The 54,971-nt window shown below is 68.9% G+C and carries 54 protein-coding genes and 1 pseudogene (1 of these 55 running past the window's edge); 28 read left to right on the top strand and 27 right to left on the bottom strand.

The window, feature by feature from the left end:
- From ACWCO2_RS21180 to ACWCO2_RS21165, 4 genes are all read right to left on the bottom strand, one after another.
- Window positions 1-451 carry the 5' portion of a carbonic anhydrase gene (locus tag ACWCO2_RS21180; protein ID WP_450129470.1) on the bottom strand. It extends 182 nt beyond the left edge of the window, so only the first 451 of its 633 coding nucleotides appear in the window; it begins with the start codon at window positions 449-451; its stop codon lies off the left edge, out of view.
- Between the two features lie 558 nt (window positions 452-1,009).
- Window positions 1,010-2,572 (bottom strand): LCP family protein, encoded by a 1,563-nt coding sequence (locus ACWCO2_RS21175; protein WP_450129469.1) that lies wholly within the window; start codon window positions 2,570-2,572, stop codon window positions 1,010-1,012.
- A gap of 103 nt (window positions 2,573-2,675) precedes the next feature.
- Complete coding sequence (locus ACWCO2_RS21170; protein ID WP_450129468.1) at window positions 2,676-3,227, bottom strand: GNAT family N-acetyltransferase; 552 nt, start codon at window positions 3,225-3,227, stop codon at window positions 2,676-2,678.
- A 181-nt stretch (window positions 3,228-3,408) separates the two neighbouring features.
- A complete protein-coding gene (locus ACWCO2_RS21165) occupies window positions 3,409-4,695 on the bottom strand; it encodes a lactate racemase domain-containing protein (RefSeq protein ID WP_450129467.1) in 1,287 nt (428 codons plus the stop codon).
- A 165-nt stretch (window positions 4,696-4,860) separates the two neighbouring features.
- On the opposite strand from ACWCO2_RS21165, the gene ACWCO2_RS21160 reads away from it, so the two are divergent.
- Window positions 4,861-5,259 carry a DUF5313 family protein gene (locus tag ACWCO2_RS21160; RefSeq protein WP_450129466.1) on the top strand — a complete coding sequence of 133 codons (399 nt, stop codon included), beginning with the start codon at window positions 4,861-4,863 and terminating at the stop codon, window positions 5,257-5,259.
- 4 nt (window positions 5,260-5,263) lie between these two features.
- Here the strand turns inward: ACWCO2_RS21160 and ACWCO2_RS21155 are convergent, their stop codons facing one another.
- A complete protein-coding gene (locus ACWCO2_RS21155; RefSeq protein ID WP_450129465.1) occupies window positions 5,264-6,079 on the bottom strand; it encodes a universal stress protein in 816 nt (271 codons plus the stop codon).
- A gap of 98 nt (window positions 6,080-6,177) precedes the next feature.
- On the opposite strand from ACWCO2_RS21155, the gene ilvA reads away from it, so the two are divergent.
- The gene (ilvA, locus tag ACWCO2_RS21150) at window positions 6,178-7,428 is read left to right on the top strand and encodes a threonine ammonia-lyase IlvA (protein ID WP_450129464.1); all 1,251 of its coding nucleotides are present in this window, start codon (window positions 6,178-6,180) and stop codon (window positions 7,426-7,428) included.
- A gap of 85 nt (window positions 7,429-7,513) precedes the next feature.
- Here ilvA and ACWCO2_RS21145 read toward each other — a convergent pair whose 3' ends face one another.
- Window positions 7,514-8,287 (bottom strand): hypothetical protein, encoded by a 774-nt coding sequence (locus ACWCO2_RS21145; RefSeq protein ID WP_450129463.1) that lies wholly within the window; start codon window positions 8,285-8,287, stop codon window positions 7,514-7,516.
- A gap of 145 nt (window positions 8,288-8,432) precedes the next feature.
- Between ACWCO2_RS21145 and ACWCO2_RS21140 the strand changes: the two genes are divergently transcribed.
- The 3 genes from ACWCO2_RS21140 (at window position 8,433) to ACWCO2_RS21130 (ending at window position 10,915) form a co-directional block, all read left to right on the top strand.
- Entirely contained in the window at window positions 8,433-9,248 is an 816-nt protein-coding gene (locus ACWCO2_RS21140) for a DUF3097 domain-containing protein (RefSeq protein ID WP_450129462.1), read from the top strand.
- A 76-nt stretch (window positions 9,249-9,324) separates the two neighbouring features.
- Window positions 9,325-9,756 (top strand): NfeD family protein, encoded by a 432-nt coding sequence (locus ACWCO2_RS21135; RefSeq protein ID WP_450129461.1) that lies wholly within the window; start codon window positions 9,325-9,327, stop codon window positions 9,754-9,756.
- Between the two features lie 4 nt (window positions 9,757-9,760).
- Window positions 9,761-10,915, top strand: a complete 1,155-nt coding sequence (locus tag ACWCO2_RS21130) for an SPFH domain-containing protein (RefSeq protein ID WP_450129460.1) — start codon at window positions 9,761-9,763, stop codon at window positions 10,913-10,915.
- 59 nt (window positions 10,916-10,974) lie between these two features.
- Here ACWCO2_RS21130 and ACWCO2_RS21125 read toward each other — a convergent pair whose 3' ends face one another.
- The 3 genes from ACWCO2_RS21125 to ACWCO2_RS21115 form a co-directional block, all read right to left on the bottom strand.
- On the bottom strand, window positions 10,975-11,259 hold the full coding sequence (locus ACWCO2_RS21125; RefSeq protein WP_450129459.1) for a VOC family protein: 285 nt from the start codon (window positions 11,257-11,259) through the stop codon (window positions 10,975-10,977).
- On the bottom strand, window positions 11,249-12,217 hold the full coding sequence (locus tag ACWCO2_RS21120; protein ID WP_450129458.1) for a helix-turn-helix domain-containing protein: 969 nt from the start codon (window positions 12,215-12,217) through the stop codon (window positions 11,249-11,251). The genes ACWCO2_RS21125 and ACWCO2_RS21120 overlap by 11 nt, the downstream gene beginning before the upstream one ends.
- A 142-nt stretch (window positions 12,218-12,359) precedes the next feature.
- Window positions 12,360-13,079: a GntR family transcriptional regulator gene (locus ACWCO2_RS21115; protein WP_450129457.1), complete on the bottom strand. Its 720-nt coding sequence runs from the start codon at window positions 13,077-13,079 to the stop codon at window positions 12,360-12,362.
- Between the two features lie 69 nt (window positions 13,080-13,148).
- On the opposite strand from ACWCO2_RS21115, the gene ACWCO2_RS21110 reads away from it, so the two are divergent.
- Together ACWCO2_RS21110 and ACWCO2_RS21105 are read left to right on the top strand one after the other, a co-directional pair.
- Window positions 13,149-14,429, top strand: coding sequence for an MFS transporter (locus ACWCO2_RS21110; RefSeq protein WP_450129456.1), 1,281 nt, complete (start codon window positions 13,149-13,151; stop codon window positions 14,427-14,429).
- Between the two features lie 129 nt (window positions 14,430-14,558).
- Window positions 14,559-15,998 (top strand): aldehyde dehydrogenase family protein, encoded by a 1,440-nt coding sequence (locus tag ACWCO2_RS21105; RefSeq protein ID WP_450129455.1) that lies wholly within the window; start codon window positions 14,559-14,561, stop codon window positions 15,996-15,998.
- A gap of 13 nt (window positions 15,999-16,011) precedes the next feature.
- On the opposite strand, the gene ACWCO2_RS21100 is transcribed toward ACWCO2_RS21105, so the two are convergent.
- Window positions 16,012-16,911 carry a LysR family transcriptional regulator gene (locus ACWCO2_RS21100; protein ID WP_450129454.1) on the bottom strand — a complete coding sequence of 300 codons (900 nt, stop codon included), beginning with the start codon at window positions 16,909-16,911 and terminating at the stop codon, window positions 16,012-16,014.
- 224 nt (window positions 16,912-17,135) lie between these two features.
- Between ACWCO2_RS21100 and ACWCO2_RS21095 the strand changes: the two genes are divergently transcribed.
- Window positions 17,136-18,050, top strand: a complete 915-nt coding sequence (locus ACWCO2_RS21095; protein ID WP_450129500.1) for a YeiH family protein — start codon at window positions 17,136-17,138, stop codon at window positions 18,048-18,050.
- 55 nt (window positions 18,051-18,105) lie between these two features.
- Here the strand turns inward: ACWCO2_RS21095 and ACWCO2_RS21090 are convergent, their stop codons facing one another.
- Both ACWCO2_RS21090 and ACWCO2_RS21085 read right to left on the bottom strand, forming a co-directional pair.
- On the bottom strand, window positions 18,106-19,509 hold the full coding sequence (locus ACWCO2_RS21090) for an amidase (RefSeq protein WP_450129453.1): 1,404 nt from the start codon (window positions 19,507-19,509) through the stop codon (window positions 18,106-18,108).
- Window position 19,510: 1 nt separating this feature from the next.
- Window positions 19,511-20,488 carry a D-2-hydroxyacid dehydrogenase gene (locus ACWCO2_RS21085; RefSeq protein WP_450129452.1) on the bottom strand — a complete coding sequence of 326 codons (978 nt, stop codon included), beginning with the start codon at window positions 20,486-20,488 and terminating at the stop codon, window positions 19,511-19,513.
- Window positions 20,489-20,751: 263 nt separating this feature from the next.
- Here ACWCO2_RS21085 and ACWCO2_RS21080 point away from each other — a divergent pair, with 263 nt between their 5' ends.
- From ACWCO2_RS21080 to ACWCO2_RS21065, 4 genes are all read left to right on the top strand, one after another.
- A complete protein-coding gene (locus tag ACWCO2_RS21080; protein WP_450129451.1) occupies window positions 20,752-21,246 on the top strand; it encodes a DUF3830 family protein in 495 nt (164 codons plus the stop codon).
- A 13-nt stretch (window positions 21,247-21,259) separates the two neighbouring features.
- A complete protein-coding gene (locus ACWCO2_RS21075; protein ID WP_450129450.1) occupies window positions 21,260-22,018 on the top strand; it encodes a maleate cis-trans isomerase family protein in 759 nt (252 codons plus the stop codon).
- Between the two features lie 119 nt (window positions 22,019-22,137).
- Complete coding sequence (locus ACWCO2_RS21070) at window positions 22,138-22,938, top strand: maleate cis-trans isomerase family protein (RefSeq protein WP_450129449.1); 801 nt, start codon at window positions 22,138-22,140, stop codon at window positions 22,936-22,938.
- A complete protein-coding gene (locus ACWCO2_RS21065; RefSeq protein WP_450129448.1) occupies window positions 22,901-23,593 on the top strand; it encodes a GntR family transcriptional regulator in 693 nt (230 codons plus the stop codon). The genes ACWCO2_RS21070 and ACWCO2_RS21065 overlap by 38 nt, the downstream gene beginning before the upstream one ends.
- 63 nt (window positions 23,594-23,656) lie before the next feature.
- Here ACWCO2_RS21065 and ACWCO2_RS21060 read toward each other — a convergent pair whose 3' ends face one another.
- A complete protein-coding gene (locus ACWCO2_RS21060; protein WP_450129447.1) occupies window positions 23,657-25,138 on the bottom strand; it encodes an NAD-dependent succinate-semialdehyde dehydrogenase in 1,482 nt (493 codons plus the stop codon).
- A 103-nt stretch (window positions 25,139-25,241) separates the two neighbouring features.
- On the opposite strand from ACWCO2_RS21060, the gene ACWCO2_RS21055 reads away from it, so the two are divergent.
- Window positions 25,242-26,498 carry an aspartate aminotransferase family protein gene (locus ACWCO2_RS21055; RefSeq protein WP_450129446.1) on the top strand — a complete coding sequence of 419 codons (1,257 nt, stop codon included), beginning with the start codon at window positions 25,242-25,244 and terminating at the stop codon, window positions 26,496-26,498.
- A 174-nt stretch (window positions 26,499-26,672) separates the two neighbouring features.
- A complete protein-coding gene (locus tag ACWCO2_RS21050; protein ID WP_450129445.1) occupies window positions 26,673-27,818 on the top strand; it encodes an LCP family protein in 1,146 nt (381 codons plus the stop codon).
- Window positions 27,819-27,886: 68 nt separating this feature from the next.
- Here the strand turns inward: ACWCO2_RS21050 and ACWCO2_RS21045 are convergent, their stop codons facing one another.
- Window positions 27,887-28,597 carry a GH25 family lysozyme gene (locus tag ACWCO2_RS21045; RefSeq protein ID WP_450129444.1) on the bottom strand — a complete coding sequence of 237 codons (711 nt, stop codon included), beginning with the start codon at window positions 28,595-28,597 and terminating at the stop codon, window positions 27,887-27,889.
- Window positions 28,598-28,926: 329 nt separating this feature from the next.
- Between ACWCO2_RS21045 and ACWCO2_RS21040 the strand changes: the two genes are divergently transcribed.
- The 5 genes from ACWCO2_RS21040 (at window position 28,927) to ACWCO2_RS21020 (ending at window position 35,873) form a co-directional block, all read left to right on the top strand.
- Window positions 28,927-30,732, top strand: coding sequence for an ABC-ATPase domain-containing protein (locus tag ACWCO2_RS21040; protein WP_450129443.1), 1,806 nt, complete (start codon window positions 28,927-28,929; stop codon window positions 30,730-30,732).
- Window positions 30,733-30,910: 178 nt separating this feature from the next.
- Window positions 30,911-31,573: a phosphoribosyltransferase gene (locus ACWCO2_RS21035; protein WP_450129442.1), complete on the top strand. Its 663-nt coding sequence runs from the start codon at window positions 30,911-30,913 to the stop codon at window positions 31,571-31,573.
- Window positions 31,574-32,180: 607 nt separating this feature from the next.
- Window positions 32,181-32,585, top strand: coding sequence for a hypothetical protein (locus ACWCO2_RS21030; RefSeq protein WP_270954283.1), 405 nt, complete (start codon window positions 32,181-32,183; stop codon window positions 32,583-32,585).
- A gap of 168 nt (window positions 32,586-32,753) precedes the next feature.
- Complete coding sequence (locus ACWCO2_RS21025; protein ID WP_450129499.1) at window positions 32,754-35,138, top strand: ATP-dependent Clp protease ATP-binding subunit; 2,385 nt, start codon at window positions 32,754-32,756, stop codon at window positions 35,136-35,138.
- A gap of 273 nt (window positions 35,139-35,411) precedes the next feature.
- Window positions 35,412-35,873, top strand: a complete 462-nt coding sequence (locus ACWCO2_RS21020) for an STAS domain-containing protein (RefSeq protein ID WP_450129441.1) — start codon at window positions 35,412-35,414, stop codon at window positions 35,871-35,873.
- Here the strand turns inward: ACWCO2_RS21020 and ACWCO2_RS21015 are convergent.
- Window positions 35,854-37,047 (bottom strand): glycoside hydrolase family 5 protein, encoded by a 1,194-nt coding sequence (locus ACWCO2_RS21015; RefSeq protein WP_450129440.1) that lies wholly within the window; start codon window positions 37,045-37,047, stop codon window positions 35,854-35,856. The two genes, ACWCO2_RS21020 and ACWCO2_RS21015, sit on opposite strands and share 20 nt — an antisense overlap.
- Before the next feature lie 497 nt (window positions 37,048-37,544).
- On the opposite strand from ACWCO2_RS21015, the gene ACWCO2_RS21010 reads away from it, so the two are divergent.
- Window positions 37,545-38,342 carry a thymidylate synthase gene (locus ACWCO2_RS21010; RefSeq protein ID WP_450129439.1) on the top strand — a complete coding sequence of 266 codons (798 nt, stop codon included), beginning with the start codon at window positions 37,545-37,547 and terminating at the stop codon, window positions 38,340-38,342.
- Complete coding sequence (locus tag ACWCO2_RS21005) at window positions 38,339-38,797, top strand: dihydrofolate reductase (protein ID WP_450129438.1); 459 nt, start codon at window positions 38,339-38,341, stop codon at window positions 38,795-38,797. The genes ACWCO2_RS21010 and ACWCO2_RS21005 overlap by 4 nt, the downstream gene beginning before the upstream one ends.
- Before the next feature lie 130 nt (window positions 38,798-38,927).
- On the opposite strand, the gene ACWCO2_RS21000 is transcribed toward ACWCO2_RS21005, so the two are convergent.
- The gene (locus ACWCO2_RS21000) at window positions 38,928-40,997 is read right to left on the bottom strand and encodes a M28 family peptidase (protein WP_450129437.1); all 2,070 of its coding nucleotides are present in this window, start codon (window positions 40,995-40,997) and stop codon (window positions 38,928-38,930) included.
- 165 nt (window positions 40,998-41,162) lie between these two features.
- A complete protein-coding gene (locus ACWCO2_RS20995; protein ID WP_450129436.1) occupies window positions 41,163-41,564 on the bottom strand; it encodes a RidA family protein in 402 nt (133 codons plus the stop codon).
- Window positions 41,565-41,660: 96 nt separating this feature from the next.
- Here ACWCO2_RS20995 and ACWCO2_RS20990 point away from each other — a divergent pair, with 96 nt between their 5' ends.
- The gene (locus ACWCO2_RS20990; RefSeq protein ID WP_450129435.1) at window positions 41,661-42,044 is read left to right on the top strand and encodes a winged helix-turn-helix transcriptional regulator; all 384 of its coding nucleotides are present in this window, start codon (window positions 41,661-41,663) and stop codon (window positions 42,042-42,044) included.
- 119 nt (window positions 42,045-42,163) lie between these two features.
- Here the strand turns inward: ACWCO2_RS20990 and ACWCO2_RS20985 are convergent, their stop codons facing one another.
- Complete coding sequence (locus tag ACWCO2_RS20985; protein ID WP_450129434.1) at window positions 42,164-42,397, bottom strand: helix-turn-helix domain-containing protein; 234 nt, start codon at window positions 42,395-42,397, stop codon at window positions 42,164-42,166.
- Between the two features lie 162 nt (window positions 42,398-42,559).
- Here ACWCO2_RS20985 and ACWCO2_RS20980 point away from each other — a divergent pair, with 162 nt between their 5' ends.
- On the top strand, window positions 42,560-43,804 hold the full coding sequence (locus ACWCO2_RS20980; RefSeq protein WP_450129433.1) for a hypothetical protein: 1,245 nt from the start codon (window positions 42,560-42,562) through the stop codon (window positions 43,802-43,804).
- Between the two features lie 57 nt (window positions 43,805-43,861).
- Here ACWCO2_RS20980 and ACWCO2_RS20975 read toward each other — a convergent pair whose 3' ends face one another.
- Window positions 43,862-44,305 carry a nuclear transport factor 2 family protein gene (locus ACWCO2_RS20975; RefSeq protein WP_450129432.1) on the bottom strand — a complete coding sequence of 148 codons (444 nt, stop codon included), beginning with the start codon at window positions 44,303-44,305 and terminating at the stop codon, window positions 43,862-43,864.
- Between the two features lie 10 nt (window positions 44,306-44,315).
- Window positions 44,316-45,908 (bottom strand): FAD-dependent monooxygenase, encoded by a 1,593-nt coding sequence (locus ACWCO2_RS20970; protein WP_450129431.1) that lies wholly within the window; start codon window positions 45,906-45,908, stop codon window positions 44,316-44,318.
- Between the two features lie 117 nt (window positions 45,909-46,025).
- Here ACWCO2_RS20970 and ACWCO2_RS20965 point away from each other — a divergent pair, with 117 nt between their 5' ends.
- Complete coding sequence (locus ACWCO2_RS20965) at window positions 46,026-46,610, top strand: TetR/AcrR family transcriptional regulator (protein ID WP_450129430.1); 585 nt, start codon at window positions 46,026-46,028, stop codon at window positions 46,608-46,610.
- Window positions 46,611-46,888: 278 nt separating this feature from the next.
- Entirely contained in the window at window positions 46,889-47,071 is a 183-nt protein-coding gene (locus ACWCO2_RS20960) for a hypothetical protein (protein ID WP_450129429.1), read from the top strand.
- Here the strand turns inward: ACWCO2_RS20960 and ACWCO2_RS20955 are convergent.
- Window positions 47,056-47,181: pseudogene (locus ACWCO2_RS20955) on the bottom strand (helix-turn-helix domain-containing protein); the annotation flags it as partial. The gene ACWCO2_RS20960 and the pseudogene ACWCO2_RS20955 sit on opposite strands and share 16 nt — an antisense overlap.
- Between ACWCO2_RS20955 and ACWCO2_RS20950 the strand changes: the two are divergent.
- Window positions 47,131-47,376: a WHG domain-containing protein gene (locus tag ACWCO2_RS20950; protein ID WP_450129498.1), complete on the top strand. Its 246-nt coding sequence runs from the start codon at window positions 47,131-47,133 to the stop codon at window positions 47,374-47,376. The pseudogene ACWCO2_RS20955 and the gene ACWCO2_RS20950 overlap by 51 nt on opposite strands.
- Here the strand turns inward: ACWCO2_RS20950 and ACWCO2_RS20945 are convergent.
- The 6 genes from ACWCO2_RS20945 to ACWCO2_RS20920 form a co-directional block, all read right to left on the bottom strand.
- A complete protein-coding gene (locus ACWCO2_RS20945; protein WP_450129497.1) occupies window positions 47,365-48,225 on the bottom strand; it encodes an aminoglycoside phosphotransferase family protein in 861 nt (286 codons plus the stop codon). The two genes, ACWCO2_RS20950 and ACWCO2_RS20945, sit on opposite strands and share 12 nt — an antisense overlap.
- Window positions 48,226-48,383: 158 nt before the next feature.
- Complete coding sequence (locus ACWCO2_RS20940) at window positions 48,384-49,157, bottom strand: enoyl-CoA hydratase/isomerase family protein (protein WP_450129428.1); 774 nt, start codon at window positions 49,155-49,157, stop codon at window positions 48,384-48,386.
- Window positions 49,150-50,652 (bottom strand): tripartite tricarboxylate transporter permease, encoded by a 1,503-nt coding sequence (locus ACWCO2_RS20935; protein ID WP_450129427.1) that lies wholly within the window; start codon window positions 50,650-50,652, stop codon window positions 49,150-49,152. The genes ACWCO2_RS20940 and ACWCO2_RS20935 overlap by 8 nt, the downstream gene beginning before the upstream one ends.
- 11 nt (window positions 50,653-50,663) lie before the next feature.
- Entirely contained in the window at window positions 50,664-51,146 is a 483-nt protein-coding gene (locus tag ACWCO2_RS20930) for a tripartite tricarboxylate transporter TctB family protein (RefSeq protein ID WP_450129426.1), read from the bottom strand.
- Window positions 51,143-52,120, bottom strand: coding sequence for a tripartite tricarboxylate transporter substrate binding protein (locus tag ACWCO2_RS20925; RefSeq protein WP_450129425.1), 978 nt, complete (start codon window positions 52,118-52,120; stop codon window positions 51,143-51,145). The genes ACWCO2_RS20930 and ACWCO2_RS20925 overlap by 4 nt, the downstream gene beginning before the upstream one ends.
- A 43-nt stretch (window positions 52,121-52,163) precedes the next feature.
- Window positions 52,164-53,381, bottom strand: coding sequence for a CaiB/BaiF CoA transferase family protein (locus tag ACWCO2_RS20920; RefSeq protein WP_450129424.1), 1,218 nt, complete (start codon window positions 53,379-53,381; stop codon window positions 52,164-52,166).
- A gap of 185 nt (window positions 53,382-53,566) precedes the next feature.
- Here ACWCO2_RS20920 and ACWCO2_RS20915 point away from each other — a divergent pair, with 185 nt between their 5' ends.
- Window positions 53,567-54,325 (top strand): GntR family transcriptional regulator, encoded by a 759-nt coding sequence (locus tag ACWCO2_RS20915; RefSeq protein WP_450129423.1) that lies wholly within the window; start codon window positions 53,567-53,569, stop codon window positions 54,323-54,325.
- On the top strand, window positions 54,322-54,849 hold the full coding sequence (locus ACWCO2_RS20910) for a gamma carbonic anhydrase family protein (protein WP_450129422.1): 528 nt from the start codon (window positions 54,322-54,324) through the stop codon (window positions 54,847-54,849). The genes ACWCO2_RS20915 and ACWCO2_RS20910 overlap by 4 nt, the downstream gene beginning before the upstream one ends.
- Window positions 54,850-54,971 lie beyond the last annotated feature (122 nt).

Genomic DNA, 54,971 nt, shown 5'->3' with positions numbered 1-54,971 from the left:
CTTCGGTCCCGCCCTCGACGCGCGCGGCCAGCACGCTCGGCGTCACCCGCTCCACGATGTCGCGCAGGAACCCGGGAGGCGCGGAACCCTCGATGACGGTCTGGCGGGCCGCGGTCACCGCACCGCAGGAGTCGTGACCGAGCACGATGACCAGCGGCGTGCCCAGCACGCCGACGCCGAACTCGATGCTGCCCAGCACCTCGGGACCGGTGACCTGGCCGGCGGTGCGGACCACGAAGAGGTCACCGAGTCCCTGGTCGAAGATGAGCTCGGCGGCCAGTCGGGAGTCGGAGCAGCCGAACAGCACGGCGAAGGGACGCTGCCCTGGCGCCAGCGAAGCCCGGTAGTCGGCGTCCTGGTTTGGGTGCTGGAGGGTGTTCTCGACGAATCGTCGGTTGCCTGCCAACAGCACTTCGTAGGCTTGCGCGGGAGAGTGCAATGCGTTGGACATGCGGAAACGCTACCGCACGCAGGTTCGAAGCGGCTCGCTCGAAACCCCGATACCGGCGGTCTGAGACAAGTGCCACTCGGTTCCGTGCATCGAGTGAAAACCGCAGCCCTGAAACGGTGGTCGTGCGTGAGGGGCACGCCCAGCCCGGGCTCGCTGGCAGCTCGCGACGCACCGAGCCCCGGCGTAGTCTCAACCAGCGGTGGACCGTTCCAGACCCCAGCGCTTCACGGCAATCGCCGATGCTGGGCGCTGTTGAGCTTCAGCCGCCGGTTCGCGAGAAGACCGGCGATGCACCACCAGCGCAGAGGTCTGGACGAACCCCACGCGGCTTTCCGACAACCGGACAGCACCGGTGCCGAGGCTGGCACCGAAGCCGACCGGCTGGCGGTGAGGTCACTGGGGGTGGCCACCAGCCGCGCTGGTCGGTGGTGGGGCGGGCGAGGGGGCCGCCCCACCACCGACCAGCTTTTTTCTGGTTCTCCGAACTCGTTTTGCGTGGCGGTGCGGGTGGCGGAACCTTAGCGCCCGCCTGGATCAGGGACCGGATTGAAGCCGAGTTCAGTTGACGCAGGGGATGCCGTCGGCGGTGATCGTTTCGGGGGCGGGCGCGGTGCTCTGCTGGTGGGCCGGGCCGTCCAGCGACACTGCTCGTGGTGGGGCGAAGCGCGGTGCTGACGGGCCTCGGTAGTCGCTGCCGATGAGGACTCGGACGTGACCGCTCGGCACGGAGCTGTTCTCCTCGGTGGGCAGGCCTCCGAGTTGTGAGGCCACCTGACTGGCCGTGGCCGAGGCACCCGGGGCGTACTGCACGGTCGAGGAATTGCGGGCAGCGGTGTTGCCGACCGTGCCGACCTGAATGCCCCGGTTGGAGAGCGCTGAGCGCACCTTCTGCGCCAGGCCGGCGGTCTTCGTCGCGTTGAACACGTCCACTACGGCCGTGCCGGACTCCTCGTTCGAGGACGCGGGTGGTGGGGGAGCCGACGGGTCGATGGTCTGGGTGACCGCTGTGCGGACCGCGCGGGGGTCGACCAGGATCGCCTGGCCGTCCTCCGGGGTTTCGTAGTCGGGGTTCTCGATGGGGATCGTCGTGAACCGGATCGCGCCACCGGCCAGGCCGCGCAGCCGCTCGGCGAAGGCGAGCACGTCCCAGTCGCGGTCCAGCACCACCGAGTCCTGCACGGAGCCGATCAGCCTCTGCAACCGGACCGGATTGGCCAGCACACCTCCGGAGAACGTCGACTGCGCCAGCCCGGACAGGAAGGCCTGCTGACGCACCACGCGGTCCAGGTCCCCGCGCGGCAGGCCGTGTCGCTGGCGCACGAACGCCAGCGCGTCAGGGCCGGAGATGGTCTGAGGGCCGGCTTTGAAGTCCGCGCCCGAGTAGCTGTCCTGCGTCGGCGCCAGCAGGCACACCGGCACACCGCCGACGGCCTGGGTGATGCGGGAGAATCCGAGCAGGTTGACCTCGGCGTAGTGGTCGACCGACACGCCGGTCAGCTGTTCGATGGTGCGCACCAGCAGCTTGCGCCCGGCGTCGTCGCCGTCGCGCTCCAGCTGCGACTGGTCGGTGACGCCGCGCCTGGTCTCGGACGCGATCGCGGTCCCCTTGCCGCGGGAGTACGCGGAGTTGATCTTGTGCCGGCCCTGGCCGGGGATCTGCACGTAGGAGTCGCGGGGGAAGGAGAACGCCGATGCGCTGGACCCGTCGTTGGGGATGTGCAGCAGGATGATCGTGTCGGTCAGCGCCCCGTCGTTGGCCCCGGCGTGCAGCTCGCGGAGCACGTCGTCGGGCAGCGGATTGCCGTGCGCGTCGGTGCGGCTGTCCATGCCGACCAGCAGGATGTCGGTAGCCCCGTCGGCCCCCGCGCCGTCGGTGACGTCGCTGGTGGTCAGCCCGTTGAGCAGGTTCCGGTAGTTGCTCCATCCGTACCCGGTGACCACCAGCACCAGCACCGACAACATCGTCACCGCCACGCGCGCCCCGGTGTGCGGTCGGGGACGGTGCGGTCGACGCGGGGGATCGGGGCGGTTGGTCGTCCTGGTCTGGGGCGGCAAGGTCCCTCCGGCGGCGTGGGTCCAGGTGGTGCGGGTGTCGAAGACCCGTTCCAGGATCTCACTCATCGAGGCTGAGGGCAGATCATCCGATACGGGCTAGTTTCGCGACGTACGATGATCATCACCGCGATCCACAGTGGATTTCAGCGGGCCGGGCAGCGGCGATCGGTCAGGCCGGGGGAGCGTCGGGCAGGTCGCCCTGGCGGATGCGGTAGACCTGCAGCGCGGTGTCGTAGTACTTGGTCGTCTCGCCGACCCACTCCATGCCGATACGCTGCGCGGTGGAGATCGCTCGCACGTTGTCCGGGCGGGCCAGGGCGAACACCGCGTCGATGTCGTAGGTGAACGCCCAGTGCAGCAGCGCGATCGCCGCCTCGGTGGCGTAGCCGAAGCCCCATGCCTCGGGTCGCAGCTGCCACGTCAGTTCGAGGTCGTGGTCGTAGGGCGGCAGCATCCGCAGCACCAGCCCGCCGACCACCACGTCGTCGGACCGGCGCTGCATAGCCCACCGCCCGGTCGGCGGGATCAGGTTGGGCTGCGACTCGGTCCAGGAGTGCACCACGGCGCGCATCGCGGCGAGGTCGGCGACGTTGGAGACGACCGGGGTGAGCCACTCGGTCACCTCGGGACGGCCGTAGAGCGCCAGTGCTGCCTGCACGTCGGCGTCACCGGGGCTCCAGGCGCGCACGATCAACCGATCGGTGGTCAAGGGAGGCTGCATGGCGGTCCTCGCCTTCGCACTGGGGGAACACCAATTTTAGTTCCGCCGCCGCTGCTCGGTGGCATCGAAGCGGCGATCCGACCCCATTAAATCTGTAGTGTCTGTTGTTTCAGTGTCGAACGAAATTAATCGCGAATGACCCGGCTGGCCACGAACTGAGGCTCGGAACAGCTTGCTGGGATCAGGGCAGCGGGACGAGGGTTCCGGTGGCGTCGAAGTCCCAGTCGTGCGGTTCGCCCAGCGCTGTCAGATCCGGGTGGTCGGCGACTTCCTGCGCATACGCCTCGGAGACCTCGACGTGCGGCATCGACAGGGTGTTGCGGATGCGCACGACCTTCGCCGGGCGGTCGTGGGGGCCGCGGGACATGTGCAGCGCGGCGACGATCGCGTCGCGGTCGTCGGCCAGCGCCATCGGGATCCGGGCGCCGTCGGGCACGCCGGAGGTCAGCGAGTTGGTGTAGAACGACCCGAACTCGATCTGGTCCACGCAGCGCTGGGTGGTCACGTCGGCCAGGCCGAGTCCACAGGCGTTGCCGTTGGTGTGCTCGGTCAGTCCGAGCACCACGACCCGCTTGATCGGCACGGCGCGGAACTGCGCGGGGCTGACCGGGGAGCGGCCGGTGATGTTGGGGTCCATCCCGGCGCCGCTGATGTCCTTGCCGATCTCGTCGACCACCAGCACGTCGATGTCGGACATCAGCAGCTTCGGCATCAGCCGCTTGGCCTCGACGAGCAGTTCCGCCTCGCGCTCCAGCAGCTCACCGGGCTGGACCAGTTCGAGGCGGGCCACGCACTCGTAAGCGTTCTCCACCACGGCCATCCCGAATTCGATCGGGACCACCTGGAGCGCTGCCTCGGCCACGGCCGGGATCAGGGCGTGGAACGCCTCGAAGCCGTGCCGGTGCAGGGTGGTCGCGCCGCGGTGCTTGCCCAGCCCGATGGCGATCATCTTGGCCAGGCCGCTCTCGTGCGTGCCGCGGTAGTCGGTGTGCGGTTTGATGCGACCGAGCACGATGACTCCGTCGGCGCGGGCTGCCTCGGCGTCGAAGTGCACCGGAGTGCCGTCCGGGAGTTCGGTGACCACGACGGTCTCCATGGACGAGATGATCGGTGCGCCGATGCTCTCCTCGGTGATCCCGTACTCGGCCAGCACCTGCCGCTGACCGTCCGCGGTACCTCCGCCGTGGCTGCCCATCGCGGGTACCACGAACGGTTTCGCCCCGCAGCCGACCAGGGCGTCGACCAGGGTGGCGACGATGCGGTCGAGCTGGGCGATGCCGCGGCTGCCCGCGGTGATCGCGATCCGCTTGCCGCTGACCGGGTTGGTGCGGTCGTGCTCGGCGACCTGGCTGCGGATGGTGCCTTCCAGATCCTCGACGGCCGCTGCGGCGAACCGCTGCTCGATCGGGATCATCCTGGGTAGTTCGATGTCGGTTCCGGCCAACCGGACTGCTTCGACGTTGAACATGCGGCAGATCCTTCTCCCCCGCGCCGACCTCGGTGGTCGGCTCGATCGACCGCGCGATGGTGCCACGTCGAACAGGCGGGTGGAAGGCCTCGTCCGGGCCCGCGTCGGTCCACAATGGACCGAGTCGGGGGTCGCACTGATAACGACGGGACGTAGGCTGCGGGGGTGTCCATCGAACGTCCGGGCCCCGTGCGGTGGCTGTACTACCAGTTCGGCGGCAGGCTGCCCGAGCAGTACCGCGGTTGGGTGCTGCACGACGGCACCTGCCGGACGTGGGTGCTGCGGGTGCTGGTCCGCGGACTGATCCCGATCATTCCGCTGGGCGCCGCGCTGTTCGTCGCGCTGGGCGTGTTCGGCGGGGCGTGGCCGATCGCGGCCGGAGCTCTGCTGCTCGGCCTGCTCGTGGTGGCCCGCATCGTGCTGACCAACTCGGTGGACAGCGTCGATTCGCGGCTGGTCCGCTACGGCTTCCCGCCCGGCCACGGCTCTGCGGTGCGCAGGCAGCGCGATGCTGGCGCCGCCGAGCGCTACAAGGCGGTCTGGCGGCAGCAACCCCCGGAGTGACGGGTCAGTGCTGTTCCGCGATGCGGACCACGGCGACCGGGCACGGGGAGTGGTGCAGGACGCCGTTGGCGACCGAGCCGAGCATCAGTCCGGCGAAGCCACCGCGTCCTCGACGGCCCACGACCAGTAGCTGAGCGTCCTCGGCTGCCGCGCACAGGGCCGCGACCGGGTGTTGGTTGGCTACGTCGCGATGCACCATGACATCGGGGTGCTCGGCGCACCACCCGGCGAGCTGTTCGGCCAGGTGCAGGTCGGCGCGGGTGCGGATCTCCTGCGGGTCCAGCCGGGGGTAGACGCCGGCGGTGAAGTAGGCGTCCGGCAGCGCCTGCACCGCGATGAGCCGCTCGTGTCGGCAGGCCGCGAAGTCGAAGGCGTGCCGCAGCGCAGTCTGGCTTCCCTGCGAGTCGTCGACCCCGACGGCCACCGGACCGGTCGTCCGGGGGATGCCGCGCACCACCACGACCGGGCAGCGGGCGTGCGTGGCCACGGAGGTGCTGATCCCGCCGAGCAGTACGTCCCGGAACACGCCGTGCCCGTGCGAACCGACAACGAGCAGCTGCGCGTCATCACTCCGGCGAACCAGCTCCTGAGCCGGGTGACCGGTAGCGACCTCCTCGGTGACGAGCAGTTCGGGACGCGCCCGGCGGCAGCGTTCGGCCAGTTCGGCAACGGTCTGTTCGGAGCGTGCCGCGCGGGCCGGATCGTCGTTGACCAGCACCAAGTGCAGCGATCGCGTCGCTTCCGCACCCGCCCACAGCACTGCCTGCGCCGACGACGGTGAACCGTCGACGCCCACCACGACGGGCCTGCTGTTGGCCATCGAACCGCTCCCTAGGCGCCTGCTGGCCAGTGTGCGCGCTCCGTGGTGGGGAAGCACCCGAGCGCCTCTGCATCCACCTGCGCCTTTAGTATCGTTAAGTGGCCGAAGAGTTGAGTCCCGCAGCGATCTTCCGAGCCGGTACCCGCCTGCGACAGGTGGTCCGGCGCACGCCGTTGGAGACCAGCGGCCGCCTCAGCGGCGAGCTCGGTGTACCGGTGCGCTTCAAGCGCGAGGACATGCAGGTCTGCCGCTCCTACAAGGTGCGAGGTGCTTACAACCTGATTTCCTCGCTGAGTTCCGAGGAGCGCGAGCGCGGCGTGGTGTGCGCGAGCGCGGGCAACCACGCGCAGGGCTTGGCCTTCGCCTGCCGCGAGCTGCAGATCAAGGGCCGGGTGTACCTCCCGGCCAACACACCCCGTCAGAAGCGCCGCCGGATCGCCGAGATCGGTGGCGAGTGGGTGGAGCCGGTGATCGTCGGTAGCTCCTTCGACGAGGCCAGCGTGGCGTCCCGGCAGGACAGCGAGAGCACCGGTGCCGTCTACGTGCACCCGTTCGACGACCCGCGCACGATCGCCGGGCAGGGCACCGTCGGTCTGGAGATCGCCGAGCAGCACGACGGTCCGGTGGACACGGTGATCGTGCCGGTCGGTGGTGGTGGGCTGCTCGCAGGTGTCGTGCTGTGGCTCAAGGAGCACTTCCCGGAGGTCCGGGTGATCGGCGCCGAGCCTGCCGGGGCCTCCAGCATGCGCGCCGCGTTGGACAAGGGCGGGCCGATCGCTCTGCCCGAGGTGGACACGTTCGTCGACGGTGCTGCGGTCGGGCGCGTCGGCGAGTTGAGCTACCGCGTGGTGCGCGAGCTGGTCGACGAGATCGTGGCGGTGCCCGAAGGCGCGGTGTGCACCGAGATGATCGACCTCTACCAGACCGACGGCATCATCGCCGAGCCCGCTGGCGCGCTGGCCAGTGCAGCGGCCCGGATGCCGCTGGAGCGTCCTGTGCAGGGACCGGTGGTGTGCGTGGTCTCGGGCGGCAACAACGACCTGAGCCGTTACGGGGAGGTCGTGGAGCGCTCCCTGGTGCACGAGGGGCTGCGGCACTACTTCCTGGTGACCTTCCCGCAGGAGCCGGGCGCGCTGCGGCACTTCCTGGACGACGTGCTCGACGACGGCCAGGACATCGTGGTCTTCGAGTACGTCAAGAAGAACAACCGCGAGACGGGTCCGGCCCTGGTGGGCATCGAGCTGGACCGGGCCGACGAGCTCGACGGGCTGCTGCGGCGGATGAAGGAATCCCCGCTGCAGATCGAGCAGGTCTCGCCGGGCTCGCCGCTGTTCTCGTTCCTGGTCTGAGCATCCGGATTGGCGCACTCGTTTTGCGTGGTGTGAACAAGGGCGCTTCCGGTCGATCAGTTCGACGGGAAGCGCCCTTGTCGTTTCAGGACTGCGTTGTGCGGTCGGCGAGCACGCGGACCATCTCGGCGACCGAGGCGCGGCGTGCGGCGCGGACCGCGTCGAACAGCGGGCGCAGCGCGTCGGTGCGAGCGCGGATCGCCGAGGCCGACAGGGCGCCGCCGGGGGAGTCGTCGGTGGCCACCCACAGGATCGCTTCGACCTCGGTGGCGCGTTGCAGGATCCGCAGGGTGCGCTGCGGCACGTCCTCGGGCCAGTCGGGGGTTGGCCGGGACGCGACGGTTGCGGCGATCTCCTCGCGCACGCCCGGACGTTGTTTGGCGACACCGAGTTCGATCAGCGCGGTGGCGGCTTCGCGCATCGCCGAGGCCATGCCGTGCTCGGCCTCGCCGATCGGCAGGTGCTCGGCCGGCGGTAGCTCGCTGATGGCGAACACCGTCCAGCGCAGGATCCCTTCGGCGATGCGTTCCGGGACCAGCCCCAGACCGGCTTCGGCAAGCACGACGGCTTCGCCGGTGCGCATGGCCAGCTTGGCGAACGGGCTCGATCCGCCCAGTCCGCGGGCGTCGCCGGGAACCGGCAGCACCAGCTCGCCGTTGGTCGCGCCCGTCTTGCGCAGCGCCGCCAGTAGCAGCGCGGGACCGGCGGGCGTGTCGTGCGGGCCGGGGAGTTCCAGGCGTGCGGCCAGATCTTCGTCGGCGGCGCGGAATTCCTGGGATTCGGCCCAGGTCTGCAGGGCGTCGAGCACGTCGTCCGAGGCGGCTGCACCGTGCAGCCAGGCGGACGTCCAGACAACCATCGTGGCGCTTGGGCAAGGCACGTCGAGAGAGAGTACGGACCCGGTCGCGGAATCCGCGCCGGGGGGTGGGGGAGGGCGAGTGTGATCTGCTCGGTGCGGCGCGCCGCCCCCCGAGGATCGACCGATCGGATTACGGTCACACCTCGTGCGTTCGTTTGACTACGGCAAGGACGTCCTCGCGGGCCCGCGGCGCAAGAAGGTGCCCGAGATCCCCGCCGAACCGGGCCTGGTGGTCGAAGACCCGGCCAGCGGGTTCTGCGGGGCGGTGCTGCGGGTGGAGAAGAACAACGTGGTGCTCGAGGACCGCCATGGCAAGCAGCGGCTGTTCCCGTTACGCCCGGCGGCGTTCCTCTTCGAGGGCAAGCCGGCGACGCTGGTGCCGGTGCGTGCCGCGGCCCAGAGGAAGCCGACCCGGTCGGCGTCAGGTTCAGTACGCGTCGAAGGACTGCGGGCGCGCACGGCTCGCGGCAGCCGGATCTGGGTGGAAGGCCTGCATGACGCCGAGCTGGTGGAGCGGATCTGGGGCCACGACCTGCGGGTTGAGGGTGTCGTGGTGGAGCCGTTGCACGGCGTGGACGACCTGCCCGGTTTGCTCGCCGAGTTCGGCCCCGAGCCCGGGCGCCGGGTGGGGGTGCTGGTCGACCACCTGGTGACCGGTAGCAAGGAATCCCGGTTGATCGAGGGCATCGACGACCCGCACGTGCTCGTCACCGGTCACCCGTTCGTGGACATCTGGGAGGCGGTCAAGCCGCAGGCGGTGGGCATCCCGGCCTGGCCGAAGGTGCCGCGCGGTACCGACTGGAAGCAGGGCGTGTGCGCGCAGCTGAGCTGGGGCGAGCCGGCCGACGGGTGGCGTCGAGTGCTGGCCGCGGTGTCGGGGTTCCGCGATGTCGAGGCGCCGCTGCTGGCTGCGGTGGAGCAGCTGATCGACTTCGTGACGGCGGATTCGGCGGGGCGCTGAACCGGACAAAGTCACACGTTGATCACACCGAGGGAATCTGGTCTCGCGGTCCTGTGCGGTCTGCCACCATGGAGGTATGACGCCCGCGTTGATGTGGTTGATCGCCGGGGTGCTGCTCGTCGCTGCTGAGGTCCTCTCCGGCGAGTTCGTCCTGGTGATGCTCGGCGCCGCAGCGTTGGGTGCTGCTGGCTCGTCCGCTCTGGGCGCACCGCTGGCGGTGGATGCTGCGGTCTTCGCGATTCTGGGGCTGGGCTTGATCTTCGTCGCGCGCCCCGCGCTGAAGCGGCGGCTGCACCACCCCCTGGAGATCAAGACCAATGTGGACGCCCTCGTGGGCAAGAGAGCGGTGGCAGAATCCACTGTGGACGTCCATGGTGGGCGGGTGCGCATCGACGGTGCGCTGTGGTCGGCGCGGGCGATGGACGAGACGCAGGTTATCGAGGCAGGTCAGACGGTCACCGTGATGGAGATCGCGGGGGCGACGGCAGTGGTGTCGGCCGAGCCGTGAGGAGATGAGGGTGGAGTTGAGCGGACTTATCGTTCTGGTGGTCGTGGTGCTGCTGGTGCTGATCATCGCTGTGAAGTCGGTGATGGTGGTGCCGCAGGCCCAGTCGGCCGTGATCGAACGCCTCGGCAAGTTCCGCTCGGTGGCCGAGCCGGGGCTGAACTTCCTGGCGCCCTTCCTGGACCGGGTTCGCGCCCGGATCGACCTGCGCGAGCAGGTCGTGTCGTTCCCGCCGCAGCCGGTGATCACCCAGGACAACCTGACGGTATCGATCGACACCGTGGTGTATTTCCAGGTCACCGACTCGCGCTCGGCGGTCTACGAGATCTCCAACTACATCGTCGCGGTGGAGCAGTTGACCACGACCACGCTGCGCAACGTGGTCGGCGCGATGAGCCTGGAGGAGACGCTGACCTCCCGCGACGCGATCAACACGCAGCTGCGCGGGGTGCTGGACCAGGAGACCGGCCGGTGGGGCATCCGGGTCGCCCGGGTTGAGCTGAAGGCCATCGACCCGCCGCCGTCGATCCAGGATTCGATGGAGAAGCAGATGCGCGCCGACCGGGAGAAGCGCGCGATGATCCTCAACGCCGAGGGTGCTCGGGAGTCGTCGATCAAGACCGCTGAAGGCCAGAAGCAGGCGGCGATCCTGGCAGCCGAGGGCCAGAAGCAGGCGGCGATCCTGTCCGCCGAGGCCGACCGGCAGTCCAGCATCCTGCGCGCGCAGGGTGAGCGGGCCAGTCGCTACTTGCAGGCGCAGGGTCAGGCCAAGGCGATCGAGAAGGTCTTCGCGGCGGTCAAGCGCGGCAAGCCGACGCCGGAGCTGCTGGCCTACCAGTACCTGCAGACGCTGCCGCAGATGGCGCAGGGCGACTCCAACAAGGTGTGGGTGGTGCCCAGCGAGTTCGGCAAGTCCCTCGAGGGCTTCGCGAAGATGCTCGGCGCGCCCGGCGACGACGGCGTCTTCCGCTACGAGCCGCCGAAGGAGGAGCCGCCGGCTTCGGTGCCGGAGGAGGAAGAGGAGTCGGTCAAGTCCTGGTTCGACACCTCCACCACTCCGGAGGTCGCTGAGGCGGTCCGCGCCGCCGAGGCAGTGGCGCGCAAGGAGGTGCCGAGCCCGTCGCTCGGCGGCCAGATCACGCCGCCGGAGCCGTCCAGCTGAGCTAAGTGAGTTGTTGAGGGCGTCCGCTTCCAGCGGGCGCCCTCAAGACGTTTCCGGGGTCAGCTGCCCGTGTAGGTCCCGAAGCTCCAGATGTTGCCTTCGGGGTCGCGGACCACGAAGTCGCGTGACCCGTAGTCCTGGTCCTGGGGCTGGTAGAGGGATTCGGCGCCGGCGGCCAGGGCTCGCTCGTACAGCGCGTCGGGCTCATCGGTGACCACGTAGTTGCTCGCCGAGCCCTTCTGCTGGGCGAACGGGCTTTCCGGGTCGCAAGTGCCGATCATGATGCCGCCACCGTGCGGCCAGCGGAGTTCGGCGTGCACGATCCGGCCGTCGTCACCGGGCACGATCAGGGCTTCTTCGAAGCCGAACGCCTCGACCAGGAATCGGATGCCCGCTTTCTTGTCGAGGTAGGGGACCAGGGGCCAGATCCCGGTTCGCGTCGTGTTCGTCGCCATGGCCCGAGTATGCGTAGCCGAGGTGCGTCGCGCCTTGGATGAATGGAAGCTCCTCGGCGATCCACTGCGACGGGGCGACCCCGGTGAACTCCCGCCAGTCCCGGTTGAAGTGGGCTTGGTCGGAGTACCCGCAGGCGGCGGCGATGTCGGCGAGGCTGGCCGGGTTGCCGGCGATGAGCCGGCGTCGTGCGCTCTGGAAGCGCATCACGCGGCCGAGCAGCTTGGGGGAGAGGCCGAACTCGCGGCGGAACCGCGCACCGAGGTGCTGGCGGCTCCAGCCGACCTCATCAGCCAGAGCCGAGACGGGGACGTGTCCGTCGGTCGCGGTCATCCGCCGCCAGATCCAGCCGAGTTCGGCAGAGGGCAAAGCGGCCGGGGAGGCGAGCCGGTGGAGGGCGCCGCAGAGGAGGTCGAAGCGGTCGCTCCAGGTGCTCGCCGAACGCAGCCGCTCGGTGAGTTCGCCCGCGGCTGGGCCGAGCACATCGGACAGGTGGATGCCGGTGTCGGCGAGTTCCCCGGCGGGAACGCCCAGCAGGGCGCGGGCGCCCAGCAGGGCGCGGGCGCCCAGCGGGGTGAGGCCGAGCTGGATGCCGTGCTGGAGTTCGCCGTGCTCGACCTGCGTGTGCTTGCTGTGCAGCCCGCCGACGAGCGCGGTGTAGGAGACCTGGGGACCGGTCTCGAAGCTGACGTCCACGGTCTCGTCCAGCGCGATGATCAGCGTCAGGTTGGAGGAGGGGAGCCCGCGGTGCACGCCAGGCGCGGAGTGCACCCGATATCCGCTGATATCGCTGATCATCGCCCGCAGCTGGGGCGGCGGCGTCGACTTGACGAACTGCGACGGAGTCACGCCCCGAGGTTAGGGGGTCGGCTCCGCATCCGTGGTCGGGAAACGCGCACGACGTAGTTCAATTACATTGATTACTTCAGCGTCGAATGAAATTAACCCAACGTGACCGCAGCGAGAACGGGAAGTCCTGGATAAAACGGCTTCAGAAGGTGGAGTCGGGATCGAGGTAGGGGCCGCCGGCGATGCCGAAGGCGCGGACCGTGCCGAGCAGGTGCTCGCGCAGCCGGTACTTGGCCAGTTTCGCGTCGCCGTCCCGCAGCGCTGCCGCAACCTGGGCGTGCTGGTGGGTGATCCGGGGACGGGTGGTGTGGGTGCGGGCCATGGCGGTGATGCGCATCTGCTTGTCTCGCAGGGCGTTGTAGAGGTCCGCGACCACGGGGTTGCCCGCCGCGGCGACCAGCGTGGCGTGGAAGGCGCGGTCGGTTTCGTGCATGTCGGCGTCGCTGAGCTCGGCGGTGTCGCAGGCCGGGTGCTCGGCGAGTTGTTCGCCGACGGCGGTCATCGCGTCGTGGCCCTGCATGGCGAGCTTGTCGATGGCGAAGCTCTCCAGTGCCAGGCGGGCTTCCACCACGGCATGGGCTTCGGTGGCCGTCACCGGCACGACGAGAGCACCACGCTTGGGGTAGAGGCGCAGGAATCCTTCGGCCTGCAGGCGCAGGAAGGCCTCGCGCACCGGCGTGCGGGACATCTGCAGTGCGCTGGCCACTTCGCCCTCGGACAGCAGTTCGCCGTCCGGGTAGCTGCCGTCCAGGAGACCGGCCTTGACGTGCTGGTAGGCGCGGTCGGCGGCGGGCGCCTCGGGGCGGTTGTCCGGGGTGGGAGTGGTGGAGGACACGGTTTCGCGTGGTGTTGCGCTCGACACGAGGTCATCGTACTTCCACCCATCTTGTATCTAAGATGAATACAAGCTTTCCCCGAAAGGAGTTTCGAGTTGTCCGGCACGGTCACCGCCCCGCCTCCCGCCGAAACGCGGGCCGATCACGGCACCTCATCGCGTAAGGCGTGGTTGGTGTGGGGGATCGGCGCGATCTGCTACTGCGCGGCGCTGTTCCATCGCGCCAGCCTCGGCGTGGCCGCGCCGGAAGCGATGCAGCGCTTCGACATGGGTCCGGCGATGCTGTCGCTGTTCTCGGCGCTTCAACTGGGCATCTACCTGGTGATGCAGGTGCCGTCCGGGCTGCTGGCCGACCGGTTGGGGCCGCGGAAGGTGATCACCGGTGGCATGGTGTCGCTGGCCGCGGGGTCGGCGGTGTTCGCGGTGAGCGGCTCGATCGTCGGCGGCATCGCCGGCCGGATGCTGATCGGCTTCGGCGACGCGTTCATGTTCACCAACGTGCTGCGGCTGGCCGCGCACTGGTTCCCGCCGCACCGGTTCGGCAAGGTCGCGGCGGTCACCGGTCTGGCCGGTGGTCTGGGGCAGGTGGTCTCCACGCTGCCGCTGGGGCTGGCTCTGCACAGCATCGGCTGGGTGCCCACCTTCGCCGGGGCGGCCGTGCTGACCGCGGCGCTGGCGCTCGTCGCCGGGCTGGCGATCCGCGATCGGCCGGGCCACGCCGCGGTCTCGAGCGAACCGGCGCCGGAGCGGGAACGGATCGCGCACACGCTGCGCCACGTCGTCGCGCAGCGGGGCACCAAGCACTCCTTCTGGGTGCACTTCGTGCTGATGGCGCAGTTCGTCGCGATCACCACGCTGTGGGGTGGTCCGTGGCTGACCCAGTCGCAGGGGCACGGCCAGGCCGAGGTCGGGTCGTTGCTGCTGATCAGCGTGGTGGGCTTCATCGCGGGGTCGTGGTTCGCGGGCCAGTTCGTCTCCGGGCACCCGGTGCGGCGTGACAGGTTCAGCTTCGCGATGTCCTGCGCCGTTGCGGCGGTGTGGGCGCTGATGGTGCTCTGGCCCGGCGTGCTGCCGATGCCGCTGCTGGTGGTCGTGCTGGTGGTCATCGGCGTCGGCGGTGGTGCGGCGATGCTGGCCTTCGACGGAGCGCGGATGGCCAACGCCGAGCACCGCTCGGGGACCGCCTCGGGCGTGGTCAACATGGGCGGGTTCAGCGCGTCGGTGATGATCCAGCTGCTGGTGGGCGTGGTGTTGCAGCTCGTGTCGTTCCTGCCCGCGGCGCAGGCCTACCGCTGGGCGTTCCTGCCGGTGCTGGCGCTGGTGGCGGTGGGCACCTTCGCGCAGTGGTGGCTTCGCGACCGCAGCTCGGCGGCCTGATACCCGGGCTTCGACGCGCTCGCGGGAGCGTGGTTGAGCACCACCGGCGTGGTTGTGCGGATAGGGTCGGGTGGCGGACGTGGCCACCCGGTCGGCCAACGGCGGCCGACCCAGCGATGGAGGTTGTCCTTGACCGCAGCGCTGGAACTGCACAACTTCGTCGGCGGCGAATCCTCGCAGACCCTGGCGGGGGAGACCTTGCCGCTGGTCGACCCGAGCACGGGCGAGGAGTACGGCAGCAGTCCGCTGACCCGCTGGATGGACGTGGACGCGGCGATGTCGGTGGCGGCGTCGGCGTTCGAGTCCTGGTCGTCGACCACACCGAGGCAGCGGCAGCAGATGCTGCTGGAGGTCGCCGACGCGGTGGAGGACCGAGCCGAGGAGCTGGTGCTGGCGGAGTGCCGCAACACCGGAAAGCCCTGGTCGGTGGTCCGAGATGACGAGCTTCCGATGGCGGTGGACCTGATCCGTTTCTACGCCGGGGCGGCGCGCGTGCAGGAGGACGGGGCCGGTGGTGAGTACCAGCCGGGGATGACCTCGTTCTCCCGCCGTGAGCCGATCGGGGTGTGCGCGCAGGTCACGTCCTGGACGCATCCGCTGCTGCTGGCGGCGGCGAAGTTCGCTCCGGCGCTGGCCGTGGGCAACACCGTGGTGCTCAAGCCGGCAGAGACCACGCCGGTCAGCTCGGCGCTGCTGGCCGAGATCGCGGGAGAGCAGCTACCGCCGGGTGTGCTCAACCTGATCTGCGGTGATCGGGACAGCGGCCGCGCGATGGTGGCGCACGAGGTGCCGGGGATGTTCTCGATCACCGGCACGGTGCGCTCAGGCATGGAGGTCGCAGGTTCTGCAGCGGCCGATCTCAAGCGCGCGCACCTGCAGCTGGGCGGCAAAGCTCCAGCGGTGGTGTTCGACGACGCCGACGTGGCGCGGGCAGCTCGGAAGATCGCGGCGGCAGCGTTCGGCAACGCCGGGCAGAGCTGCACTGCGGCGAGCCGCGTGCTGGCTGGTCCGGGTGTGTACGAGGAGTTGGTGGCGGAGTTGGTGCGGTGGGCCGAGGCGATGCGTCCGGGGCCGCCGCAGGATCCGGACGCCGCGTTCGGTCCGCTGAACAGCCTCGGCCAGCTGGAGCTGGTGCAGGCGCATTTGGCCCGGCTGCCTGAACACGCGCAGGTGCTGGCCGGTGGTGGTCGCAAGGGGGAGCGGGGGTTCTTCCACGAGGCGACGGTGGTCGCCGGGGTGGAGCAGGACGACGAGCTGGTGCAGAACGAGGTCCTTGGCCCTGTGCTGACGGTGCAGCGCTTCGAGACCGAGCAGGAAGCGGTGGAGCTGGCCAACGGGGTGCGCTACGGGCTGGTGGCCAGCGTGTGGACGCGCGATCACGCGCGGGCAATGCGGGTGTCGCGAGGTCTGCAGGTGGGCACGGTGTGGATCAACACCCACCACCCGCTGGCGACGGAGATGCCGCACAGCGGCTTCAAGCATTCGGCCTCGGCCCGCGACTTCGGCCGCTACGGCCTGGAGGAGTACAGCCGGATCAAGCACGTCATGTCCGCCTGGGACGAGGACTGACCCGCTTCCCGTTTCAGTCCTCGGCGCGGGTGGCGATGGCGAGGAGGGCTGCGGCGGAGCCGGTGAGGTGGAGGCCGGCTCGCCAGACGGCGTGCAGCGGTCGGCGCAGGTCGAGGTCGGCGACCGGGATCTCGACCAGGCGGTGTTCGGTCAGGTCGGTGGCCACGGCCAGGACGCTGAGCACCGCTGGGCCGGCGCCGGCGACGACGGAGTTGCGCGCGGCGGTGGTGGAACGCAGCTCGAGCAGCGGGGACACCGGGCCGGCGCCGACCTCGGCGAGGGCGCGGTAGAGGGTTTCGCGGGTGCCGGAGCCGTGTTCGCGCACGATCAGCGGGGTGGCGGCCAGTTCGGTGGCGGTCAGCGGTCGGCGCAGCCGGGTCCATGGGTGTTCAGGTGGGGCGACGACGACCATGCGATCGCGGGTGACGAAGCGGATCGAGACGCCGTCGGGCGGGGTCGGGGATTCGATGAACCCGAGTTCGGCTTCGCCGCGGCGGACTGCTTCGGCGACTGCGACCGAGTTGGCGACGTCCAGTTCGACGTGCACGTCGGGCAGCGCGACGTGCAGTAGGCTGAGCCAGCGGGGGACCAGGTACTCGGCAATCGTCATGCTGGCTGCTACGCGCAGCGTGGCTTGCTGCTGAGCGCGTAGTGCTCGGACTCCGTTCATCAGGCCGTCGACGTGAGCGAGGACCTGTTTGGCCCAGTCGCAGACCATGACCCCGGCGGCGGTGAGCGTGCAGCCCTGGCGGGTGCGTTGCACCAGCGGTAGGCCGAGTTGGCGCTCGAGGCGGCTCAGCCGCTTGCTGGCCGAGGGCTGGCTGACCTGCAGCTCGGCCGCGGCGGCGCTGATGCTGCCGAGCTCGCCGACCAGCACGAGCAGTCGCAGCGACTCAGGATCGGGCGGGGTCATTCCTCAAGGGTAGGTACCTACGTGGCGATTTCCGCGCTGAGGGTCGCTTCGATGCTGGTTGGACATTCCATTCGGTTATGACGTCCTGTGTAGATCACGGCTACTGCGCGGCGCCGCTGGCGGCGAACCTTGTAGCCGTGACGAAGACATTGAATCCTCCGCGAGCAGGTCTGGCGGCGTTGTGGCCGGGACTAGTCGTGACGGCCGTGGCGATCGTGGTGTCGATGGCGATCACGGGCTTGATCCCGGCGGTCAGTGCGCTGACGGTGGCGGTGGTGCTGGGCATCGTGGCGGGCAACGTGCCGTGGTTCCCAGCGTCGGCGCGGGCCGGAGTCGCCTGGTCGACGAAGAAGCTGCTGCGCAGCGGCGTGGTGCTGCTGGGGCTGCAGCTGTCGGTGACGGAGGTGCTGGGGCTGGGTGCGGGCACCGTGGTGGCGGTGCTGCTGATCGTGTCGTTGACCTTCGTGGGCACGTTGTTACTCGGTCGGCTGCTGGGGATCTCGCGGGGCCTGTCCATGCTGGTGGCGACCGGGTTCTCGATCTGCGGGGCGTCGGCGGTGGCGGCGATGGAAAGCGTGGTCGAGCGCGACGACGAGGACGTGGCCACCAGCGTGGCGATGGTGACGGTGTTCGGGACGATCTCGATGCTCGCGCTGCCGGCGCTGTTCGCGGGCATGGGGCTCTCGGCCGAGCAGGCCGGGCGGATCGCCGGGGGCACCGTGCACGAGGTGGCGCAGGTGGTCGCAGCGGCCTCGCCGGCGGGTGCAGCGGCGGTGGCGATCGCGGTGGTGGTCAAGCTCAGCCGGGTGGTGCTGCTGGCGCCGATGGTGGCGCTGGTCAGCCTGCTCGAACGGCGACGCCACACCGGTGACGGCAAACGCCCGCCGATTATGCCGCTGTTCGTGCTCGGCTTCCTGGTCGCGGTGGCGGTGCGGAGCACCGGCGTGCTGCCGGAGGCGGTGCTCGACGGAGCCAAGCAGCTGACGACGGTGCTGCTGACCGGCGCGCTGTTCGCCCTCGGGTTCGGCGTCCGAATCAAGGCGCTGCTGCGCAACGGCCCCAAGGCCTTCGTCCTCGGTGCCTGCTCGACGCTGCTGGTGACGGCTCTCGGCGTCGTCACCACGCTGACCCTGACATGAACGAAAGGCGCCTTCGCGATCGAAGGCGCCTTTCAGCTTGCTCGACAACATTGCCTCACGGGGGAGTGGGGCGCTGCCAGGGGCGGGCCTGCTCGAACGCGCGGGCTGCGCGCAGGATGGTCGCGTCGGCGTGGCGCGGACCGACGATCTGCAGCCCGATCGGCAGCCCGTCACCGGTCTGTCCACAAGGGATGCTGACGGCGGGCTGCTGGGTCATGTTGAACGGATAGGTGAACGGCGTCCAGCTCGTCCAACGAGATTCGGTGGAACCCGGCGGCACCTCGCAGCCCGCTTCGAACGGCGGGATCGGCACGGTCGGCGTCAGCAGCAGGTCGTAGGTCTGGTGGAACGCACCCATGCGTTGCCCGAGCAGCATGCGCGTGTTGGTGGCCTCCAGGTAGTCCTGAGCCGAGTAGGTCAGCCCCTGCTGGCAGATCTCGTGCAGACCCGGGTCGAGCAGTTCGCGCTGCCCGGCGGTGAGGTGCTCGATCGACTTGGCCGCCCCGGCGAACCACAGGACGTGGAAGTCCGCCACGGGATCGATGATCCCCGGATCGACTTGTTCCACCACGGCACCGAGTTCTTCGAAAACCCGCGCGGCATCGGTGACGGCCCGGGCGATCTCCGGGTGCACTTCGGTGTCGAAACCCAGGTCGAGGCTCACCGCGATGCGCATCCCGCGCACACCGGATTCCAGACCGTCCACGAAGGACGCGGCGGGCGGTTCCAGCGCGGACCAGTCGCGGACGTCGGGTTCGGAGAGCACGTCGAGCATCAGCGCGGTCTCGGTGACGGTGGTGGTCATCGGCCCGGCGTGCGCGAGTGTTCCGTAGGGGCTGGCGGGGTAGTGGGGGATGCGGCCGTAGGTGGCCTTGAGCGCGACGATTCCGCAGAACGAAGCGGGGATGCGCACGGATCCGCCGCCGTCGGTGCCGATGGCCAGCGGCGCCATGCCCAGCGCAACGGCCGCGGCAGCACCGCCGCTGGACCCACCGGCGGTGAGCGCGGGGTTCCACGGGTTGCGGGTGATGCCGGCCAGCGGGCTGTCGGTGACGCCCTTCCACGCCAGCTCCGGGGTAGTGGTCTTGCCGACGAACACGGCGTTGTGCTCGCGCAGCCGGGCCACGGTCGGTGCGTCGACGTTCCACTGCTGGTCGGGGTTGACCGTGCGGGAACCGCGCAGCGTCGGCCAGCCCTCGGTGAGGAAGATGTCCTTGATCGAGGTCGGCACCCCGTCCAGCCGCCCCGCGGGTTCACCGCGCTGCCAGCGCTGTTCGGAGGCGCGGGCCTGCTGCACCGCCCGATCGCGATCGACCAGGCAGTAGGCGTTGACAGCCGGATCGGCCTCGGTGATGCGCTGCAGGACGGCCTCGGTGGCTTCCACCGGGGACAGCTGGCCGCTGGCGTAGGCGGCGAGCAGTTCGGGAGCCGTGAGGTCGGCGGGCTGGGTGTCGGCCAATTCAGTTCTCCGTTCCGCTGATGTATCCCCGCTGCTTGTCCACGACGTTGCTCAGCTGCGCACCCTCGGCGTAGGCGCGCAGGTTGGTGATGAACAGGTCGACGAGCTCGTCGACCCAGCCGACGGTGTCGCCGGACATGTGCGGGGAGATGAGCACGTTGGGCATCTCCCACAGCGGCGAACTCTCCGACAGTGGCTCGGCTTCGAAGACGTCGAGCGCGGCGCCGGCGAGTTGGCCGGACTGCAGCGCGGCGACGAGGTCGCTCTCCACGACCAGCTCACCGCGGCCGACATTGATCAGCCGCGCGCTGGGGCGGCAGTGGGCGAGGGTTTCGGCGTCCACCAGCCCCTTGGTCTGCTCGGTCAGCGGCGCGGCCAGCACGACGTAGTCGAAAGCGCCGATGACGTGCGGCAAGTCGCTGGAGGCGTGCACGTCGCCGAAGTCCGAGTCTTCGGAGCGGCCGGTCCGCCCGGCTCCGGAGACGCGCATGCCCGCTGCGGTGAGCTGACGGGCGATGGCCCGCCCGATCGGCCCGGTACCCACCACCAGCGCGCTCTTGCCCGCGATGCGTTCGGTGACGCGGTGCTGCCACTGCTTGCGGTCCTGCAGTCGCAGCGTGGTGTGCATGTCCTTGGCGAAGGTGAGCACGGTGCCCAGGACGTACTCGGCCATGGGGCGGTCGAAGACGCCGCGGGAGTTGGTCAGCACGACCTCGGAGTTGCGCAGCTCGGGGAACAGCAGGCGGTCCACCCCGGCACTGGAGGCGTGGATCCAGCGCAGCGCATTGGCGTGCGGCCAGGCTTCGGGGATCGCCCCAGAGCGGAAGTCCCAGACGAACAGCACGTCCGCGCCGGCCACCGCGGTGGGCAGCTCCTCGGCTTCGGCGTAGCGGAGTTCGGCGCAAGTGCTGATGCGCTCGAGCTCTGCGGGCGGAGTGCCGCCGTGCAGGGCCACGACGGTGGTAGTGCGGTTGATCATGTGCCGACCTTATGGCTTGTCGGAACCGGTCGCCGGTTGCGACGCGGTGCGGGGTGGCGCGTCAACGCTGAATTTCCCGCCCCAGCCTGGGAAAACACACACGGCCGGAGGCATTGACACGCTAGGAAGCTCTCGTAGGATTGTCAACAATCCACGGGTATCCTCGGCCGACGAGGTGATTCCACCCGACCCGGTCACCGGGCGCGGTGGGGCCGGAGGAGATGAGTCAACAGGTCCCCACTCCTTGCGAACGGAAGATCGCTATGCCCAGGTACCTGTCCATCACGCTGGAAAAGCGCGGCGTGTCCTGCGTGGCCGAACTGCTGGACAAGGACGCGCCCCGGACCTGCGAGGCGGTGTGGCAAGCGCTCCCGCAGGTCGGGCCGGTGCACCACGCCAAGTACGCGCGCAACGAGATCTACACGATGGTGCCGCGGTTCGCCGCTGACGAGCCCGGCCAGGAGAACCCCACGGTTACCCCGATTCCCGGCGATCTCGTCTACTTCTCCTTCCCCGGCGGCATGCTCGACCGCGCGTTCAAGGAGGAGAAGAACATCCACGAGCTGCCGGGCGTGATCGACCTGGCGATCTTCTACGGACGAAACAACCTGCTGCTCAACGGAGACGTCGGCTGGGTGCCGGGCAACGTCTACGCCACCATCGTCGAGGGCCTGGACCGGATGGCCGAGGCGTGCAACGACGTCTGGCGCTCGGGCAGCATCGGCGAAACCTTGCGCTACGACCGCTACGAGAGTTGACGGGAGCGCCGACATGCCGCCTGACTTCCTCGGTGCGGTGCCTGGCCCGCAGCCGCAGCGCGGCGTGGGCGTGATCGCTCCGTTCGACCTGGCGCTGGACCGCGAGTTGTGGCGGTGGACCCCAGCGGAGGTGTCGCTGTACCTGACGCGCACCGCGTTCGTGCCGGTGCCGGTGACCGTCGAGCAGGCCAACCTCGTCTCCGACGAGGCGGCGGTGCACGGTGCGACCCGCGACCTGCTGACCCCGGAGCCGGAGGTGGTGGCCTACGCCTGCACCTCCGGCAGCTTCGTCAACGGCGCCACCGGCGAGCGCACGCTCATCGAGGTGATGCGGCAGGCTGGCGCCCCAGCCGCGGTGACCGCCTCAGGTGCGCTGGTGCAAGCCCTGCAGCTGCTGGGCATCGGTCGGATCGCGGTGGCCACGCCCTACGTGGCTACCGTGACCGACCGGCTGCACGACTTCCTCTACGAGTACGGCATCGAGGTGGTGGCCAGCATGGGGTTGGGGCTGCTCGGCCAGATCTGGAAGGTCGACTACCGGCAGGTGGTGGAGATCGTGCGCTCGGCCGATCGGCCCCAAGCCGAGGCGATGTTCATCAGCTGCACCAACCTGCCCACCTACGACATCATCGGCCCGCTCGAGCAGGAGCTGGGCAAGCCGGTGCTGACCGCGAACCAGGTCACCATCTGGGCCGCGCTCCGCGCGATGGGGCTGCACGCGGTAGCGCCCGAGCAGCGATTGATGCAGGCAGTGGACGTGCCTGCCGCGTAAAGATCGAATCACGGCCACATGTCCGCGGCGAACCGTGCGGTAACATTGTCAACAATCGACCGGTCGCCTGAAGGTTCGCGGCGGTGGCAATCCGACGTCGACGAAGGATGGAGCACCCGGTGCCGCACACCGCAGGAATTCTCTACCCCGGCTACAGCGCCGAAGACGACTACCCCACCCTCGAACGCCTGCTCGGCGATGACGTCCGCCTGCCGCTGGTGCACACCCTCATGCGCGAGGACGCCCACCGGGTGGACGCGCTGCTGGACATCGGCTCGGAAGAGGTGCTGGCCGAAGGTGCCCGCGAGCTGCTGGGCCACGGCGTGCAGTCGGTGATCTGGGCGTGCACCTCGGGCAGCTTCGTCTTCGGCCGGCAGGGCGCGCGGGATCAGGTGGAGAAGCTGCAGGCCGTCACCGGCCTGCCCACCTCCAGCACCTCCTTCGCGTTCGTGCACGCCGCGGCGCGGCTGGGGCTGCGGCGGGTCGCGGTGGCCGCGACCTACCCGGCTGATGTGGCCGCGAAGTTCGTGGAGTTCCTGCAGGCCGCTGAGCTGGAGGTGGTGCGGCTGTCCAGCCGGGGCATCATCACCGCCGCCGAGGTGGGCACGCTCGGGCGCGATGAGGTGCTGGCCTTCGCCGCGGCCAACGACGACGACCGGGCCGATGCGCTGCTGATGCCCGACACCGCGCTGCACACCGCGGCGTGGCTGGACGAGCTGGAGGAGGAGCTGGGTAAGCCAGTGCTCACCGCCAACCAGGTCAGCGCCTGGGAGGCGCTGCGGCTGGCAGGGGCTCAGCAGGCGCACGACGGATTGGGAGAGCTGTTCCGCAGGGAGCAGCCGGGGAGCGCAGTGACTCCCCGGATTGAGGAGATGGTGTCAGGTGCTCGGGACCGACGAGCGGAACCAGCAGCCGGGTGAGTTAGAGCCGGTGCAGCGCAAGTCGACAGCGGCGATCGTGGCCGATCAGCTGCGCGCGGCGATCATGTACGGATCGCTGCCACCTGGCGGCCAGTTGGGCGAAGCCGAGCTGGCCGCCAGGCTGGGCGTCAGCCGGGGACCGCTGCGGGAGGCGATGCAGCGGCTGGTCGCCGAAGGACTGCTGCGCAGCGAGCCGCACCGCGGGTTGTTCGTGATGGACCTCGACGCCGAGGACGTCCAGGACATCTACCTGGCGCGGCTGGCGGTGGAGCGGGCGGCGTGCGAGCAGATCGTGCGCCACCACCGGGTGGAGGCGGTGGCGGAGCTGACCGCCGCGCAGAGCCGGATGGTCGCGGCTGCGGGCAAAGGCGACCCGATAGAGCTGGCCGACGCTGACCAGGAGTTTCACGAGACGCTGGTGCGCGTCTCGGGCAGCGCGCGACTGCAGCGCATGGCGCAGACCCTGCTGGTGGAGAAGCGGATTTGCCTGACCGCGCTGCAGGACAAGTACCACGCGGACGTCCAGGCGCTGGTCGACGAGCACAAGGGCCTGGTGGACGCCATCGAGGACGGCGACGAGAAGCTCCTCCTCGAGCGCCTCGAAGCCCACATGACCGATGCCCTGGACCGCCTCAACGGCTCCATGGCGAGCTGACCGGACGCTGAACGAATTCGGCGGAGCCCTCAAACGCTGAGGGCCCCGCCGAACTTCTTGGGATCACAGACCGCCCATGGCGATGTACTTGGTCTCCAGGAACTCGTCGATGCCGACCTTGCCGCCTTCACGGCCCAGGCCGGAGTGCTTGACCCCGCCGAAGGGGGCCGCTGGGTTGGACACGATGCCCTGGTTGAGGCCGACCATGCCGCTCTCCAGCGCCTCCGACACCCGCAGCGCGCGCTGCACGTCCCGCGTGTAGAGGTAGCTGACCAGGCCGTACTCGGTGTCGTTGGCCCGTGCGATGACGTCTTGCTCGTCGGTGAAGGTGGTGATCGGCGCGACCGGCCCGAAGATCTCCTCCCGGCTCATCCGCGCCTCCAGCGGCACGTTGGCCAGCACGGTGGGCTGGTAGAAGTAGCCGTCGCCGTCCGCGGCCGAACCACCGGTGACGACCTCGGCGCCGCGCTGCACGGCGTCGCCGACCAGATCGGCGACCTTGCCCAGCTGGGTGCCGTCGATCAGCGGCCCCACCTGCACGTCCTCGGCGACGCCGCGACCCACCTGCATCGCTGCCATCCGCTCGGCGAGCCGCCGGGAGAACTCCCCGGCGACGTCGGCGTGCACGTAGAACCGGTTAGCCGCCGTGCACGCCTCGCCGCCGTTGCGCATCTTGGCCAGGATCGCTCCGTCGACCGCGGCGTCGAGGTCGGCGTCGGCGAAGACCAGGAACGGCGCGTTGCCGCCCAGCTCCATCGACACCCGCAGCACCTGGTCAGCGGACTGCTCGATGAGCTTGCGGCCCACCGCGGTCGAGCCGGTGAACGACAGCTTGCGGGCCCGGCCGTCGCGGATCATCGGCTCCATCAGCTGGCCGGCGTTGCGCGAAGTGACCACGTTGACCACGCCGTCGGGCAGCCCGGCCTCCTGCAGGATCTCGGCGAGCGCCAGCATCGACAGCGGGGTCTGGTGGGCGGGCTTGATCACCGAGGTGCAGCCCGCGGCGATGGCCGGACCGATCTTGCGGGTGCCCATCGCCATCGGGAAGTTCCACGGGGTGATCAGCAGCGCCGGACCGACCGGCTGGCGCATCACCAGGAACCGGCCGGCCCCGTTGGGGGCCACCGCGTAGTCGCCGCCGATGCGCACCGCTTCCTCGGCGAACCAGCGGAAGAACTCCGCGGCGTAAGTGATCTCGGCGCGCGACTCGGTCAGCGGCTTGCCCATCTCGAGGGTCATCAGCAGCGCCAGGTCCTCGTGCCGGGACATGATCAGCTCGTAGGCCCGGCGCAGGATCTCCCCGCGTTCGCGCGGCGGGTGCTTGGCCCAGCTCGGCTGCGCCTCGCTCGCGGCGGTGAGCGCTGCCAGGCCGTCCTCGGGGGAGGCGTCGGCCACCGAGCACAGCACCCGGCCGGTCGAGGGGTCCTCCACTTCGTAGCTGCGGCCGGCGTCGGCCGGGCGCCACTTGCCGCCGATGAGCAGCTGCTTGGGAGCGGCGTCGACGACGGTGGCCTCTCGGGGGTGCTGTTGGACGGAAATGGTCATGGCACGCCTTCCGGCTCGAAAGTGGACAGCGACGCTCGGTAATGGTTGCATAACACGCGAGATTGTCGACAATCCTACATTTTCACAACGCTTGGAGTCGATCATGGCTGAGCTCTCGCCAGCGCTCAAGCAGGCCACGCCGGTCCTGGCCGCCCGCGGCGAAGGGATTTACCTCTACGACGAGCAGGACCGGCGGTACCTGGACTTCACCGCCGGCATCGGGGTCACCAGCACCGGGCACTGCCACCCGCGCGTGGTCGAGGCGGCCCAGCGCCAGGTGGGCACCCTGATCCACGGCCAGTACACGACAGTCATGCACCGCCCGCTGCTCGAACTCACCGAACGGCTCGGTGAAGTCCTGCCAACGGGTCTGGACCGGCTGTTCTACGTCAACTCCGGCAGCGAGGCCGTCGAGGCCGCGGTGCGGCTGGCGCGGCAGGCCACCGGACGGCAGAACATCGTGGCCTTCCAGGGCGGCTTCCACGGCCGCACGATGGGCGCCGGGGCGCTGACCAGCTCCGGCACGAAGGTGCGCGCCGGGATCGGCCCGATGATGCCCGGCGTGGCGTTCACCCCGTTCCCCGAGCCCTACCGGCACCGCTGCAGCGAGGCCGATGCCGTGCGCTACGCGCTAGCGGAGTTCGACCAGCTCTTGGTCACCGTCAGCTCCCCGCGCGACACCGCGGCGATCATCATCGAACCGGTCCTGGGCGAGGGCGGCTACCTGCCCGCACCACCGGAGTTCCTCACCGGCCTGCGCGAACGCGCCGACCGCCACGGGATCCTGCTCATCGTCGACGAGGTGCAGACCGGCGTTGGGCGCACCGGCCGGTTCTGGGGCCACGACCACGCCGGGATCCGCCCCGACATCCTGATCACCGCCAAGGGCCTGGCCAGCGGATTCCCGCTGTCGGCCATCGCGGCACCGGACGAGCTGATGAGCCGGGCGTGGCCGGGCTCGCAGGGCGGCACCTACGGCGGCAACGCGGTGGCCGCCGCCGCGGCGATCGCCACCCTGGACGTGGTGCGCGAGGAGAAGCTCGTGGAGAACGCCGCCGAACAGGGCCAGCGGCTGCGCGACGGGCTGCGCGGCGTTGCCTCGAACCACCCGGTGATCGGCGAGGTGCGCGGCCTCGGCCTGATGGTGGCCAACGAGTTCACCAGCGGCGACGGCACGCCAGACCCCGCCACGGCGGCTCGGGCGCACGCGGCCGCCGCCGAACGTGGACTGCTGCTGCTGACCTGCGGTCCGCACGGCAACGTGGTGCGGATGATCCCGCCGCTGATCGTCACCGCCGACCAGGTCGACGAAGCCGTCGGGCTCTGGGGCGAGGCGGTCGCTGCGGCCGTCGCCGGCTGACCAGCGGCGTCGGTGATGGGTGTGAGCTGCGACTCGCGCCCACCACCAGCCGAAACACCGGCGCTCTGGTCACCGTTCGATAGCGGGGGCTGCCCCGCGGCCGGTCGTCTGGAATGCTGCACGCCAACGATCGAGTGCGCGGGACGCCCGCATTGAACCGACGCAGGTGTGAGCATGAGCGACTGGTCGGCTGGGCAACAGCCGAGAGGCCGGAGGCCGCAGGGCGGCGGCAGGTACGACTACTACGGCGGGAGCAGTAGACCGGACGGACCGCCGCCAGGCCGACGTCCTCCGCCTCCTCCGCCACCGCGGCGGAACCCCCGGCCGCCGATGGACGAACCACCACGTCGCCGCCCACCGCGGAAGGAGAAGCGGTGGGGACGGCGCATCGGCATCACGCTGGTCGTGCTGTTGCTGCTGCTGGGCGGCCTGGTGATCTACTTCGACAGCACGCTGCAGCGCACCGCAGCCCTGGACTTCGAGGGCCAGGCGCCTGACTCCGCGGGCACCAACTGGCTGCTGGTGGGCTCCGACAGCCGCGAAGGCCTCGACGACGCGCAGCGCGAGCAGCTCTCCGCCGGTGACGCCGGTGGGCGCCGCACCGACACCATGATGCTGGTGCACATTCCCAGCGGTGGCGGCCAGCCGGCGATGATCAGCCTGCCCCGCGACTCGTACGTGCCCATTCCCGGTCACGGCAAGACCAAGCTCAACGCTGCCTTCTCCTTCGGCGGCCCGCAGCTGCTGTCGCAGACCGTGGAGCAGGCCACCGGGGTGCACATCGACCACTACGCCGAGATCGGCTTCGGAGGGTTCGCCGACCTGGTCGACGCCGTCGGTGGCGTGGACATGTGTCTGGACCAGCCGATGAACGACGACATGGCCAACGTCCACCTGCAGGCCGGCTGCCAGACGCTGGACGGCCCGAACGCGCTGGGCTTCGTCCGGGCTCGTTACTCGCTCCAGGGCGGTGACCTCGAGCGGGCGGAGAACCAGCGCAAGCTGCTGGGCGCACTGGTCAAGCAGGCCACCAGCCCGGCCACACTGCTCAACCCGTTCCGGCTGTTCCCGCTGGCCTCGGGTGCGAGCAAGACGTTCCTGGTCAACGACAGCGACCACCTGTGGCACCTGGCCTCGCTGGCGATGGCGCTCGGCGACATCAGCGGCGGCGAGGGCGTGACCACCAGCGTGCCGTTCGGTCGTTTCGGACGGGACTCCAACGGAGGCTCGGTCATCGTCTGGGACTCTGACGGTGCCTCGCGGATGTTCGACGCGATCGCCAAGGATCAGCCGATCCCGCCGGACCTGCTCGAGAAGTAGTGACCGGACACGATGTGGCCCGCCCCCGGAACTTCGGGAGCGGGCCACATCGCCGTTGGGAGGGACGATCAGGAGGCGAAACGCTGCAACTGCTTGGTGTTTCCGTTGAAGCTGTCCTGCCCACCAGGCAGCTGACCTCGGTCGCTGTACTGCCAGATGCTCTGGAAGTCCCACCCGGCGGGCAGATCACCGATCTGCGGGCCGTAGCGGGCGATCCACAGCGGATTGTTCTCGGCGAAGTCGGGGTTGGCTCCGGTGCAGCCGTTCCACCATCGGGTGGTGGTGTAGATGACCGGGAAGCGCCCGGTGCGATGGTGGTAGGTGTTGGAGAAGTCGGCGATCCAGACCGACATCGCATGCGGATCGAGCCCGTAGCAGGGATCGCCGTACGGGTTGGTCTCGATGTCCAGGGCACCCGGCAAGGTCCGACCACCGTCGTTCCAACCGCCGCCGTTGTCCACGAAGAAGTTGGCCTGCTGGGCGCCGTTGGAGCGATCGGGCAGTCCGAAGTGGTAGGCGCCGCGGACCATGCCGACCGCGTGCGAACCGTCGTACTGCTGGTTGAAGCTGCCGCTGCGGAACCCGGTACCTTCGGTGGCCTTGACGTAGGCGAACCGGGCGCCGCCGGCCCACGCGGCCGGCCAGTCCACATCGCCCTGGTGACCGCTGACGTCCATTCCGGACAGCGCGCCTGCGGGCAGTTGTGGAGGTGCACCACTGCGGGAGCCGGGGAGGCTGTAACCCGCCCAGGCACCGTTGGGATCATGCGGATCGAGCATCGGGGCACTTCTGGTGTTCTCCGGTGCGGCGTGGGCGACACCGGTGGACAAGGTGGCCGCGGTGACCAACGCGGCCAGTAGGGCAGGTGTCCTACGTGGACGGCTGGGGAACCGGAAACGCCGGGGGCTCTTACCGAACGAACATCGCACTGAACTCGCCTCCTCACCGACACGGAACTCGTCGTCGAGCGGAGCCGGGCCGTTGGACCGGCGGGGACATGCGGATCTTCTGGCGATCGAGAGAATAGCGCGGGGTGGTGGGCACCGCTGGGCACCGACTCGCCGATTGTTCTGGTTTGCCCTGTTCCGGTGTCCACTGTGGTGTTCGGGTGACGGATATCTCCCGATTGGAGAATCCCGGTGTGGTCGGGTACGCCATGGGCATGGCACAACGAGCGGGTGGCCCTCGATCGGGTCGGCACGGGTACCGGCGGCGGCCGGACGATCGCGAATTCGCCGGTGGTGATCGCGGGGACGAGCAGGCGCTTCGGCAGGAACTGCGGGCGATGCACGGCGCCAGCTACGGCCGCTACAAGTCGCTGCGCGGCCGCTGGTCCTTCGGCGGGTTCACCCTGGAGGTCCAGCGGGTGCAGCCCGATCCCTTCGCGCCTGCCAGCCGCTGCGAAGTCCGGGTCGCCGAACCGGTGGCCGGATTCCCCGCGGAGTTGTGGCGCGAGCCGGTGCGCGCCCGGGCCTTGGCCGGATACCTGGTGCGGGCCGCGGACCGGCGGCTGCGCGACAGCAGACTGCGGGTCGATGCCGGGCGTCAGCAGGTGCTGGACCGCTCCGCCTGCCAGGTCGTCGATGGGGAAGTTCTGCTGCGGTTGGGCATCGACCTGCCGGGGCGGGGCCGGACCATCGACGGCCGACAGGCTGAGCGCGCATTGTGCGATGAGCTGCCGGACGTCGTCGAGGCGGCGCTGCGGTGGGCCACGGCCGACCAGGCGCGGGTGCGGGAGTTCGTCGAGTCGGTGGAGGACACCGACGCGTTGCGGCGGCAGCTGCCGGAACTGGGGCTGATCGCTTTCGTGGCCGACGGCGCGATGCTGCCCCGGCGCAGCGGAGTCGACGATCGCCCGTTGACCGACGGAGTGCCCTTCGACTCGCCGGAGTCCATGCGGGTGTCGGTGGAGCTGCCCAACCGGGGGACGGTGACCGGGATGGGTGTGCCCGAGGGGATCACGCTGATCGTCGGTGGCGGCTTCCACGGCAAGTCGACGCTGCTGCGGGCGCTGGAGTTCGGCGTCTACGACCACGTTCCCGGGGACGGCCGGGAACTGGTGGCGTGCCGGGAGGACACGGTGAAGGTGCGCGCCGAGGACGGGCGGCGGGTGCACCGGGTGGACGTCAGCCCGTTCGTCAGCCACCTGCCCACCGGCTCGGACACCGCCGACTTCTCCACCGACAACGCCTCGGGCTCGACCTCGCAGGCCGCCGCGATCGTGGAGGCGGTGGAGTCCGGTGCCAAGGTCTTGCTGGTGGACGAGGACACCGCAGCCACCAACCTGATGATCCGCGATGCCCGCATGCAGGCGCTAGTGGCCAAGTCCGCCGAGCCGCTGACACCGTTCGTGGACCTGATCCGGCCGCTGCACGCCGCCCACGGGGTGTCCACCGTGCTGGTGATGGGCGGGTCGGGGGACTACATGGACGTCGCCGACCAGGTGCTGATGCTGGACTCCTACCACGCGCGCGACGTCACCGACCGCGCCAAGCAGCTGGCCGCCCAGCCCACCGGCCGCCGTTCCGAGGCCGAGTCCTTCCCGCCGGTGCGCCATCGCGTGGTGGATCCGCGCTCGATCCCGACCGACCGGCCCAAGGTCCGTGCTCGCGGCGTGGACGCTCTGACGCTGGGGGAGTCCACTGTGGAGCTGCGCGGAGTTGAGCAGGTGGTCGACCCCGCGCAGGTGACCGGAATCGGCTTGGCGCTGGTCAGCTGCGCGCGGCGCGGAGTCCTGGACGGTAGGCGGACGGTGGCCGAGGTGCTGGAGGCCTTCGCTGCCGACGTCACCGAGCGCGGAGTGGCCGCGGTCGACGAGCGCTATGTCGGGGACTTCGCGGTGCCACGGCCCTTCGAACTGGCAGCAGCGCTGAACCGGCTGCGGGTCCTGAAGATCTCCAGCTTCCGCACCTGATCCCGCTCAAGCCTTCACACCGCTCTGCGCTGTGCCGTCTCCGCTCGTGCGCTGGTGCTACGGCGTGCTCCAACCTGCTGCGCGGGCTTTGCCTGGGGGCGTTGGGCGGGCATCATCGAGATGAGGGGTTTGCCGGATTGCTGCTGCGTGCAGGAGCGCGGCGGACGGGAGGCGAGCGATGCCTCGCATGGGATTCCCGGAACGAACCACCACCGGCTACACCGACCGGCGGCACGCCGGAAGAGTGCTGGCCCAGCGGATGAGCGGCCTGGAACTGGTCGATCCCGTCGTGCTCGGGCTGGCCCGCGGCGGAGTTCCGGTCGCCGCGGAGGTCGCGCGGGCGCTCGACGCGCCGCTGCGGGTGTGCGTGGCGCGCAAGATCGGCGCACCGAGCCAGCCGGAGCTGGCCGTGGGGGCGGTGACTGCCCACGGTCCGGTCAGCTACGACCCGCACCTGGTGCGCTCGTTCCACTTGGACGAGCAGACGCTGCAGGCGGCCTGCGAGCGCGAACGCGCGGAGGCCCGCCGGCGGGAGGGGCTGTTTCAACGTGGTGAGGCGTTGTCGCTGACCGGCAGGGACGTGGTGCTGGTCGACGACGGTCTGGCCACCGGCGCGACGGCCAGGGCAGCGGTGCGGATGCTGCGCGAATCCGAGCCTCGCAACATCGTGCTCGCGGTTCCGGTGGGCTCGCCTGACGCGGTGGCAGTGCTGCGCAAGGAAGCGGACGTGGTGATCTGCGTGCTCCAGCCGGTGGGCTTCGCCGCGGTGGGGCAGTGGTACCGCGACTTCAGGGCGACCACGGACGAGGAGATCCACGACATCCTCACCGAGTTCGACTGAGTCCCTGCTGGTCAGGGGCGGTGTTGATCCAGGCCTGCAGTAGTTGATTCCATCTATGGATTCAGTGCCAAATGAAATAAACTACTCTGCAGGCCCGAAGCCATCCAAGTGCACTATCAAGAACGTTTTGATCAAGGCAGGGGAGGGCGGTCGACAGCAGCCGTGGTCGTGCCGTCGTCTGCGACGGCCTTGCTGGTGCGAGGAAGCGGCGGAGCCTCTGGGGGAAGGTCGGAGTAGGGGAGCCGGCGGATCGAGCCGCTCGTCCTTTGGCTTCAGGGGAGGGGCGCCGGCGAGCGCCGCACAGTGGCTCAGCCGAGGAGGGGGCGATCCCCGGAGGACCTTGTTCCGGCTGCTCCGGGGCTGTGCGGCCAGTGGACGAAACAGGATGTTCGGCCAGCAAGTTCAATAGTCTCATTGGTTTCAGTGTTGATCAAAATTAATCCTGCGGATCACTCGTCACCAAGATCCGCCCAGACGCGATAACCTCGGCTGCACCTGCTCCTGCGTTGCGGAGGTCTGGGGATCGGGTGGTTCGCCGCCACCGGTTGGGGGGCTTCGGGCGCGTCGGGGTGGAGTTGGGAATTGGTTTCGGGTTGATTGGGTCGCTATGACTTCCGCTGGACATTCCGAGAGCACGCCGTCGCAGGCGGGCAAGCACACGCCACCGCGGCGGTCTGGGACGAGACGGGGCGAGGAATCCGGCGAGCAGGGGTACTCCGCGGAGGTCGCCTGGCAGGTGGGCGAGGCGACCGTGGCGCTGGGCGAGCGGTTGCGGGATCCGTCGGTGCCGCACAACGTGCCGGAGATCGAGAAGGTCATGCGTGGGTTCTCGTTGACGGTGGAGGGCATGTCGGCCGGGGTCGGTGGGGTCACCGAGTGGTTGCGGGCGGCGGGGCACGTCGGCCCGCTGTCGGGGCACGCGAGCGTGATGGCGGAGCGGTTGTCGCACATCGGCAAGGAGCTGACCCGGTTGGCCGAAGCGATCGAGCAGGCGCAGCAGCAGGCGAGCTGAATCGGGGCGGTCCGGCGCAGCGGGGTGGGCGTGCTCGGCGGTGCCGGGCTGCTCAGTATGTTGGTGCTTGCATCGCGGCTGCGGTGATCGAGTTGTGCTGGTGCGCCGCTCTCCGGTGTTGGGGGTGCGCGGGCGGGGCCGGTGCGTGTGGGTGTGGAGGTGGCCCCTGTGGTTCGCGGCAGTGCTGAAGATTCCTCTGCCGCCTTCGATTCGCTGTTCAGCGAGGTGTTCTCGGGGTCGGACGGGGCGACCGCCGCGGAACGTTCGCTGACTTTGGGCTCGTTGCTGGACGATCAGGCGCACGAGGTGGTGTCGAAGGCTGTTCGGGCCACTGTGGACTGGGGCAGTCGGGAGTTGGACAGCACGCACTTGTTGTGGGCGGTGACGCAGGTTCCGGCAACTGCTGAGCTGTTGGTGTCCTCCGGGGTTCGGGTGGAGGAGCTGGCCGCTGCGGTGCGTTCGGCGGTGGTCGGTCAGGAGGTCTCGGGTGCGGGGCGCCCGGTGTTGTCGTCGGCGGCGCGGCGGGCGTTGTTGGGCGCGTACCAGCAGGCGCTGGGCGAGGGTGCTGATGTGGTCGGGGCGCGGCACGTGGTGCTGGGGCTGGCGGCGGATGCGGATTCGGTGGCGGGTCGGGCGTTGGCGCGTGCGATCGAGTTGGGTGATCGGGGCGGGGCTGGGTCGGTGTTGAGCGTGACGCCGCGGTTGGACGAGTTCGGGTTGGACCTGACCGAGTTGGCGCGTGCTGGCCGGTTGGATCCGGTGGTGGGCCGGGATGCAGAGATCGAGCAGGCGATCGAGGTTTTGGGGCGTCGGTCGAAGAACAATCCGGTGTTCGTGGGTGATCCGGGTGTGGGCAAGACGGCGATCGTGGAGGGGTTGGCCCGTCGGATCGTCGAGGGTGCGGTGCCGTGGTCGTTGGCCGATGTTCGGGTGGTGTCGCTGGATCTGGCTGGGATGGTGGCCGGGGCGAAGTACCGAGGTGAGTTCGAGCAGCGGTTCCGGGACGTGATGGCGGAGATCCGCGCGAATCGGGACAGCGTGCTGGTGTTCATCGACGAGGTGCACAGCATCGTGGGTGCTGGTGCCGGTGAGGGGTCGATGGATGCGGGCACGATGCTCAAGCCGGCGTTGGCGCGCGGTGAGGTGCGGTTGATCGGCGCGACGACGGTGGAGGAGTACCGGCGGCACGTGGAGAAGGATCCGGCGTTGGAGCGCCGGTTCGCGCCGATCACGGTGGGGGAGCCGTCGGTGGCCGAGACCATCGTGGTGTTGGAGGGGTTGCGGGAGCGGTATCAGCGGCATCACCGGGTGCGGATCGATGATTCGGCGTTGTCGGCGGCGGCGGAGTTGTCGCAGCGCTACATCGCGGATCGGTTCTTGCCGGACAAGGCGGTGGATCTGCTGGATCAGGCGTGTTCGCGAGTGCGGTTGCGGCGTGGTGGTGAGGTGCGGGAGTCGGCGGTGTTCGAGCCGACGGTGGTGGTTGATGACGTGGCTGATGTGGTGGCGTCGCGGACCGGGATTCCGGTGGCGGATGTCAGTGCTGAGGATGTGGAGCGGTTGTTGGGGTTGGAGGAGCAGCTGCGGTCGCGGGTGGTGGGTCAGGACGCGGCGGTGGCGTCGGTTGCTGAGGCGGTGCGTCGGGCGCGGGCGGGGTTGGCGGATCCGGATCGGCCGATCGGGAGTTTTTTGTTCTTGGGGCCCACGGGTGTGGGCAAGACGGAGTTGGCGCGGGCGTTGGCGCATGCGTTGTTCGGTGATGTGCAGCGGTTGTTGCGGTTGGACATGGGCGAGTTCCAGGAGAAGCACACGGTGTCGCGGTTGGTGGGGGCGCCGCCGGGTTATGTGGGTTATGGGGAGGCTGGTCAGTTGACCGATCGGGTGCGGCGGCAGCCGTATTCGGTGGTGTTGTTGGACGAGGTGGAGAAGGCGCATCCGGATGTGTTCAACACGTTGTTGCAGGTGTTGGATGCGGGGCGGTTGACGGATTCGCAGGGTCGGTTGGTGGATTTCCGCAACGTGGTGGTGATCATGACCTCGAACATCGGGGCGGATCGGATCGTGGATGCGGGGGCTGATGCGGGTGAGACCGCGTTGGTCGTGTTGGAGGAGTTGCGGTCGTTCTTCCGGCCGGAGTTCATCAATCGGATTGATGACGTGGTGGTGTTCCGGCCGTTGCCGGGTGCGCAGTTGCGGCGGATCGCGTCGTTGTTGTTGGAGCGCACTGCGGGGCAGTTGTCGGTGAAGGGTGTCCGGTTGGTGGTGTCGGATGAGGCGTTGGATTGGTTGGTGGAGCTGGGGTATCAGCCGGAGTTCGGTGCGCGTCCGTTGCGTCGGGTGATTGCGCGGGAGTTGGACAACCGGTTGGCGTCGATGGTGTTGGGTGGTTCGGTGTCGGCGGGGGATCAGGTGTCGGTGGATGTGGTGGACGGGGATTTGTCGTTGGTGGTGTCGACGGTGTGGGAGCCGGTGTCGGGTGGTCGGCATGCGGCTCCGAGTGAGTCGGTGGAGGTTGTGCGGCAGCCGGTTGAGCGGCACAGCGCGTTGGAGTGAGCGAAGGCCCGCCGTCACGGTGTGTGTTCGGCGGGCCTGACGCTTTTGGGGTGTGAGTGTCCTCGGGTGGGGTTTGTGGACTGCCGGTGGTGGTGGGTCGATCGGGGTTGTCACACGAACGTGGTGAGCCTTGTTGGGCTGGCTGGTGGCTCTTACGGTGGGGATTGCGGTTGAGCAGCCGCTACGGCGTGCCTGTTGCGCGAGTGCAGCGGCGAGTTCTGAGTCCGTGGTCGTGGTCTAACCGCCGATACGCGAAATTCAGGGGGAGGTAGCGTGATCGTCTCCAGATCCGGTATGCGTGCGGCCGTGTGGGCCGGGAGTGGTCCGGCGATCGTGGCGCCGAGGGAGCCGGTTGATCCGGTGGTCGGGCACGGTGGGTGTTCGTCGGCGTTGCGGTTGGCGGTGGAATGGCCGGCACCGGGTGTCGTGGTGGTGCGCATCGGTGGTGAGATCGATCTGGCCACGGTGCCGAGGTTGACGGAGTTGATCCGGCAGCGGTTGACCGCGGCGTCGTTGCGGAGCATGGTGCTGGATCTGTCGGAGGTGTCGTTCGCCAGCAGTGCTGCGGTGGAGTTGTTGTTGCACGTGCAGCGGCGTGCGGAGCACCGCGGGGTGGGGTTGTGGGTGGTTCCCGGTGGTGGGGCGATGTTGCGGTTGTTGGTGGTGACCGGGTTGCGAGAGCGGTTCGTGTGCCGGGATTCGGCTGCGGAGGCGGTCAGCGAGGCGCGCAGTTGATGGTGCAGCGGGTGCCGGCTGCGAGGTGGTCGGCTAGGGGGGCCCAGGTTCCGTCGGAGTTGTAGGGGCCCCAGCTGCCGGGGTCGTTGGACCAGTACCACCAGCCTGCGCCGGTTTGTCGGGCTTCGGTCAGGACGTCGTCGACGTAGTCCAGTGCGCCGGGTTTGGTGGCGTCGAGGCCGAATTCGCCGATGACCATGGGCATGCCGAGTCGGCGTGCGGTGGCGGTGTTGTCGGCGAACCACTTGTGCACGGTTTCGCGGGTGATGGCTTTGGTGATGCCGGTGTAGCTCTGTCCGCTGTCGAGCAGGAGCGGGTACAGGTGCGGGGCGTAGGCGAGGCGGGGTTCACCGGGGCGCGGGTCGCTGAGTTCGGGCAGTGATGAGGGGTGCAGGGCTTGGTTGACGCCGAGGGCTTGGGGTTCGACGAAGATCCAGTGGTTGGTGTCTACTTCGCGGATGCCGTTGATGGTGCGCTGGTAGAGCGGGCCGAGCAGGGTCTGTTCGAAGATGGGCCAGGGTGCGCTGCCGCCCCAGGGTTCGTTGAACAGGTCGAAGCCCAGGACGCGGTCGTCGGTGGCGAAGCGCTCGGCGACGTGGCGCCAGGAGCCGATGAAGTGCTCGGCGAGTTCGGGGTGTTGGCCGGTGGTTCCCCAGAAGTGGTCGAAGGCGCGCATGACGCCGAGTTGCAGGTAGGTCAGGGGCCAGGGGTCTTGGATGCTGGCGGGTAGTCCGTCGAAGTGGCTGGCCCAGGCGGGGGCGCCGTCGTTGCGGCTGGCGTTGGTGACCGCTGGGCCCCAGAGGTCTTGGTGCATGTCGAGGACGACGTGCATGCCTGCCTGGTCGTAGGCGTCGATGCGTTGGGTGATGTCGTCGAGGTAGGTCTCGTCGTAGTGGCCGGGTTCGGGTTCCACTTTGGACCAGAAGATGAGCAGTCGGACGGAGTTGGAGCCGATCTTGGTGGCTTCGGCGGTGATGTCGTCCGGGGTGGTCCAGGGCATGGCGTCGGGGGAGTCTTTGGAGCTGTTGGCGTTGTTGAAGCCGTGCGGGGTGAATGGGGTGCCGTCGAGATCGGTGAGGGGGCGGGTGGTCTCGGCGGCGTGGGCTGCGGGGTTGGCCGCGGTGAGGGTGAGGGCGAGTGCGGCCAGGGTGGTGGTCCAGCGCCGGAGGGTCATGGTCGGGGACGGTAATGGAGCCACCACAGAATGTGAAGATGATTCACAACTGGTTGAGCCGGTCAGAGCAACCACGCCGCGGCCACCGGGCCGACCAGCAAATCCTCCGGGAGCCGAAGCAGCAGAACCGCCGCGCGGATTCGAATGACGCACAACGCATCCGCTTCGTGTCATGAACGAGCCACCAACTCCCATCTGGTGGTCGTCAACAGCGAGCGGAAAGGCCGATGAACCCACCGCACGACGCCAGCACCACGGCCACCCACCGGCCTGCTTCGGTGATCATCACCGACGAGGGCTATGTCTCTCGCGCGTTCGACCAGGTCCCGGCCGAGTGCAGCACCTGACGGGTCGAAGGCGGCCAACGACACCCTTGAAAGTTTCCGTGACCAGTAGAAACACGACGGAAGCCGATCGGCGTCGCCGGGGTTCGCGGCGCCTCCGCCTCGGCCTACGGCCGTCAACCCGTCGCGAGCCGGTCGTCTAGGCTTTTGGGCATGCCGGACACGCAGTACGAAGACCTGCTCCGCCACGTGCTCGAGACAGGCGCCCGCAAGGACGACCGCACCGGAACGGGCACCCGGTCGATCTTCGGCCACCAGCTGCGCTACCGGCTCTCCGACGGCTTCCCGCTGATCACCACCAAGAAGGTCCACTTCCGCTCGATCGCCTACGAACTGCTGTGGTTCCTGCGCGGCGACTCCAACAACACCTGGCTGCAGGAGCACGGCGTCACCATCTGGGACGAGTGGGCCGGACCCGACGGTGACCTCGGCCCGATCTACGGCGTGCAGTGGCGCTCGTGGCCCACCCCGGACGGCGGGCACATCGACCAGATCAGCGATGTGCTGCGCACGCTGCGCGAGAACCCCGACTCCCGGCGGATCATCGTCTCGGCCTGGAACGTCGGCGAGATCCCGCAGATGGCGCTGCCGCCGTGCCACGCGTTCTTCCAGTTCTACGTCGCCGACGGCAAGCTGTCCTGCCAGCTCTACCAGCGCAGCGCGGACCTGTTCCTCGGTGTGCCGTTCAACATCGCCAGCTACGCGCTGCTGACGCACATGATCGCCCAGCAGGTCGGCCTCGAGGTCGGGGACTTCATCTGGACCGGCGGCGACTGCCACATCTACGACAACCACGAGCAGCAGGTCCGCAAGCAGCTCGAGCGCGACGCGCGGCCGTTCCCGACGCTGGAGCTCAAGCCGGCCGAGAGCCTGTTCGACTACACCTACGAGCACTTCGCGATCGAAGGCTACGACCCGCACCCCGGCATCAAGGCACCGGTGGCAGTGTGATCGGGCTGATCTGGGCGCAGTCGACCGACGGAGTCATCGGCCGCGACGGCACCATGCCCTGGCACCTGCCCGAAGACCTCAAGCACTTCCGGCAGGTCACCTCCGGCGCGACCGTGCTCATGGGCCGGCGCACGTGGGAGTCGCTGCCGCCGCAGTTCCGGCCGCTGCCGGGCCGACGCAACCTCGTGCTCTCCCGCACCCCGCAAGAAGGCGCCGAAACCTTCACCGACCTGCCGCAAGCCCTGGCCGCGGTCACCGGTGACGTGTGGGTGATGGGTGGCGCGGCGGTGTACCGAGCGGCGCTGCCGATCGCGGACAAGATCGTGGTCACCGAGATCCGCGAGCACTTCGACGGCGACACCTACGCCCCGGAAGTCGGCCGGGAACCGGACTCCGTCGGGCAGTGGCAGGAATCGACCACCGGACTGCACTACCGCTTCCTGACCTGGGGCTGACACCAGCGACCGAGCCGAGGAATGAGGAATTCAGCCGCGGCTGCCGAGCGGCAGAACACCTGTCGTCCTGGGGTGATCCGTGGAACGCGGCTGCCCGCCTCCCTGGTGGCAGGCGGGCAGCCGGATTGCGTCAGGCCACGGCCTTTCTGGCCGCATCAGTGGCCGAGCGCAGCGAATCGACGAGCAGGTCCCGGTACTTCCCGGCCGTCGCGGTGTCCCCGGCGGCGATCGCGTCATCGATCGCCGACAGCGGTTGCACCGCATAACCGGTGTACAGGCCCGGCGCGTAGACCATGTGCTTGAACCAGTCGCGGCCGGGCAGGCCCTCCTGCTGGGTCAACGCGCGTTCCTGGGCGATCAGCGCCTCGTTGATCGCCTCGGCGCGATCACCGTTGGCGCCGAGGGCTTGGCCTTCCAACCGCTTGGCCGCCGCCTTCCACTCCCGAGCCGCGGCATAGGCGGGGGAGAGGTCGACGACCTGCTGACCGGCCTGCTTGCCGTCCAGATCTCGCAGATGGCCGTCGACCGCGGTCGCGTAGTCCGAGTAGACCATCGGCGCGACCTCCGAACCGGCCATGCGCAACGCGAAAGTGCCCGCGTACGCGGCGGAAGCCTCGTGGTACCGGTAACCCGGATCGAGGAATTCGCGCATCATGTGCAGATCGTCGTAGGCGCTGTGGTACTCACCGCTCGGGGTCGACGTGCCGAAATCGGCCGAGGCGATGCCGAGGTGGTCCAGAAACGCCGTGTAGTCCGACCCGCTGCCCAACCGCTCCGGCACCGGTTTCTGCTGGCCCGACGACTGCTGCCAGTTCCGGTACAGCGTGCCGTGCTCGGGATCGCTGACGTCCTTGGCGATGTCGGTCAGCACCCCGTCGAGCGCCGGAACCGAGCCGGCGGAGAAGTTCTTGCCGCCGCCCGCACCGTCCATGTTCAGGTACACCGTGGCGTTCTTCAGCAGGTCGGCGCGGTGCTGCTCGACCCACTCGGTGGAGCCGAGCAAGCCGTACTCCTCACCGTCCCAGCCGGCCAGCACGATGGTGCGATCCGGCTGCCAACCGCGCTTCTGCATCTCCGACATCGCGCGGGCGGCTTCCATCACGGTGGTCCACCCGGCCACGTCGTCCTTGGTGCCGTAGGTCCACGAGTCGAAGTGCGCGCCGAGCACCACCTTCTGCTCCGGGTGCTTGGCGCCGGGGATCTCCACGATCACGTCGTTGACCGGCGTCTGCTCGTAGTCGATGTCCAGGTCGAGGTTGACCTCGGTCGGCCCCGGGCCCACCCGGTACTCCATGTCCAGGCCGCCCTGCCACTCCTTCGGCGCCACCGGTCCCTGCAAGGCGGCCAGCAGGTGCTGGGCCTGGCCGTAGGAGATCGGCGTGGTCGGCACCGTCGTCATGTTCTCGGCTTCGGAGGGATCCAGGCGCTGAGCGTCCGGTGTGGACGGTTCGCCGGGCGTGAGCGGGTCGCCCGGGTATTGGAAGATGTACTGCACGCTGCCGCGCTGGATGCCGTCGGCGTTGCGCCACGGACCGTCGGGGTAGACCGGGCCCTTGGTGAATCCGTCGTCGGCGGGGTCGGAGTAGATGATCACGCCTGCGGCGCCGTGCTCTTCGGCGGCCTTCGACTTCACGCCGCGGAAGCTCTGGCCGTACCTGGCCAGCACGATCTTGCCGCGCACGTCGACGCCCATCTCGGCGAGCTTGGCGTAGTCGTCGGGCAGTCCGTAGTTGACGTAGACGACGTCGGAGGTGACGTCTCCGGGCGGCGAGTAGGCGTTGTAGCCGACGACGACGTCGTCGAAGTTCTCCTGCCAGGGGAAGGGTGGTTCCTTGACTTCCAGTTCCCGCCGCTCGGGACCGGTCATGGTCACCGAGATGTTCTTCGGGCTCGAAGAGTAGACGTCGTAGCTCTCCATCCTCGGCTTCAAGCCCCATTCGGTGAGCTTGTCCATCGAGTACTGCGCTCGGCGCGCGGAGCCGGGGGTGCCGACCATGCCTGGATAGGTCGACATCTCCTCGCTCAGCTTCGCCGCGCTGTCGGCGCTGACTTCCTGTTGCAACGCACGCTCCCAAACCCGCAGGTCGTCCGGTGGTGCTGCGGACGACGTCTGCGCGGTGATCCCGGCGACGAGCGCGGCGGCCAGAGCCGCCGAACCGAGACGCCACGCGCGGCGTCGGAGCGGTGTGTGCTGGGACATTCGTCCTCCTGATGCCACGGCATGCAGTTAGCAAGACGAAAGGTACAAAGGCGAACGACACCGCACAACGACCACCACCCGTTTGTCACCAGCGGCGCGGATTTCCGGTATTGGCGGGAGATTCCTGCGCTGCGGAACCGTCACCGTGACGGTTCCGCAGCGCACTCAGGCAGGTAGCTTCGCGTCGACGATGAAGCTGATCTCGACAAGCTGGCCGGGGAAGGTCAGCTCCTTGATGCCGAGGACCGTGCTGACCGGGCGGTGGTCACCGAAGTACGCCCGGTTTCCCTTCACCACCGCCTCAGCGTGCTGTTGCAGGTTCACCACGTAGAGGGTTTGCGAAATGATCTGATTTCGGGTGACGCCGTAGTGGTTCAGGACCGCGTCGGTGCTGAGGTAGGTCTGCTCGACTTGCGCGGCGAAATCATCGGCGTGGACGAACTCGCCCGCCGCGTCGAACGAGACCTGCCCGGAGATGTGGATCAGATCTCCGGAGCGGATCGCCTGCGAGTAGCCGAAGTCGCTCTCGGCCGGCACGCCGTGGTTGAAGGCATCAATGGTGGTCAACGCTGCTCGCCCTTCACTCTCTTGTGGTTACTCGGGAACTGTAGGAGAGTGAGCGCTGACCTGGAAGAACGCACTTTTCGGTAACTGAGGAACCTCATGGTGACCAAGCATCAGCTCGCAGGCCTGCCCGAGGACGCGGATCTGCGGCGCGCGGACTCCCTGGCGCGGGAGATCTTCTCCGACGTCGCCAACAAGTGGGCGTTGCTGATCATCGAAGCGCTCGGCGAACGCACCCTGCGCTTCAGCGAGCTGCGTGCGGAAGTCGAGGGCATCAGCCACAAGATGCTCACCCAGAACCTGCGCATGCTCGAACGCAACGGCCTGGTCGAACGCACCGTGCACCCCACCGTCCCGCCGAAGGTCGAGTACACCCTCACCGAACCGGGCCGGGGCCTGCTCGCCACGGTCGACGCCATCTGCGGCTGGACCCACCACTACCTCGACCACATCGAGCAAGCACGCCACCGCTTCGACGACTGACCGATCACGCCGGAGCGGTCGCGAACCGCATCCCGATGCCGAGGGTGCTGCGGGCCGGCAGCACGCCAGAACCGGCCGCGCCAACCGCGCCAGCGTGGCGACCTCGCCCCGAGCGAGCGTCACGGACCGGAGGCGAATTCGTCGGTCCGGCGCTCGACCGAGGCTCGAACCTCACGGCCCTGGACGGTGGCCTGCCCGGACTCATCGATCCAGCCGCATCGCCGGAGGCGTTCGTGCGCGGCGGCCCACTGCTCATCGCTCCAGCCCCGACTGGCGAACACCTCCGGCGATGCGGCACCGACCGAGGCGAAGGAGACCAGGGACTCGACCGGGTCGATGTCGTGGTCCCGCAATGCGGGGTCGCCGTAGTATCGGCGGAATTTCGGGCGGATATGACGTAGTGGGCTGGCAGGGAACGGGTTTCGCGTTCATGGTGCGGGGTCGGGTGGTTGGTGCTTGGCTTGGCTGCCGATGAGGGTTGATCGGCGTGCTGGAGGTTGGGGTTCCTGCGCGGGATGGCCGCGGATCGCCTCGATATGTCGGTGTTGTCCGCCGAGCGGCGCCGGTTCCTGGCCACGATGGGCCGCCGCCTGACCCCGCAGGCTTTGGAGCGGCGAGAGCCACAGCGCCGGTACCCGATCTTGTTGACGGTGCTGGCGCAGTCGGCCACCGACGTCCTCGACGAAGTTGTCCCGTTGTTCGATCAGGCGATCTCGGCGAAGTTCGGCCAAGCGGAGCGGCGCATGCAGCATGAGCTGGCCGAGCGCGGCAAATCCGGTGAGGACCGCCAAGTCCTGCTGGACGAGCTACTGGCCATCGTCGTCGATCCGCAGATCGCTGATGAGGAGATCGGCGGACTGATTCGCGGCGAGCGCATCGGGTGGGATCGGTTGCGGGCGGCGATCGCGCAGGCCAAACCGCGGCTTCCGCGTGATCACGGGCATCTGGCCGCGCTGGATTCGTCGTACAACTATCTGCGGCAGTTCACCCCGGCGGTGTTGTCCGCGGTGCGGTTCGCTGGCGGCACCGCGGCGACCGAACTGCTGCTCGCGGTGGACATGCTGCGGGAGCTGAACGCGACCGGCCGCCGCAAGGCGTTCGACGAGGCACCGGCCGGATTCGTGCCGGCCAAGTGGCGCGGCTATCTTGAGGAGGCCCGAAAGTCCGGCAGTGCCACCGCGTACCGGCACTATTGGGAGTTGTGTGTGCTGCTGGGGCTGCGTGACGATTGCGTAGCGGAGACGTGTACGTGCCGGGCTCGCGCCGCTACGCCGATCCGGCCGCCTACCTGCTCACCACCGACCAATGGGCCCCGCAGCGTGCCGAGTTCTGCCGCCTGGTCGGCAAACCCGCCGACCAGGCGAGGGGTTGGCCACGGTGATCGACGAGCTGCACGACGCGGTCGGCGAGCTGGAGGCAGTGCTGTCCGGCGGGGACGGCCCGGTGCGCGTGGACGAGACCGGGGATCTGGTGATCTCGCTGCTGACAGCCGAAGACGTGCCCGCGGAGGCGATTTCGCTCAAGGCCGAGCTGACCGAGATGCTGCCGTTCGCGCCGATCGTGTCGCTTACGGGCTCGCCGTCGACCAGATGCGCAGAGCCGGACGCCGGATCGACGACGATGTGCTGGCACATATCAGCCCGGCGCACAGCGAGAACATCAACTTCTTCGGCGCGATAGAGGTCGACATCGATGCCGAGCTGGACCAGCTAGGGCCCACCGGGTACCGGCCGCTGCGTGTCCGTGACACCCTGTTCTGATCGCAGCTGCCACCACGTTCGTTCGACCTGCTTTGCCTCGCCGCCTCGCCATCCGAGTCAGCTGGTGGACAGTTTGGTGCCAAAGTCGACCTTGACGGTGTGGATGCGCCAGCCGTCGCTGGTCCGCAGGTAGGTCATGTCGGTGCTCATGTAGACCGCGCGCGGATCGCCGGCCATCACCGAGGTCACCCACATCAGCCAGTGTCCTGTCGCGGTCTCGCCGTCGAGGACGATGATCGGGTTCACGAAGGCGTGCATCGAGAACTCCACGACCGAGGTAGCGGCGGGCAACTCGGCGAGGATCGCGTCGATACCGACGGTCACCTCGCCTTCATGGCTCTCCCAGCTCGCATCGGTGGCGAAAACTTGGGCGACGGCGTCGAGATCGACGGTCTTGCCCTTCCAGCCCTTGTTGATGGCGTCGGCGTAGCGCGCGGTCAGATCGCGGATCGCCTCGAGATCTTCCAGTCGCTGAATTCGCTGTTGAAGTGTGGCATTCATAGCGATCACCTCAATTTTCGGCGGAGTCGGCGCGGGTGGCCGCGGCGAGGGAGGTCAGGACCCGGGTCAGTTCCCGGGCGGGATCGTGTGGCGCGACGCGGGTCCGCCAGGCGATGTAGCCGTCGGGCCGGATCAGTGTGGCGCCGGTGGACTCGATGCCGTAGGCGTGCTCGAACGCCTCGTGGTCGTCGAACTCGACGTCGGTTCCGGCCTGCTGGAAATCGACTCCGATGCCCAGCTGCGCGGTCACCTGGGCGGCTGCGGCGGCCCAACGCTCATCGGCTGAGAGCAGGACCCAGTCGCGTTCGATCAGATCGAGCGTGGAGCGCTTGTCGTCGCCGATGCGCACCCACTGGTGCGGGGCACGGGTACCGGGCTGACCCGCCCACTGCTCGGGGAGTTGCGCCGGCGCCAAGGACGCGTCCGCACCCAGCACCGCAGCCGAGCGGTACAGCTGCCCCAACTCGATGGCCGAATCGTCGAGCACGGGGGTATCAGGGGTATCGACCTTCAAGAAGGCCTTGTAGTCGGCGCGAGCGAACAGTTGATCGTGACGCAGGTCCGCAGTCGGGCGGCGCTCGGCGTCGTAGGTGTCCAGCAGCCGCGGATCCGACTCGCCCGAGAGCACCGCGGCCAGTTTCCAGGCCAGGTTGTGCACATCGTCGATGCCGGTGTTGGCGCCGTACCCGCCGCGGTTGGGCGGCAGTTGGTGCGCTGCGTCACCGGCGAGGAAGATTCGTCCCTGCGAGAAGCGGTCGGCGATCAGACCGGCCAGCTTCCACCGGCCGGTGGTGATGAGTTCGATGGGGATATCGGTACGGCCGATCGCGCGCTGCACCAGTTCGATCTGCTGGGCGGGGGTGCGTTCGACGTCATCGGAGAGCATCATCACCCACCGGCCATCGGAGTAGGTGGTCAAGAACGCCGTGAAGTCGGGCTGCTCGATCTCGAACTGGACCACGCCGTGCTGCAGGTATTCCTCGAGGGGGCCGCGGAACAAGATGCTGCGCTGCACCGACAGCGGGCCGACGCCGTGACGCTCGATCCCCAGGTCGGTGCGCACCGGGCTGTCTGCGCCGTCGGCGGCCACCACATAGCGGGCGCGCAGAGCGTACTCGTGGCCGTCGTCACGGCGACGCAGCGTCGCGGTGACTCCGTCGTTGTCCTGGGCAAAGTGCAGCAGTTCGGTGCCCAGGCGCAAGTCGGCACCGAACTCGCGAGCTCGCTCACGCAGCAGCGGTTCGAGTTTGTCCTGGGTGATCGCGATCGCGTGGACCGGTGACTGGTCGGCGCCGTAGGAGCCCTTGCCGCCGGGGCTCCAGGGATATTCCTCCAACCAGGTGCCGCTGAGGCTCTCCACCCGGGCGCGCCGCGGCGGTTTCATGCCTTGCAGTGAGGTGGGCACCTCGACGCCGGTCTGACGGAAGTGCTCGATGGTGCGGGTGGTGAAACCGATCGCCCGGGGGTGCGGCGAGCTGCCGTAGTGCTTGTCGACCACCACGACGGGCACGCCCTGCCAGGACAGGAAAACCGCCGCGGACAGTCCGACGAGGCTTCCGCCGACGATGAGGACCGGTGTCTGTTCGAGTTCGTTGACGCTCATTTCGATCATCCCTTCCGAGAGCTCGGTATACCCACTCGAGGAAAACACAACTGACTAACAAACAACACAAGCGACTTACATTTCTAATTCACTTGCGTTCTCTGGTAGCATGGGTGCATGCCCCCTGAACCATCCGGACGCCGCGCCCGCAAGAACTCCCAGACCCGCCGCGCCCTCGCGGACGCGGCCGAACAGCTGTTTCTGGAGAAGGGCTACGACCAGGTCAGCGTGAAAGAGATCGCCGACGCGGTCGACATCTCGGTGCCGACGATGTTTCGCCACGTTCCCGACGGCAAAGAGGCCATGATGTTCGACGACGGTGTCGAACGTCTCGAGAGCCTGCTGACCGCGGTCACCCAGCGCCCGGCCGGACAGTCACTGATGGCGGCACTGCGCGAGTTCCTGCTGGGGCGGGGGCTGTTCCTCATCGATCCGAGCCTGGAGATCCGCCGCCGCACCGACCTGATCACGAGCACCCCCGCATTGCGCGAATACTCGCGCCGATTGTGGATCCGGTGCGAGACGCCCTTGGCCGCTGCGATCGCCGCCGAATTGGGCAGGCCACCCGAGGACATCACCGCTCGCGCCATCGCACGCTACGTCCTCGAGATTCCTCAATTCGTCGCCGGCGAGCCCGATCCCCGCGCCGCCCTGGATGCGATCTTCGCCTTTCTGGAACACGGCGTGCACGGCATCAGCTGACTTCGGCCACCATGAACACCTCACCCGGACATATGACCTGCCACGCCGCCCGCCGCAACGGCAGCGCCGCCATCACCGCCTCGTCGGCCTTCAGCGGTCGCGGCTCCGGTGCGGGATCAGACTCGGCCGCCAGCCCTGTGGCACACCTGCGTCAATCGCGCCGCCACACCGACCTCGGCCCTACTTGAGGCCAGCAGAGTGGCAAGGCGATCGGCCAGCACCTCGCATTCGGACCAATCCGTCATCCGCGATGTTCCTCTTCCCAGCGTCGAAAGCTGATGGCCAAGTCGCGTCACCGCAAGGCCGAGAACCTGCGCCGCTACTTCAAACCATCTCCCCAGGCGATGCGCGAACTGACCAACCTCATCGGCCCCGGAGCCCCCGCACCCACTAACCAGCGGTTACGCCATATCCGCCCGAAATTCGGCCGATACTACGGCGACCCCAATGCCGAGAGGTGACCGTCGCCGCGGTGCTCGCGCAGGATCGTCGTGGCCTGCCACAACGCGAGCAGCGGCTCATCGGGCCAGGGCAGTGCAGCGTTGGCCGCCGTCAGCACACGGCCCAAGACCTCCGCGCAGGGCTCCCGGACGGCCTGGACGACGCTGCTGCCGCGCGTGCCGCGCTCGCGGCCTGGTCGCTCGCGCACGGCTTCGCCACGCTCACCCTCGCCCGAACCCTCCCACCTGCAGTGCTCGAGCGCGATGCCGCCGAGGCGTTCCGCGAGATCGCCGACCTGCTCTCCGTGCGGGAGTCAGGGGCCTAGGGGCAGCAGGGCGTCGGCGATGGTGGTCTGCATGTCGCTGAGCTCGGTCGCGCCGTCTCCGACCTCCCACAGGCAGTTCTGCAGCACTCGCGCCAACGACCACCCCACCGCCTGCTGCTGGTCCAGACCCAGCACGTCGGTGAGGATCGCGAAACGTCGCCGCAGCGCCGCGGGGAGATCACCGGTGGCCACCATCTGCTCCCAGCGGTTGTCCAGCGCGGGCAGCAGATCGAATCCCGGGTCGCCGATCAGCGGCTGAGGGTCGATGGCCAGCCACGGTTCGCGGCCGCCGGCCAGGACGTTGTCGTAGTGCAGATCCCAGTGCAGCAAGCGGTCACCGGGCTCGGCGAGCAGCTCGGAGACGACATCGGCACACCTGCGCAGCAAACCGGCCTGCTCGTCAGCTAGTCGCGCGCACGCTTGCGGGGTCTCGCGCACCATCGCGGCAGCAATATCGGCCAGGTGCCGCACACCGGGTGGAGCGGGAACGGTGTGCAGGCGGGCCAGCAGTTCTGCGATGACGCGCACCGCGGCATCGTCATCGTCCACACTCGACAGTGCCACCGGGCCCAGCCGCTCCAGCACCATGCTGCCCGAATCCGGATCGTGCTCGAGCAACCGCACCGCGCCCGCACCGTCCCACGCCCGCAACCCCACCGGCTCACCCACGGTGTCGGAGTTGACGGGCTGCAACTTCAGCACCGCCGCGCTCCCATCGGAGCGCAGCACCGGCAGCACCAACGCCACCATCCCGTGCTGGGGCGCACCATCGACACGCAGATCCCACGCTGCCAGCTGCTGCTGGGCCAACGCGGGCAAGTCGGTCAGCCAGCTGCCCTCACCGAACATTTCACGGTGGGTGGCGGCGTACTCGGCCGGAACCACCACAGCAGAATCACGCACAGAACAACTCCTTCGTCACCGGGAACAGGATGCGGGTGGCGAAGAAGCAGGGGTGGGGCGCGGATGCGTCAAAGCATGCCGCCACCCTAGCCGAGACCGAGGGGTCAGCGGCCCTGCCAGCGAGGTGGGGTCTTGTCCAAGAATGCGCGCACCCCGTGCTGGAAGTCCTGGCTGCCGAACACGGTGCGCACCAGATCATCCCCCTCGGGCAGGTTCGCCAACCGCAACCGCCGCACCGCCTCCTTCGCCGCCCACATCGTCAAGGGCGCGTGCTCGGCCAAGCGCGCGGCGATGCCGGCCACGGTGGCATCCAGCTCCTCGACCTCGCAGACCTCGGTGAGGAAACCAGCAGCGTGCGCCTCGGCGGCGTCGAACAGCCGGGCGCGCAGCAGCATGTCCTTGGTACGCGCGGGACCGAGGTGGAACACCAGCATCGAGTAGGTGTTCATCGCCAGGCAGTTGCCTAGGGTGCGGGCCACGGGAACCCCGAAGCGCCCCGTCGTGGTCGACACCCGCAGGTCGCACGCCGCGGCCAACGCGATCCCCGCCCCGACGCAGTAGCCCGAGATCGCCGCGATCGTGGGCACCCGCACCGCCTCGAGCTGCTCCAGCACGGCTTCCATGCGCTGCTCGTAGGCCAGGCCGTCCTTGCCGCTGCTGAACTCGGTGAACTGGGCGATGTCGGTGCCGGCCACGAACGCCTCTTCACCTGCGCCGCGCAACACCAGCACACGGATGTCGGGATCCTCCTCGGCGGTGCGGCAGGCGGCCACCAGCCCCTCGTACATCGCCCAGCTCATGGCGTTGCGCTGCGCGGGACGGTTGAACACCACCTGCAGCACTGCACCGTCACGACTGGTGATCAGCTGGTCAGACATGGGTTTCCTCTCCGGATTCGGTGCGCAAGCGCCGCACCAGTGCGGGACCGATGAGCAGCAGCACGGCGGCGGCGAGGATGCTCACCGCGATCGGTTTGGTCGCCAACAACCACAGATTGCCGTCCAGCAACGCCGAGGACTGCACGAGCGCTTTCTCCAACAGCCCTCCGATGACCACCCCGACCACCAGCGGCGCCATCGGCAGGTCGAAGCGCTTCATGCCGTAGCCGATAACGCCGAAGATCAGCACCAGCCACACGCTGAAGAGGTTGTTGTCGATGGCGTAGGCGCCCACGAAGCTGGTGAACAGGATCAGCGGGTAGAGGTAGCCGTAGGGGATGCGCAGCAACTGCGCGAACACCGGCGCCAACGGCAGGTTGAGCATCAGCAGGAACACGTTGCCGATGAAGAACGACACCAACAACCCCCACACCAGGTCGGGTTGTTCCTCGAACAGCAGCGGCCCGGGCTGAATGCCATAGACCGTCAACGCCCCCAACAGCACCGCAGTGGTCGCGCCACCGGGGATGCCGAGGGTGAGGGTCGGGATGAAGTTGGCGTTGGCCGCGGCGTTGTTGGCGCTTTCCGGGGCTGCGACACCTTGGATCGCGCCGTGCCCGAACTGCGCGGAGTTGCGCGACACCCGCCGCTCCAGCCCGTAGGCCATGAATGACGCCAAGGTCGATCCGGCGCCGGGCAAGATACCCAGTCCGAAGCCGATCGCGCTGCCGCGCGTGATGGCCCCGGCGGAATCGCGGATGTCGCGGCGGCGGATCACCAGGTCGCGGAAACCCGCGCGGATCGGACGGGCGGCACCGACCTGGATCTGGTGCAGCACCTCACCCACCGCGAACAACCCGATCACCACCTCGATGTAGGGGATGCCCGAGAGCAGTTCGATGCTGCCGAAGGTGTAGCGGGCCTGACCCGTCCCGGCGTCGATGCCCACGCACGCCAACAGCACTCCGGCGCAGGCCATCGCCGCGGCGCGCAGCTTCGACCCGATCGCCAGCACCACCATGGTCACCAGCGCTAGCACCATCACCGCCAGGTTCTCCGGCGGCCCGAACTGCAACGCCACCGACGCCAACGGCGGCGCCACCGCGGCCAGCAGCACCAGCGAGGCGATCGCGGCCACGAACGACCCGATCGCCGCGATCGCCAACGCCGCACCGGCACGGCCCTGGCGAGCCATCTGATATCCGTCCAATGTGGTCACCACGCTGGCGGCCTCACCCGGGGTGGACAGCAGCACCGAGGTGATCGTGCCGCCGTACTGGGACCCGTAGTAGATGCCGGCCAGCATGATCAGCGCCGTCACCGGCTCCACGGTCAGCGTCAGCGGGATCAGGATCGCCACCCCGGTGCTGGACCCCAACCCGGGCAGCAACCCGATGACGGTGCCCAGCAGCACCCCGACGAAGCACCACAGCAGGTTCACCGGGGTCAACGCCGTGGACGCACCCAGCAGCAGGTTGTCGAGCAACGCGATCACCTCCGCAACGGCTAGAACCCGAACACCCCGGTGGGCAGCGGCACCTGCAGCACCACCGCGAACACCACGTACATCGCCACCGCGGACGAAGCGCTGAGCAGCAACGCCGGCAGCAGCCGCCGACCCTCCAACCAGGTCGAGATCACCAACACCAGCACACCGAGCGCGCACACCATGCCCAGCACCGGCACCAGCGCCACGGACACCGGCAGCAGCACGAACACCCGCCGCAAGATCCACACCCGCTGTCCCGGGGTGCGGCCGAAGTCATCCACCCCGCGCACCGCAGACGCCGGCTGAGGCCTGCGCAGCTGCTCGATGAGCAACAACACCGAGAACACCGCCAGCAACCCGCCGGCCACCAGCGGCAGGAACCCCGGCCCGATGCGCGACTCCGGCAGCAGCACGCCGTAGCCGAACGCGGTCACGGCGAAACCCGCACCCAGCAACGCCAAACCCGAGAACAACACCACCTGCCCGCGCTGCTGGATCATCGCCGCACCACCTGCGCCACCTGCTTCTCGCTCTCGTCGAGATAGGCGGCGAAATCCTGCCCGAAGGCCAACCGCGGCTGCAGGAACTCCGAAGCTACGTACTCGGCATAAGCGGGGGAGTCAGCGAAGCTGCGCGCCGCCTCGATCCAGAACTCAGTGGCCTCCTGCGACAACCCACCCGGGGCGATCATGCCGCGGAACTGGGCGAAGGACACCGGAATGCCCTGCTCCACCGACGTCGGGATGCCGGAGAGCTGCGGGTAGGTGTAGCGCTGCTCGGCGAACACGCACAGCGCTTTGAGCCGCCTGGCGCGCAACTGGCCCATGACCTCGCTGGGGTTCAGCGACGCCAACTCCACCTGCCCACCCAGCACTGCGGCCATCGTTTCCCCACCGCCCTCGTACGGGACGGTGTCGAAATCCCCGCCGGCCACCCGCTCCAGCTCGGAGAACACCACCGCGTCCGGGCCCAGCGCACCGGAAACCCCGGCCAGCACCCGCCGGTGACGGCTCTGAGCCACCGCCTCAGCGCAACTGGTGATCGGCGAACCAGGTAGGGCGACCAGCAGTGTGTAGTCGTCGCCGAGCTTCATGATCGGGGTGAAGCTGCGGTGCGAGAACGCCACGTCCACGCTCAGCGGCAGGATCAGCACCGACGTTTCAGTGGCCAGCAGGTAGTTCGGCGACCCGGCCTTGGACAACAGGTACGAGTAGGCCACCGCACCCTGCCCGCCCTCCCGGTTGTCGACGTCGACGCGCATCTGCGGACGCACCGAGGTCAGCCCGTCGGCCATGGCGCGCCCCGAGATGTCGCTACCGCCGCCGGCGGCGAAGGGCACCACCATCGTCACTGCACCCACTGGCCGCGGCGCACCGGCCTGATCCTGACCAGCGCTGCCGAGCGCGCATCCGCCCAGCAGCGCCGCCGTGCTCAACGCGGCCAGCACCCGGCGGCCGCACGAGAACCCACGCATAGCTCCTCCTCGAGCTTGCGTCACGAAAAAGGGGAATGGGGGTTCACTCGCCGGTGGCGATGACCCCGAGCTCGCGCAGCCGCGTCACTTCCTCGGCGTCCAGGCCTGCTTCGGTGAGCACCTCGCGGGTGTGGGCGCCCAGCTGTGGGCCAGCCTGCTCGCGTCGTGGCGGGGTGGCCGACAGGCGCATGGGGGAGCCGATTTGGCGCACCGCACCGAGTTCGGGGTGCTCGGCGTCCCAGAAGAAGTCCCGTTGGTGCAGGTGATCGTTGGTGAACACCTCATCTGTGGTGGAGATCGGCGCGCACGGCACCCCAGCTGTGGTGAGCGCGTCGACGATGTCGGTGGTGCTGTGTTGCGCGGTGGCGTCTTCGATGGCGGGGATGAGGCTGTCGCGGTGCTGGTAGCGGTCGTAGGAGTTGCGGTAGCGCTCGTCGTCGAGCAGGTGGGCCAGGCCGAGGGCGTGGCAGAACGCCGGCCAGGTCTTGGTGGTGGTCGCTCCGACGGTCACCCACCCGTCCTTGCTGCGCACCGCTTGGTAGGGGGCGCTGTTCTGGTGCGCTGAACCGTGCGCGCGGCCGGTTTCTCCAGTGGCGAAGTAGGTGCCTGCCTCCCACACCGCGAACGACACCCCGGCTTCCAGCAGCGAGACGTCGACGTGCTGGCCCTGCCCGGTGCGCTCGCGAGTCCGCAACGCCGCCACTGCCCCGAGTGCGGCGTACAGGCCGCACACCAGGTCGCACATCGGCACGCCGACCTTGGTGGGTGGGCCGCCGGGGTGGCCGGTGATGCTCATCAGCCCGGCCCGGGCCTGGGCCATGATGTCCAGTCCCGGCTGATCGGCCAGTGGCCCGTCCTGACCCCACCCGGAGGCCGAAACGTAGATCAGGCCGGGATTGCGGGCACGCACGGGCTCAGGCCCGAAACCCAGTGCGGCCAGCGCGCCGGGGCGCAAGTTTTCCACCAGCACATCGGCGTCGTCGAGCAGCTGCTGCAGGAGTTGGTGTCCCTCGGGGGCTTTCAGGTCCAGCGCCACGGAGCGCTTGTTGCGGTTGAGCCGCAGGAACGGGGAGCTGTGGCCGGACAGGAACGGCCCGGTCTGGCGCACCGGGTCACCACCGGTGGGATTCTCGACCTTGATGACATCGGCACCGAGGTCGGCCAGTTGCATCGTGGCGAACGGCGCGGCCATGAACGCACCGATCTCCACCACGCGCACCCCGTGCAACGGGAGCGGACCGGGAGTGGGGGAGGTAGTCATGCGCGGCTCCATGAATCCGGGGGCGAACCGGACACCGTGATCGGCATCACTGGACTTTTGTCTACAGCAGGCAGATCGGAGCTGACAAGCTTGATCGTCGAGGTTGCTCCGGGCGGGCCAACCGCTCGGGCGGGAAACGCCGAACACGCCCCGCTACCCGGTGCCGGAAGGAGACACTGCCGGTCGTGACCGGATCCGTGGAAGACGCCCCGTCGGTGCGCGCCCCCAGCATCATCAGCCCACCCAGCCTCGTGGAGCTGGCCGCCACCACGCTGCGCCGCATGATCGTCGGCGGTGAACTGCTGTGCGGGCAGCGCATCGTGGAGAACCGCCTGACCCGCGAACTGGGCATCAGCCGCCCACCGCTGCGCGAGGCGCTGCGGGTACTCGAACGCGAAGGCCTGGTGCGGCAGGTGCCCCGCAAGGGCGTGATCGTGACCCCGCTGACGTTGCACGACATCTACGAGATCTGCACGCTACGCGCGGAATTCGAACGCCTGGCGGTGCACCTGGGCGTGCCGGTGCGCGCTCGAGCGCGGATGCGGCGTTGTCGGGAGGCGCTGCAGGCGATGAGCGCGGCCGCTGATGCGGGGGATGAGCCGGCGTATCTGGAGTGCTCGTTCGCTTTCCACGTCTCGGTGGTCGGCCTGTCTGGGCACCAGCGCCTCGAGGAGGCCTACCGGGCGTTGCAGCTGCAGCTGATGCTGTCCATGGCGCTCAACCGCAAGGCCCGCAGCGGCCGGGAGAGCCTGGGCGGCGACGTTGCCCGCCACCACCGGCTGTTGGGAATCATCGATGATGGTGACCCGCAGGCGGTGCTGGCCGAGTTGGCCGCGCACGGCGACCGCGCGTTCCTCGACGGCATCGAGACCAAAGTGGACGGGCACACCGAAGAAGCGCTGCAGTGGCTGCACCAGCAACGCCGAGCACAGGAGGACCAGTGACCGCCAACCCGACCACCATCACCATCGACGGCATCGGCCCGAAGATCGACCCGGAGGCGTTCGTGGCCCCGGGCGCGGCGCTGATCGGCCGCGTGAGCCTGGCCGCCGACTCCAGCGTCTGGTACAACGCGGTGCTGCGCGGCGACATGGCCGACATCAGCATCGGTGCGGCCAGCAACATCCAGGACGGCTGCGTGGTGCACGCCGACCCCGGATTCCCCGCCCAGATCGCCGACGGCGTCACCGTCGGGCACAAAGCGGTCCTGCACGGCTGCACCGTCGAGCCGGGCTGCCTGATCGGGATGGGCGCGGTGGTGCTCAACGGTGCCCGCATCGGCGCCGGATCGCTGGTGGCCGCCGGCGCGGTGGTGCTGGAGGGAACCGAGGTGCCGCCCGGGTCGATGGTCGCAGGAACACCGGCCAAGGTCCGCCGCGAACTCACCGGTGAGGAGCAGGAAGCGCTCCAGCTTTCCGCTCAGCACTACACCGAGCTAGCCCGCAAGCACCGCTCCGCCCTGGGCTGAGATCGCGGGCCGTTGTCGGGCCGGGCGCGAAAAGCCGATGCGTTCACCTAGTGGGATGAGTGGCCCACCACATGGCTGTGCACAGGCGAGTTGTGGCACACTGAAATCGTGCGAGCGCAGAC

The sequence above is a fragment of the Saccharopolyspora sp. NPDC002376 genome, assembly GCF_053593195.1.
The sequence above is the reverse complement of the archived record's forward strand: the minus strand, read 5'-3'. Positions and strand labels throughout refer to the sequence as shown.

What these genes read in the sequence shown, in the direction of transcription:
- ACWCO2_RS21175 (WP_450129469.1), bottom strand. Translation starts at nt 2,572, where the DNA reads ATGAGTGAGATCCTGGAACGGGTCTTCGACACCCGCACCACCTGGACC.
- ACWCO2_RS21170 (WP_450129468.1), bottom strand. Translation starts at nt 3,227, where the DNA reads ATGCAGCCTCCCTTGACCACCGATCGGTTGATCGTGCGCGCCTGGAGC.
- ACWCO2_RS21165 (WP_450129467.1), bottom strand. Translation starts at nt 4,695, where the DNA reads ATGTTCAACGTCGAAGCAGTCCGGTTGGCCGGAACCGACATCGAACTA.
- ACWCO2_RS21155 (WP_450129465.1), bottom strand. Translation starts at nt 6,079, where the DNA reads ATGGCCAACAGCAGGCCCGTCGTGGTGGGCGTCGACGGTTCACCGTCG.
- ACWCO2_RS21145 (WP_450129463.1), bottom strand. Translation starts at nt 8,287, where the DNA reads ATGGTTGTCTGGACGTCCGCCTGGCTGCACGGTGCAGCCGCCTCGGAC.
- ACWCO2_RS21135 (WP_450129461.1), top strand. Translation starts at nt 9,325, where the DNA reads ATGACGCCCGCGTTGATGTGGTTGATCGCCGGGGTGCTGCTCGTCGCT.
- ACWCO2_RS21130 (WP_450129460.1), top strand. Translation starts at nt 9,761, where the DNA reads ATGAGGGTGGAGTTGAGCGGACTTATCGTTCTGGTGGTCGTGGTGCTG.
- ACWCO2_RS21100 (WP_450129454.1), bottom strand. Translation starts at nt 16,911, where the DNA reads ATGACCCCGCCCGATCCTGAGTCGCTGCGACTGCTCGTGCTGGTCGGC.
- ACWCO2_RS21095 (WP_450129500.1), top strand. Translation starts at nt 17,136, where the DNA reads ATGGCGATCACGGGCTTGATCCCGGCGGTCAGTGCGCTGACGGTGGCG.
- ACWCO2_RS21085 (WP_450129452.1), bottom strand. Translation starts at nt 20,488, where the DNA reads ATGATCAACCGCACTACCACCGTCGTGGCCCTGCACGGCGGCACTCCG.
- ACWCO2_RS21080 (WP_450129451.1), top strand. Translation starts at nt 20,752, where the DNA reads ATGCCCAGGTACCTGTCCATCACGCTGGAAAAGCGCGGCGTGTCCTGC.
- ACWCO2_RS21075 (WP_450129450.1), top strand. Translation starts at nt 21,260, where the DNA reads ATGCCGCCTGACTTCCTCGGTGCGGTGCCTGGCCCGCAGCCGCAGCGC.
- ACWCO2_RS21060 (WP_450129447.1), bottom strand. Translation starts at nt 25,138, where the DNA reads ATGACCATTTCCGTCCAACAGCACCCCCGAGAGGCCACCGTCGTCGAC.
- ACWCO2_RS21055 (WP_450129446.1), top strand. Translation starts at nt 25,242, where the DNA reads ATGGCTGAGCTCTCGCCAGCGCTCAAGCAGGCCACGCCGGTCCTGGCC.
- ACWCO2_RS21050 (WP_450129445.1), top strand. Translation starts at nt 26,673, where the DNA reads ATGAGCGACTGGTCGGCTGGGCAACAGCCGAGAGGCCGGAGGCCGCAG.
- ACWCO2_RS21045 (WP_450129444.1), bottom strand. Translation starts at nt 28,597, where the DNA reads ATGCTCGATCCGCATGATCCCAACGGTGCCTGGGCGGGTTACAGCCTC.
- ACWCO2_RS21035 (WP_450129442.1), top strand. Translation starts at nt 30,911, where the DNA reads ATGCCTCGCATGGGATTCCCGGAACGAACCACCACCGGCTACACCGAC.
- ACWCO2_RS21030 (WP_270954283.1), top strand. Translation starts at nt 32,181, where the DNA reads ATGACTTCCGCTGGACATTCCGAGAGCACGCCGTCGCAGGCGGGCAAG.
- ACWCO2_RS21015 (WP_450129440.1), bottom strand. Translation starts at nt 37,047, where the DNA reads ATGACCCTCCGGCGCTGGACCACCACCCTGGCCGCACTCGCCCTCACC.
- ACWCO2_RS21010 (WP_450129439.1), top strand. Translation starts at nt 37,545, where the DNA reads ATGCCGGACACGCAGTACGAAGACCTGCTCCGCCACGTGCTCGAGACA.
- ACWCO2_RS21000 (WP_450129437.1), bottom strand. Translation starts at nt 40,997, where the DNA reads ATGTCCCAGCACACACCGCTCCGACGCCGCGCGTGGCGTCTCGGTTCG.
- ACWCO2_RS20990 (WP_450129435.1), top strand. Translation starts at nt 41,661, where the DNA reads ATGGTGACCAAGCATCAGCTCGCAGGCCTGCCCGAGGACGCGGATCTG.
- ACWCO2_RS20980 (WP_450129433.1), top strand. Translation starts at nt 42,560, where the DNA reads ATGGCCGCGGATCGCCTCGATATGTCGGTGTTGTCCGCCGAGCGGCGC.
- ACWCO2_RS20975 (WP_450129432.1), bottom strand. Translation starts at nt 44,305, where the DNA reads ATGAATGCCACACTTCAACAGCGAATTCAGCGACTGGAAGATCTCGAG.
- ACWCO2_RS20970 (WP_450129431.1), bottom strand. Translation starts at nt 45,908, where the DNA reads ATGAGCGTCAACGAACTCGAACAGACACCGGTCCTCATCGTCGGCGGA.
- ACWCO2_RS20965 (WP_450129430.1), top strand. Translation starts at nt 46,026, where the DNA reads ATGCCCCCTGAACCATCCGGACGCCGCGCCCGCAAGAACTCCCAGACC.
- ACWCO2_RS20960 (WP_450129429.1), top strand. Translation starts at nt 46,889, where the DNA reads ATGGCCAAGTCGCGTCACCGCAAGGCCGAGAACCTGCGCCGCTACTTC.
- ACWCO2_RS20945 (WP_450129497.1), bottom strand. Translation starts at nt 48,225, where the DNA reads ATGTTCGGTGAGGGCAGCTGGCTGACCGACTTGCCCGCGTTGGCCCAG.
- ACWCO2_RS20940 (WP_450129428.1), bottom strand. Translation starts at nt 49,157, where the DNA reads ATGTCTGACCAGCTGATCACCAGTCGTGACGGTGCAGTGCTGCAGGTG.
- ACWCO2_RS20930 (WP_450129426.1), bottom strand. Translation starts at nt 51,146, where the DNA reads ATGATCCAGCAGCGCGGGCAGGTGGTGTTGTTCTCGGGTTTGGCGTTG.
- ACWCO2_RS20925 (WP_450129425.1), bottom strand. Translation starts at nt 52,120, where the DNA reads ATGCGTGGGTTCTCGTGCGGCCGCCGGGTGCTGGCCGCGTTGAGCACG.
- ACWCO2_RS20920 (WP_450129424.1), bottom strand. Translation starts at nt 53,381, where the DNA reads ATGACTACCTCCCCCACTCCCGGTCCGCTCCCGTTGCACGGGGTGCGC.